Annotated in this window: 51 protein-coding genes, 1 tRNA gene and 1 pseudogene (2 of these 53 only partly in view); 39 read left to right on the top strand and 14 right to left on the bottom strand. The window is 64.3% G+C overall.

What is annotated here, in order from left to right; all coding sequences use genetic code 11:
• Positions 1–1,136, bottom strand: the 5' portion of a protein-coding gene (locus tag IPM20_06840; protein MBK9131340.1) for a polysaccharide deacetylase family protein. It extends 70 nt beyond the left edge of the window; only the first 1,136 of its 1,206 coding nucleotides appear in the window; the start codon lies at positions 1,134–1,136; the stop codon falls past the left edge of the window.
• 87 nt (positions 1,137–1,223) lie between these two features.
• On the opposite strand from IPM20_06840, the gene IPM20_06835 reads away from it, so the two are divergent.
• The 5 genes and pseudogenes from IPM20_06835 (at position 1,224) to katG (ending at position 8,345) form a co-directional block, all read left to right on the top strand.
• On the top strand, positions 1,224–1,901 hold the full coding sequence (locus IPM20_06835) for an FKBP-type peptidyl-prolyl cis-trans isomerase (protein MBK9131339.1): 678 nt from the start codon (positions 1,224–1,226) through the stop codon (positions 1,899–1,901).
• A 137-nt stretch (positions 1,902–2,038) separates the two neighbouring features.
• Positions 2,039–3,617 (top strand): annotated as a pseudogene (locus tag IPM20_06830) (peptide chain release factor 3).
• A 120-nt stretch (positions 3,618–3,737) separates the two neighbouring features.
• Positions 3,738–5,081, top strand: a complete 1,344-nt coding sequence (gene gdhA, locus IPM20_06825) for an NADP-specific glutamate dehydrogenase (protein MBK9131338.1) — start codon at positions 3,738–3,740, stop codon at positions 5,079–5,081.
• A gap of 34 nt (positions 5,082–5,115) precedes the next feature.
• Positions 5,116–5,676 carry a redoxin domain-containing protein gene (locus IPM20_06820; protein MBK9131337.1) on the top strand — a complete coding sequence of 187 codons (561 nt, stop codon included), beginning with the start codon at positions 5,116–5,118 and terminating at the stop codon, positions 5,674–5,676.
• A gap of 497 nt (positions 5,677–6,173) precedes the next feature.
• Entirely contained in the window at positions 6,174–8,345 is a 2,172-nt protein-coding gene (gene katG / locus IPM20_06815) for a catalase/peroxidase HPI (GenBank protein ID MBK9131336.1), read from the top strand.
• Between the two features lie 70 nt (positions 8,346–8,415).
• On the opposite strand, the gene IPM20_06810 is transcribed toward katG, so the two are convergent.
• Genes IPM20_06810 through IPM20_06800 form a run of 3 tightly spaced genes read right to left on the bottom strand, consistent with a single transcriptional unit; the run spans position 8,416 to position 9,461 of the window.
• On the bottom strand, positions 8,416–8,772 hold the full coding sequence (locus tag IPM20_06810) for a hypothetical protein (protein MBK9131335.1): 357 nt from the start codon (positions 8,770–8,772) through the stop codon (positions 8,416–8,418).
• Between the two features lie 50 nt (positions 8,773–8,822).
• Positions 8,823–8,960 (bottom strand): hypothetical protein, encoded by a 138-nt coding sequence (locus IPM20_06805; GenBank protein MBK9131334.1) that lies wholly within the window; start codon positions 8,958–8,960, stop codon positions 8,823–8,825.
• Between the two features lie 36 nt (positions 8,961–8,996).
• A complete protein-coding gene (locus IPM20_06800) occupies positions 8,997–9,461 on the bottom strand; it encodes a hypothetical protein (GenBank protein MBK9131333.1) in 465 nt (154 codons plus the stop codon).
• A gap of 114 nt (positions 9,462–9,575) precedes the next feature.
• Between IPM20_06800 and IPM20_06795 the strand changes: the two genes are divergently transcribed.
• The 6 genes from IPM20_06795 (at position 9,576) to IPM20_06770 (ending at position 15,496) form a co-directional block, all read left to right on the top strand.
• Positions 9,576–10,967, top strand: coding sequence for a PLP-dependent aminotransferase family protein (locus tag IPM20_06795; protein MBK9131332.1), 1,392 nt, complete (start codon positions 9,576–9,578; stop codon positions 10,965–10,967).
• Positions 10,968–11,445: 478 nt separating this feature from the next.
• Complete coding sequence (locus IPM20_06790) at positions 11,446–11,784, top strand: hypothetical protein (protein ID MBK9131331.1); 339 nt, start codon at positions 11,446–11,448, stop codon at positions 11,782–11,784.
• Positions 11,777–12,325 (top strand): hypothetical protein, encoded by a 549-nt coding sequence (locus IPM20_06785; protein ID MBK9131330.1) that lies wholly within the window; start codon positions 11,777–11,779, stop codon positions 12,323–12,325. The genes IPM20_06790 and IPM20_06785 overlap by 8 nt, the downstream gene beginning before the upstream one ends.
• Before the next feature lie 107 nt (positions 12,326–12,432).
• A complete protein-coding gene (locus IPM20_06780) occupies positions 12,433–12,831 on the top strand; it encodes a hypothetical protein (protein MBK9131329.1) in 399 nt (132 codons plus the stop codon).
• Complete coding sequence (locus IPM20_06775; GenBank protein ID MBK9131328.1) at positions 12,821–14,743, top strand: hypothetical protein; 1,923 nt, start codon at positions 12,821–12,823, stop codon at positions 14,741–14,743. The genes IPM20_06780 and IPM20_06775 overlap by 11 nt, the downstream gene beginning before the upstream one ends.
• Before the next feature lie 306 nt (positions 14,744–15,049).
• Positions 15,050–15,496 (top strand): YaiI/YqxD family protein, encoded by a 447-nt coding sequence (locus IPM20_06770; GenBank protein ID MBK9131327.1) that lies wholly within the window; start codon positions 15,050–15,052, stop codon positions 15,494–15,496.
• A gap of 72 nt (positions 15,497–15,568) precedes the next feature.
• Here IPM20_06770 and IPM20_06765 read toward each other — a convergent pair whose 3' ends face one another.
• The 4 genes from IPM20_06765 to IPM20_06750 all read right to left on the bottom strand — a co-directional run bounded on the left by IPM20_06765 (position 15,569) and on the right by IPM20_06750 (position 21,462).
• Positions 15,569–15,952: a DUF2914 domain-containing protein gene (locus IPM20_06765; protein ID MBK9131326.1), complete on the bottom strand. Its 384-nt coding sequence runs from the start codon at positions 15,950–15,952 to the stop codon at positions 15,569–15,571.
• A 254-nt stretch (positions 15,953–16,206) separates the two neighbouring features.
• Positions 16,207–19,029: a valine--tRNA ligase gene (locus IPM20_06760; protein MBK9131325.1), complete on the bottom strand. Its 2,823-nt coding sequence runs from the start codon at positions 19,027–19,029 to the stop codon at positions 16,207–16,209.
• 99 nt (positions 19,030–19,128) lie between these two features.
• On the bottom strand, positions 19,129–19,569 hold the full coding sequence (locus IPM20_06755; protein MBK9131324.1) for a DNA polymerase III subunit chi: 441 nt from the start codon (positions 19,567–19,569) through the stop codon (positions 19,129–19,131).
• 396 nt (positions 19,570–19,965) lie between these two features.
• Positions 19,966–21,462, bottom strand: a complete 1,497-nt coding sequence (locus IPM20_06750; protein ID MBK9131323.1) for a leucyl aminopeptidase — start codon at positions 21,460–21,462, stop codon at positions 19,966–19,968.
• A 142-nt stretch (positions 21,463–21,604) separates the two neighbouring features.
• Between IPM20_06750 and lptF the strand changes: the two genes are divergently transcribed.
• The 3 genes from lptF to IPM20_06735 are packed head-to-tail and all read left to right on the top strand — an operon-like array spanning position 21,605 to position 24,727.
• Entirely contained in the window at positions 21,605–22,702 is a 1,098-nt protein-coding gene (gene lptF / locus IPM20_06745; GenBank protein MBK9131322.1) for an LPS export ABC transporter permease LptF, read from the top strand.
• Positions 22,699–23,763, top strand: a complete 1,065-nt coding sequence (lptG, locus tag IPM20_06740; protein MBK9131321.1) for an LPS export ABC transporter permease LptG — start codon at positions 22,699–22,701, stop codon at positions 23,761–23,763. The genes lptF and lptG overlap by 4 nt, the downstream gene beginning before the upstream one ends.
• A 37-nt stretch (positions 23,764–23,800) precedes the next feature.
• Positions 23,801–24,727 carry a metallophosphoesterase family protein gene (locus IPM20_06735; GenBank protein MBK9131320.1) on the top strand — a complete coding sequence of 309 codons (927 nt, stop codon included), beginning with the start codon at positions 23,801–23,803 and terminating at the stop codon, positions 24,725–24,727.
• Positions 24,728–24,748: 21 nt separating this feature from the next.
• Here IPM20_06735 and IPM20_06730 read toward each other — a convergent pair whose 3' ends face one another.
• Positions 24,749–25,231, bottom strand: a complete 483-nt coding sequence (locus IPM20_06730; protein ID MBK9131319.1) for a CDP-archaeol synthase — start codon at positions 25,229–25,231, stop codon at positions 24,749–24,751.
• Positions 25,232–25,801: 570 nt separating this feature from the next.
• Here IPM20_06730 and IPM20_06725 point away from each other — a divergent pair.
• From IPM20_06725 to IPM20_06715, 3 genes are all read left to right on the top strand, one after another.
• Positions 25,802–26,854, top strand: coding sequence for a metallophosphoesterase (locus IPM20_06725; GenBank protein ID MBK9131318.1), 1,053 nt, complete (start codon positions 25,802–25,804; stop codon positions 26,852–26,854).
• A gap of 21 nt (positions 26,855–26,875) precedes the next feature.
• Positions 26,876–27,388, top strand: coding sequence for a hypothetical protein (locus IPM20_06720; protein MBK9131317.1), 513 nt, complete (start codon positions 26,876–26,878; stop codon positions 27,386–27,388).
• Positions 27,389–27,555: 167 nt separating this feature from the next.
• Positions 27,556–28,125: a DUF1566 domain-containing protein gene (locus IPM20_06715; GenBank protein ID MBK9131316.1), complete on the top strand. Its 570-nt coding sequence runs from the start codon at positions 27,556–27,558 to the stop codon at positions 28,123–28,125.
• 149 nt (positions 28,126–28,274) lie between these two features.
• Here the strand turns inward: IPM20_06715 and IPM20_06710 are convergent.
• A tRNA-Glu gene (locus IPM20_06710) sits at positions 28,275–28,350 on the bottom strand.
• A gap of 130 nt (positions 28,351–28,480) precedes the next feature.
• Between IPM20_06710 and pcnB the strand changes: the two genes are divergently transcribed.
• From pcnB to IPM20_06680, 6 genes are all read left to right on the top strand, one after another.
• A complete protein-coding gene (pcnB, locus tag IPM20_06705; protein MBK9131315.1) occupies positions 28,481–29,815 on the top strand; it encodes a polynucleotide adenylyltransferase PcnB in 1,335 nt (444 codons plus the stop codon).
• Between the two features lie 24 nt (positions 29,816–29,839).
• Positions 29,840–30,397: a 2-amino-4-hydroxy-6-hydroxymethyldihydropteridine diphosphokinase gene (folK, locus tag IPM20_06700; GenBank protein ID MBK9131314.1), complete on the top strand. Its 558-nt coding sequence runs from the start codon at positions 29,840–29,842 to the stop codon at positions 30,395–30,397.
• Positions 30,378–31,031 (top strand): deoxynucleoside kinase, encoded by a 654-nt coding sequence (locus IPM20_06695; protein ID MBK9131313.1) that lies wholly within the window; start codon positions 30,378–30,380, stop codon positions 31,029–31,031. The genes folK and IPM20_06695 overlap by 20 nt, the downstream gene beginning before the upstream one ends.
• Positions 31,032–31,061: 30 nt before the next feature.
• Positions 31,062–31,871, top strand: a complete 810-nt coding sequence (gene panB / locus IPM20_06690; GenBank protein ID MBK9131312.1) for a 3-methyl-2-oxobutanoate hydroxymethyltransferase — start codon at positions 31,062–31,064, stop codon at positions 31,869–31,871.
• Positions 31,871–32,725 carry a pantoate--beta-alanine ligase gene (locus IPM20_06685; protein ID MBK9131311.1) on the top strand — a complete coding sequence of 285 codons (855 nt, stop codon included), beginning with the start codon at positions 31,871–31,873 and terminating at the stop codon, positions 32,723–32,725. Before panB ends, IPM20_06685 begins: the two co-directional genes overlap by 1 nt.
• A 116-nt stretch (positions 32,726–32,841) precedes the next feature.
• A complete protein-coding gene (locus IPM20_06680; GenBank protein ID MBK9131310.1) occupies positions 32,842–33,222 on the top strand; it encodes an aspartate 1-decarboxylase in 381 nt (126 codons plus the stop codon).
• Between the two features lie 72 nt (positions 33,223–33,294).
• Here IPM20_06680 and ppc read toward each other — a convergent pair whose 3' ends face one another.
• Entirely contained in the window at positions 33,295–36,090 is a 2,796-nt protein-coding gene (gene ppc, locus IPM20_06675) for a phosphoenolpyruvate carboxylase (GenBank protein ID MBK9131309.1), read from the bottom strand.
• Positions 36,091–36,170: 80 nt separating this feature from the next.
• Positions 36,171–37,649: a glycogen synthase GlgA gene (glgA, locus tag IPM20_06670; protein ID MBK9131308.1), complete on the bottom strand. Its 1,479-nt coding sequence runs from the start codon at positions 37,647–37,649 to the stop codon at positions 36,171–36,173.
• A gap of 297 nt (positions 37,650–37,946) precedes the next feature.
• On the opposite strand from glgA, the gene gnd reads away from it, so the two are divergent.
• Genes gnd through pgi form a run of 3 tightly spaced genes read left to right on the top strand, consistent with a single transcriptional unit; the run spans position 37,947 to position 42,028 of the window.
• On the top strand, positions 37,947–38,870 hold the full coding sequence (gene gnd / locus IPM20_06665) for a decarboxylating 6-phosphogluconate dehydrogenase (protein MBK9131307.1): 924 nt from the start codon (positions 37,947–37,949) through the stop codon (positions 38,868–38,870).
• A gap of 5 nt (positions 38,871–38,875) precedes the next feature.
• Positions 38,876–40,378 (top strand): glucose-6-phosphate dehydrogenase, encoded by a 1,503-nt coding sequence (locus IPM20_06660; protein ID MBK9131306.1) that lies wholly within the window; start codon positions 38,876–38,878, stop codon positions 40,376–40,378.
• A 9-nt stretch (positions 40,379–40,387) separates the two neighbouring features.
• Positions 40,388–42,028, top strand: coding sequence for a glucose-6-phosphate isomerase (gene pgi, locus IPM20_06655; GenBank protein MBK9131305.1), 1,641 nt, complete (start codon positions 40,388–40,390; stop codon positions 42,026–42,028).
• 23 nt (positions 42,029–42,051) lie between these two features.
• On the opposite strand, the gene can is transcribed toward pgi, so the two are convergent.
• On the bottom strand, positions 42,052–42,645 hold the full coding sequence (can, locus tag IPM20_06650) for a carbonate dehydratase (GenBank protein MBK9131304.1): 594 nt from the start codon (positions 42,643–42,645) through the stop codon (positions 42,052–42,054).
• A gap of 106 nt (positions 42,646–42,751) precedes the next feature.
• Between can and truA the strand changes: the two genes are divergently transcribed.
• From truA to IPM20_06585, 13 genes are all read left to right on the top strand, one after another.
• A complete protein-coding gene (gene truA, locus IPM20_06645; GenBank protein ID MBK9131303.1) occupies positions 42,752–43,531 on the top strand; it encodes a tRNA pseudouridine(38-40) synthase TruA in 780 nt (259 codons plus the stop codon).
• A 90-nt stretch (positions 43,532–43,621) separates the two neighbouring features.
• Positions 43,622–44,272, top strand: a complete 651-nt coding sequence (locus tag IPM20_06640; protein MBK9131302.1) for a phosphoribosylanthranilate isomerase — start codon at positions 43,622–43,624, stop codon at positions 44,270–44,272.
• A gap of 17 nt (positions 44,273–44,289) precedes the next feature.
• Positions 44,290–45,513, top strand: a complete 1,224-nt coding sequence (trpB, locus tag IPM20_06635) for a tryptophan synthase subunit beta (GenBank protein MBK9131301.1) — start codon at positions 44,290–44,292, stop codon at positions 45,511–45,513.
• Positions 45,510–46,322: a tryptophan synthase subunit alpha gene (locus IPM20_06630; protein ID MBK9131300.1), complete on the top strand. Its 813-nt coding sequence runs from the start codon at positions 45,510–45,512 to the stop codon at positions 46,320–46,322. The genes trpB and IPM20_06630 overlap by 4 nt, the downstream gene beginning before the upstream one ends.
• A 53-nt stretch (positions 46,323–46,375) precedes the next feature.
• Positions 46,376–47,236, top strand: a complete 861-nt coding sequence (locus IPM20_06625) for an acetyl-CoA carboxylase carboxyltransferase subunit beta (GenBank protein ID MBK9131299.1) — start codon at positions 46,376–46,378, stop codon at positions 47,234–47,236.
• Between the two features lie 37 nt (positions 47,237–47,273).
• Complete coding sequence (gene folC, locus IPM20_06620; protein ID MBK9131298.1) at positions 47,274–48,596, top strand: bifunctional tetrahydrofolate synthase/dihydrofolate synthase; 1,323 nt, start codon at positions 47,274–47,276, stop codon at positions 48,594–48,596.
• Positions 48,593–49,129: an SPOR domain-containing protein gene (locus tag IPM20_06615; protein MBK9131297.1), complete on the top strand. Its 537-nt coding sequence runs from the start codon at positions 48,593–48,595 to the stop codon at positions 49,127–49,129. Before folC ends, IPM20_06615 begins: the two co-directional genes overlap by 4 nt.
• A gap of 23 nt (positions 49,130–49,152) precedes the next feature.
• Entirely contained in the window at positions 49,153–49,677 is a 525-nt protein-coding gene (locus tag IPM20_06610) for a CvpA family protein (GenBank protein MBK9131296.1), read from the top strand.
• 3 nt (positions 49,678–49,680) lie between these two features.
• The gene (purF, locus tag IPM20_06605) at positions 49,681–51,186 is read left to right on the top strand and encodes an amidophosphoribosyltransferase (GenBank protein ID MBK9131295.1); all 1,506 of its coding nucleotides are present in this window, start codon (positions 49,681–49,683) and stop codon (positions 51,184–51,186) included.
• A 187-nt stretch (positions 51,187–51,373) separates the two neighbouring features.
• Entirely contained in the window at positions 51,374–52,561 is a 1,188-nt protein-coding gene (locus IPM20_06600; protein MBK9131294.1) for an O-succinylhomoserine sulfhydrylase, read from the top strand.
• 64 nt (positions 52,562–52,625) lie between these two features.
• On the top strand, positions 52,626–53,831 hold the full coding sequence (locus IPM20_06595; GenBank protein ID MBK9131293.1) for a DUF4147 domain-containing protein: 1,206 nt from the start codon (positions 52,626–52,628) through the stop codon (positions 53,829–53,831).
• Positions 53,832–54,042: 211 nt separating this feature from the next.
• Entirely contained in the window at positions 54,043–54,486 is a 444-nt protein-coding gene (locus tag IPM20_06590; GenBank protein ID MBK9131292.1) for a phosphate ABC transporter substrate-binding protein, read from the top strand.
• Positions 54,487–54,537: 51 nt separating this feature from the next.
• Positions 54,538–55,641: a hypothetical protein gene (locus IPM20_06585; GenBank protein MBK9131291.1), complete on the top strand. Its 1,104-nt coding sequence runs from the start codon at positions 54,538–54,540 to the stop codon at positions 55,639–55,641.
• A gap of 27 nt (positions 55,642–55,668) precedes the next feature.
• Here the strand turns inward: IPM20_06585 and ppsA are convergent, their stop codons facing one another.
• A protein-coding gene (ppsA, locus tag IPM20_06580) for a phosphoenolpyruvate synthase (protein MBK9131290.1) crosses the window boundary here: on the bottom strand, positions 55,669–57,671 show its 3' portion. 391 nt of this gene lie beyond the right edge of the window; only the last 2,003 of its 2,394 coding nucleotides appear in the window; its start codon lies off the right edge, out of view; the stop codon is at positions 55,669–55,671.

The raw sequence follows: 57,671 nt of genomic DNA, 5'->3' as shown, positions 1-57,671 counted from the left end.
AACGAGGATCTGCGCACGGCGTCGCGCAACCGCACTATCGCCGACGCAGCCATAGATGGCTGAACCAGTAGTACCGCTCCGGCGCCGAGGCTGAGGGCGCGGTGCAGTTGTAGCGGCTGCGCCCCGGGGGCAGTTCGCCCGCGGCGTGGACGGCGAACACCGCGTCGCCGTCGTCCCTGTCCTTCACGTTTGACCGTGATGTCCTTCCCGCCCTGATCGAAGCAGCGCAGCGCATCGAGGCGCGCGTCGCCGTCCGCCGGAGCGCGGCTCACCGCGATGCGCATCCGCGGCGGCGTCGGCCCGTCGACCACCGGATCCCAGGGTTCGACGGTGCGCACCGGCAGCGCCAGCGCCGCGGCCTTGCCGCGGAAACCGGCGGAATCGGCAAAGGCCTCGGCCATCGGGAAGCGCGGCAGCGCGCGCGGGTCCGATCCGCGGCCGAGCGCGCCCGACTGCTGGCCGAAGGCGGTGAAGCCGAGGCCGCGCACCAGCTCCGCGAGCGCGGCGTCGTATTCCCCGTAGGGATAGGCGAACAGCATCGGCGCGGCGCCGAGTTCATCACTGAGCCGGCGCTGGGCGAGTTCGATATCGGCCCGCACGCGCGCGCGCCAGGCCGCCGCATCCTCGCCTGCGTTGCGGCGGACCAGGTAGTCGTGGCGGGCGGAGTGATTGGCGAAGACCACGCCCGCGCGCGACATCTCGCGCATCTGCGCCCAGCTCATGTAGGCGGGCAGCTTCCGGTCGATGGCGTCGGTGGAGACGAACACGGTGAACGGCCAGCCGCGTTTCTTCAGCCGCGGCCAGGCCTCGGTGTAGACCGACAGATAGGCATCGTCGACGGTGATGGCGACCGTGCGGTCGGGGATCTCCCCGCCGTCGCGCAGGCGGTCGACGATGCGCTGCAGCGGCCACACCCGGTATCCCGCCGCGGCCAGGTGCTCCAGGTGCTGGTCGAACTGTTCGAGGCGGACGCTGGTGGCAGGGTAGGAGGTCTCGCCGAATCGGTGATACATGAACACCACGGCCGTGGCCGGCACGCCCGCCGTCGCGCCGGCGCAACAGAGGGCGAGCAGCAGCGCCAGGCCGGCCCGCGCCCACGGCGGCGCCCGAAAACCGGTAAGCGGTCTGATCTTCATGCCGAATCTTGGCGCGCGCGCGGCCGCATCTGCTACCATAGCAATCCTTTTTAACCCAACATCCACCCAACCTCAAAGGTCTAACCCATGAAATCAAGCGTGGTTCTCGCATTGACGGCGACCCTGCTGGCAGGCCCGGCCCTGGCCGCGGACGATCTGTCGAAGGGTAGCGACAAGCAGAAATTCAGCTATGCGGTCGGCTTCCAGATCGCCCAGGGGCTGCGCCACGACGGCCTCGACCTCGACGCCGATGCCTTCGCCCAGGCGGCGCGCGACGTGCTCACGGACCAGCCGACGAAGCTGAGCATGGAAGAGATGCAGGCCGCGGTCGAGAAGTTCCAGCAGAAGGCGGCGGCGGATCAACAGGCCAAGGCCGACAAGGCGCTCAAGGACGGCAAGGCCTTCCTCGCCGACAACAAGACCAAGAAGGGCGTGGTGACGCGTCCGAGCGGCCTGCAGTACCAGGTCATCAAGGAAGGCACCGGCAAGAACCCGGCCGCGACCGACACGGTGGAAGTGAACTACCGCGGCACGCTGCTCAACGGCACCGAGTTCGACAGCTCCTACAAGCGCGGCGAAAGCGTCAGCTTCCCGGTCAACCAGGTCATCCAGGGCTGGCAGGAAGTGCTGCCGCTGATGAAGGTGGGTTCGCACTGGAAGGTGTTCATCCCCTCCGAGCTGGCCTACGGCGAGCGCGGCGCGGGCGGCAACATCGGCCCGAACGAGACGCTGGTGTTCGAGATCGAACTGCTGGGGATCAAGTAAACCCCGACGCAGGCACTACCCACGCCGCCGGCGCGCGAGCCCCGGCGGCGTGTTCGTTTATGGCCCCCCCGCGCCGGGCCGTCCTTTTGTGCACTGGCGCCGAACTTGCTAAACTGCGCCGTTTCCCGGAGTACCTCATGCCAGACACGACGGAAACGGCGCGCCGCCGTACCTTTGCCATCATTTCGCACCCCGACGCGGGCAAGACCACGCTGACCGAGAAGCTGCTGCTGTTCGGCGGCGCGATCCAGCTCGCCGGCGCGGTGAAGGGGCGCAAGGCCGAGCCGTCACGCCACCTCGGACTGGATGGAGCTGGAGAAGCAGCGCGGGATCTCGGTGACGACCTCGGTGCTGCAGTTCCCCTACCGCGACGTCATCGTCAACCTGCTCGACACGCCCGGCCACGCCGACTTTTCCGAGGACACCTACCGCACGCTGACGGCGGTCGACTCCGCGCTGATGGTGATCGACAGCGGCAAGGGCGTGGAGGAGCGCACCATCAAGCTGATGGAGGTGTGCCGCCTGCGCGACACGCCGATCATCACCTTCATCAACAAGCTCGACCGCGACGGCCGTCCGCCGGTGGAGCTGATCGACGAGATCGAGTCGGTGCTGAAGATCTCCTGCGCGCCGGTGAGCTGGCCGATCGGCATGGGCAAGCTGTTCAAGGGCGTGTTCGACCTGCTCCACAACCGCGTGCACCTGTACAGCCCGACCCACGGCGGCCGCATCCAGACCGGCGAGGTGATCGAGGGTCTCGATAACCCGCGTCTCGACGAACTGCTCGGCAGCCAGGCCGCCGAGCTGCGCGAGGAGGTCGAGCTGGTGCAGGGCGCCAGCCAGCCCTTCGATCTCGCGGCCTACCGCCGCGGCGAACAGACGCCGGTATTCTTCGGCTCGGGCGTCAACAACTTCGGCGTGCGCGAGCTGCTCGACGCCTTCGTGGACTGGGCGCCGGCGCCGCTGCCGCGCACGGCGGTCACGCGCACGGTCGATCCCGCCGAGGAGAAGTTCACCGGCTTCGTGTTCAAGATCCAGGCGAACATGGACCCGATGCACCACGACCGCGTCGCCTTCCTGCGCATCTGCTCGGGGCGCTACCAGAAGGGCATGAAGCTCTATCACGTGCGGCTCGGGCGCCAGGTCCAGATCTCCAACGCCATCACCTTCATGGCAGCCGAGCGCGAGCACACCGACGAGGCCTGGCCCGGCGACATCCTCGGCCTGCACAACCACGGCACGATCCAGATCGGCGACGCCTTCACCCAGGGCGAGGACCTGAAGTTCACCGGCATCCCCGACTTCGCGCCCGAGCTGTTCCGCCGCATCGTGCTGCGCGACCCGCTGCGCATGAAGGCGCTCAGCAAGGGCGTGGACCAGCTGTCGGAGGAGGGCGCCATCCGCGTGTTCCGTCCGCTGTTCGGCAACGACATCATCATCGGCGCCGTCGGCGTGCTGCAGTTCGACGTCGTCGCGCATCGCCTGAAACACGAATACAACGTCGAGTGCAGCTACGACAACGTGCAGGTCGCCACCGCGCGCTGGGTGCGCTGCGCCGACGACAAGAAACTCGCCGAGTTCCGCACCAAGCTCAACGACAACCTCGCCTTCGACAGCGGCGGCGCGCTGGTCTACATCGCGCCGACCCGCGTCAATCTCCAACTGACCCAGGAGCGCTGGCCGGACGTGGAATTCCTCGCGACGCGGGAGCATTGAAGAAAAGAAAGGCTGAAAGAGACCGACTCTTCCCCGGTCCAAGGGATACCCCTTGCGCTCGCCTTTTGCCGGCGGATTCGATCACAATAGGCATTCTTTATAATTCGCGGGATGAATGAGATGAAGTATTCCAGTTTCCAGGAGTTCATGGCGTACGTGGCGGAGCGCGCATCGGGGCAGCCCGAATATCTGCAGGCGGTGGCCGAGGTGATGGAGAGCCTGTGGCCATTCATCTCGATGCATCCGCGCTATGCCGAGCACGGCCTGCTCGATCGCCTGATCGAGCCCGAGCGCATCATCATGTTCCGCGTCGCCTGGGTGGACGACCAGGGCGAGGTCAAGGTCAACCGCGGCTACCGCATCCAGCACAGTTCCGCCATCGGTCCCTACAAGGGCGGCCTGCGTTTTCACCCGTCGGTGAACCTGTCCATCCTCAAGTTCCTCGCTTTCGAGCAGACCTTCAAGAACGCGTTGACCACGCTGCCCATGGGCGGCGGCAAGGGCGGCTCGGATTTCGATCCCAAGGATCGCAGCCCTGGCGAGATTATGCGTTTCTGTCAGGCCTTCGTCGGCGAGCTGTTCCGCCACGTCGGCGCCGATACCGATGTCCCCGCCGGCGACATCGGCGTGGGGCGGCGTGAAATCGGCTATATGTCCGGCATGATGAAGAAGCTGTCGAATCGCGCCGATTGCGTCTTCACCGGCAAGGGGCTGTCCTTCGGCGGTTCGCTGATCCGCCCGGAGGCCACCGGCTACGGTGCCGTCTACTTCGCCGAGGAGATGCTCGGGCACGCCGGACGTACCCTGCAGGGCCTGCGCGTCGCCGTCTCGGGCTCCGGTAACGTGGCGCAGTACGCCGTGGAGAAAGCCATCAACCTGGGCGCCCGCGTGATCACGGTGTCCGATTCCGGCGGCACAGTGCTGGACGAGTCCGGCTTCACGCCGGAGAAGCTGGCAGAACTGATGGACGTGAAGAACCATCACTACGGCCGGGTGAGCGATTATGCCCGGCGTGTCGGCGCCCGGTTCCTGCCCGGCGTGCGGCCCTGGGCCATCCCGGCGGATGTGGCCATGCCCTGCGCGACGCAGAACGAACTGGATGAGGATGATGCCCGCACCCTGGTCGGCAATGGCGTCGCATGCGTCGTCGAGGGCGCGAACATGCCCGTCACGGCGGCGGCGGTGAGGGTTTTCGAGCACGCCGGCGTGCTGTTCGCGCCGGGCAAGGCCAGCAATGCCGGCGGCGTCGCCACCTCCGGCCTGGAAATGAGCCAGAACGCCATGCGCCTGTCCTGGCAGCGGGAGGAGGTGGACGCGCGACTGCGGGAGATCATGCACGGCATCCACGCCGCCTGCCTGCAGTACGGCCGGCGCCCGGACGGTGGCATCAGTTATGTCGATGGCGCGAATATCACCGGCTTCGTCAAGGTCGCGGACGCCATGCTGGCGCAGGGTGTGATCTGAGTATCCCTTGGGGCCGTGATGCGGAGGAGATGAGATGACGATTCAATCGGTGCCGGCGCCGGACTGGCAGGTCGGCCAGTGGTTCAATACCGACCGTCCGCTAGCTCTCTCCGGCCTGCGCGGCCGGGTCGTGATGCTGCACGCCTTCCAGATGCTGTGTCCGGGCTGCGTCAGCCACGGTGTGCCGCAGGCCGAGCGCGTGCATCGCCAGTACGCGCAGGAGGGTGTGATCGTCATCGGCCTGCATACGGTCTTCGAGCATCATGCGGCGATGACCCCGCTGGCGCTCGAGGCCTTCCTGCACGAATATCGAATCACCCATCCCGTCGGCGTGGATGTCGCCGTGTCGGGCCGCTCTGTGCCCGCGACCATGCAGGCCTACGCCATGCGCGGCACGCCGACGCTGGTCCTGATCGACCGCGCCGGCCATGTCCGCTTTCATGAGTTCGGCCGCCCGGACGACCTGCGGGTAGGCGTGACCCTGGGGCGATTGCTCGCGGAACCGTGGTCCTCATCGGTAGAGGTGCCGTTGGCCAGACCGGGCGGCAGCGGTGGAGGCGGTTGCGACGACACGGGTTGTGAGGTGCGGGGCTGACAACGATGCTGGCGTCATCCCCGCGCACGCGGGAAATTCTGGGAACTTCAGATAGAACCCTTTTTCGTCAACGCTGTTGACCCGACCCATATCGCGCACCGCCTCAAGCACGAGCACGGTGTCGAGTGCAGCTGCAGGTCGCGGCGGCGCGCTGGTCTACATCGCCCCCACGCGCGTCAATCTCCAACTGACCCAGGAACGCTGGCCGGACATCGAATTCCTCGCGACGCGGGAGCATTAGGCGTTAACCGCAGACCTGGGGTGGGGGACAGATTTCAAATCTGTCCCCCTCACAACGGAAAGGGAAACGGGGACAGATTTGAAATCTGTCCCCATCCTTAAGTCCGTCATTATTTTGACATCCCGCCCCTCTAACCTTTTATGATTACCGCCCTCTATCGAGGCTTTCGTTAAAATCGATTGGTCCGGCGTGGCCGAAAGGGCTGAGACTATAGGGCCCTGACTACAGATGTTTTAACACGGAGGGAATTCGCGTTATGTCCGAAAGCAAATGTCCGATGCACCAGACGGCCGGGACGGGCACGTCGAACCGCGACTGGTGGCCCGATCGCCTGCGGCTGAATATCCTGCGCCAGCATTCCGCCAAGTCCGACCCGATGGGCGAGGACTTCGACTACGCCGCGGAGTTCAGGAAGCTGAACTACTCCGCGCTGAAGAAAGACCTGCTGAAAGTCATGACGGACTCGCAGGACTGGTGGCCGGCGGACTTCGGGCACTACGGCCCGCTGTTCGTGCGCATGGCCTGGCACAGCGCCGGCACCTACCGCTCGGGCGATGGCCGCGGCGGCGGCGGGCGCGGGCAGCAGCGCTTCGCGCCGCTCAACAGTTGGCCGGACAACGTCAGCCTGGACAAGGCGCGCCGCCTGCTGTGGCCGGTCAAGCAGAAATACGGCAAGCGCATCTCCTGGGCTGACCTGATCATCCTGACCGGCAACGTCGCGCTGGAATCGATGGGCTTCCGCACCTTCGGCTTCGGCGGCGGGCGCGCGGACGTGTGGGAGGCGGACGAGGACGTCTACTGGGGCGCCGAGACGAAGTGGCTCGACGACAAGCGTTACTCCGGCGAGCGCGATCTCGATAATCCGCTCGCGGCCGTGCAGATGGGCCTGATCTACGTCAACCCGGAAGGCCCGAACGGCAAGCCCGATCCGGTCGCCGCGGCCAAGGACATCCGCGAGACCTTCGCGCGCATGGCGATGGACGACGAGGAGACCGTCGCGCTGATCGCCGGCGGTCACACCTTCGGCAAGACCCACGGCGCCGGCCCGGCGACCCACGTCGGGGCCGACCCGGAAGCAGCGCCGTTGGAGGCGCAGGGCCTGGGCTGGGCGAGCACGTTCCGCTCGGGCAAGGGCGGCGACACGATCACCAGCGGCCTGGAAGTGACCTGGACCACGACGCCGGCGCAGTGGGGCAACAACTTCTTCGAGAACCTGTTCGGCTTCGAATGGGAGTTGAGCAAATCGCCGGCCGGCGCGCACCAGTGGGTGGCGAAGGACGCCCCCGCCATCATCCCGGACGCGCATAATCCATCGAAGAAGCACAAGCCGACCATGCTGACCACCGACCTGTCGCTGCGCTTCGACCCGGCCTACGAGAAGATCTCGCGCCGCTTCAAGGACGACCCGCAGGCCTTCGCCGAGGCCTTCGCCCGGGCCTGGTTCAAGCTGACGCATCGCGACATGGGGCCGCGCGCCCGCTACCTCGGTCCCGAGGTCCCGAAGGAGGCGCTGATCTGGCAGGATCCGATCCCCGCGGTCGATCACAAGCTGATCGGCAAGAAGGAGATCGAGGAACTGAAGGAAAAGATCCTGGCCGCGAAGCTGACCGTCGCGCAACTGGTCTCGACCGCCTGGGCCTCGGCCTCCACCTTCCGCGGCTCCGACAAGCGCGGCGGCGCCAACGGCGCGCGCATCCGGCTCGCCCCGCAGAAGGACTGGGCGGTGAACCAGCCGGCGCAACTGAAGAAGGTGGTGAAGACGCTGGAGGGCATCCAGGCCGCGTTCAACAAGAAGGCCAAGGGCGGCCGGAAGGTCTCGCTCGCCGACCTGATCGTGCTGGCCGGCGGCGCGGGCATCGAGAACGCCGCGAAGAAGGCCGGCGTCACGGTGAAGGTGCCCTTCACGCCGGGCCGCATGGACGCCACGCAGGAGCAGACCGACGTCACCGGCTTCGCCTGGCTCGAACCGGCCGCCGACGGCTTCCGCAACTACGTCAAGGCCGGGACCGCGCTGCCGGCCGAGGCGCTGCTGGTCGACAAGGCGCAACTGCTGACGCTGACCGCGCCGGAGATGACGGTGCTGGTCGGCGGCCTGCGCGTGCTGGGCGCCAACGTCGGCGACGCGAAGCACGGCGTCTTCACGAAGAAGCCGGGGGCGTTGAGCAACGACTTCTTCGTCAACCTGCTCGACATGGGCACGGAGTGGAAGCCGGTCGCGAAGCAGACCAGCGTCTACGAAGGCCGCGACCGCAAGACCGGCAAGGTCAAGTGGACCGGCACGCGCGTCGACCTCGTGTTCGGCTCGAACTCCGAGCTGCGGGCGCTGGCCGAGGTCTACGGCAGCGCCGACGCGCAGGAGATGTTCGTGCACGACTTCGTGGCGGCCTGGACCAAGGTGATGGAACTGGATCGGTTCGATCTGGCCTAGCAGTGCACCGCGTCACGGGGACAGGAACAATCGCCTGTCCCCGTGACGTTTTCTTTTTCTGAGCGCTGACCTATCTGCTGTGCAGCGCGTCCTGTTCCAGCGCGCCATGTTCCAGCGGATTCGCCTGTGACTTCGGACTGGTGCTGCCCAGCGCGGCGAGCGGTAGGTGTATGCTGAACATGTCCAGGATTCCCCAGATCACCACCATCGCCGCGATCCAGTACAGATTATCGGTTAAATACGCGAGGAAGCCGAGATCGATCACATCCGCAAGGTAGAGCAGGTAGAAGCCCGCCAGTATCAAGGGTTGCGAAGTGATACGCCGCTCGCAATGGGGGCAGACCAGTATCTTCCATTTCGCCGCGAGATACTTATCCCATGATGAGAAGGCGGGCTGTTTGCAGCTGGGGCAGTCGAATTGGCTCATGATGTCTCCTCGGTGGTTTCGATGCAAAACGCGGCCATGACCATCGGCGATCATCCCGGTTCCCGGCGTCCCGATTTCCTGACGAGGTAGGCCGTCCACTTGTCTATGTAGCCGGTGAACGCGCAGATGAAGAACAGGACCACGCCGATGACGAGTCCCAGCGCGCATGCCATTACCATCTCATTCATGATGTGCCTCCTGTGTGATAGTGGAAATGTGTTCGATCACGGGTTCATGCCCGGCTGGGCCACGGCCTTGTCCTTTCGGTTCATCCTCTCGTCGTTGCGAATGTAGGCGCCCAGCTTGAACTCACCCAGCACCCCACCCAGGTTCGCGGCCTCGACCGCCAGGATGACGCACAGCGCCCAGTAGTGCAGGTGCATATGGAAGAAGAGATCCTCGTGCCATAAAGGGTCGGTGAAATACAGATAGAGGACACCGAAGCCGCGGACGATGAACGGCGGCAGGCAGGCGAGCCATTTCCCGTTCTTTTCGCCGTACAGCTTTGCCACCACGTAACCGGCGATGAACGGCACCAGGAAGACATCGAGGATCCAGTACGGGGTGAAGGTGGCCATGCCGCTGAAACGCTCGATCCGCACCCCGAGCAGGAAGTCGCCGAGAAAAACCACGGCCATGCCGACGAGGACCACCGCCGTTTCCTTCAGATACAGACCGTTTCCTTTCATGCCATGTCCCTCCCATCCTTATTCTGTCCGACGGTTTACATTACGGGAGAATGACCAGTACACTACAGGTACAGTTTTGCTGTTGCTTATCGATCCTGTACCGGGCCGCCGACCATGCCAATTGTCAGTCTGGACTCCAATGATTCCCTCCCGCTGATCGATCAGATCGTGAACGGGGTGAAGAAACTGATCGACGAGCGCGCCATCCGGCCCGGGTCGCGCATGCCTTCGATCCGGAGCTTTGCGCAGGATCACCGCATCAGCCGTTTCACCGTGGTCCAGGCCTACGACCGGCTGGTGGCGATGGGCTGCATGAATTCCCGGCAGGGCTCCGGATTCTATGTGTCACCGCGCCCCAGGCCGCAGGAATCGCCGGATGGCACCTGCCAGCCGGACAGCGCGGTCGACGTGGTGTGGCTGCTGCGCAATTCGCTCGAGCACCGCAGCAGCCGGACCATGCCCGGCGCCTGGTGGCTGCCGGCCTCATGGATGGTGGAGACCGGCATCCGGAAGAGCCTGCGCGCGCTGTCCCTGCGCGACGGGGAATTCCTCACCGCCTACGGCACGCCGAGCGGTTACCTGCCGTTGCGCGAACTGCTGCGCCACCGCCTGCTCGACATCGGGATCGGCGTCGATCTGCCGCAGATCATCCTGACCTCGGGCGTCACGCACGCGATGGACCTGGTCGCGCGTCACTTCATCCGCGCGGGTGATACCGTTCTGGTCGACGACCCGGGCTATTTCATCCTGTACGGCGGGCTGAAATCCTTCGGTGCGCGCATCGTCGGCGTGCCGTGGAACGCCGACGGTCCCGACGTCGAGACGATGGAGGCGCTGATCAAGGAGCATCGGCCCAGGTTCTTCTTCACCAATACCATCCTGCACAACCCGACCGGCGCCACCATCAGCCAGCCCGTCGCCTACCGCATGCTGCAGCTCGCCGAGAAATACGACATGATGATCGTCGAGGACGACATCTACGGCGACTTCCATCCCGGGAACGCCACGCGCCTCGCGACGCTGGACCAGTTGAAGCGCGTGATCTACGTCAGCAGCTTCTCCAAGTCAGTCTCGGCCAGCCTGCGCGTCGGCTACATGGTCTGCAACCCGGAGATCGCGAGCAGCCTGTGCGACGTCAAGCTGCTGACCGGCCTGACCACCTCCGAGATCAGCGAGCGCCTGATGCACCAGCTCCTGATCGAAGGCCACTACCGCAAGCACCTCGACAAGCTGCGCATGAAATTGCAGCAGGCGCGCGACAAAACTATTGCCCGCCTCGAAGCCCTAGGCTTCACCCTGCACTGCGAGCCGGCGGGCGGGATGTTCATCTGGGCGCGGCGCGACGACCTTGCCAATACCGCCGAAGTCGCCAGTCAGGCCGCAGCCAGGGGCATCATGCTCGCACCGGGGAATATGTTCCGGCCACATCAGGAACCGTCGCCGTGGTTCAGGTTCAATGTGGCGCATTGCGATGATGAGGGGACGTTTAAGTTCTTCAAGGCCTAACTGGGGAGCAGAAACAGGGGTAGATCACGGTTTCACGAGGGTTGATCATTCTGGTTGAGGAGTATCAGTGGCGACAACCGTGGTCCGTCCCCTATTATTCTGTTTAAGCCTGCGAGGCGAAGTCGGATTTTATAAAATCTAATTTTGAACAATTTGAATCGCAGCTGATTGATTGCGAGTTCTGTCATTAATACTTAGGTAGTATATTCGTCGCGATTAATCGCGATACCTTGTGGATAGTTGGGTGGTTCGTTAGAGTAGTGGCGATAATTTGACCGTGCATATGAAGCAGCGCTAAGCGCTGCGTTCAGCATACTAAAATTTAGCTAAGTGAAATTCATTACCACAAGTATAAACACTAAAAAGATAAGTCCTGCTTAGAGATCGTCGACTTCATTTTCTATGTGTTGTCGTGAAATGTGGCTGAAGCGTGACTTTAGATATAAGTCGGAATCAATTGGTTTATAGAGGAGCGCGCATGGATAAATTCTGGGCAAAGGCGCTATCGGTTACAGGCCCTGTTGCGGTAGTCGGCTTCCTTCTTGCCTTGTTCATAAATAGGGCTTTTTCGGAAGAAGTAGTTAAGTATTTTGGAAGCCAAAACGCATTCTATCTAATCATTGGAATTCTATGCGTCCTAGGTTCCGCTTTGATACTTTCTATATTTGTTTACCGTAATCGCGCTGGGAAATCTGACTTAATTAGTAAATCTGGAAGCACTGTCGAAACTAAGTCGGCAACCATTTCAGGTTCTAGAGTTGATGGCGATATTGTATTTGGCAATAAAACAACAAATAAAGGCGGCGAGCGTGAGTAATAGCCTAGATATTTACAATAGTAAAACTGGGGATCTTGTTCTTGGAGATAAGAAAGTATATCCAGAAGAAGTACATTCGCTAGAGAAAGCAATTAAGGCTATTCAAGAGACAATATCTAATACCCCCGAGTTTGAGGGCATAATCGAGGAGCTTGCAGAATATACTACCGATCGACCTGATCGAGAGGTTATAGGTGTAGAAGCTAAGTTGGTTGGGGGTGGTCGGGAAGATTTGATAGAAAATGCCGTCTACTATAAGAATAAATTTGAAAGAAAGATTGCCAGAAATCAACTTTCTAAAGTTGAGCAGTATGTCTACGCGCATGTTTTGGCTGTTATAGAAACCTCTTTCAATCAATATGTAAGGCCGCTCATCTTGAATAATAGTGGTAAAGAGATTGTCGATGCAGCTGTGCATCGGCATATTTGTGAGCCTGTATATAAGGCTATAGTCGGATTTAATGTTTCAATAAACATGCAACATGTTTCTGGGATGCTTTATTTTCTTACGGGAAAATGCCACTTACTTTGGAGTAAGTGATGTTAATTTACCATCCTGTATACGATATAAATCATTGTATATATCGCCTGCTTCGCTTCTTAGAAACAAGTGGTTACTCTCAGTTTCAATGGGATCGGTTGCGGTTGCTGGATTTTTATTCGGTGTTTCCTCATTTGCTTAGTGATATTAGCCCGTTTCCTAGAGAGTTAATTGCTTATAAGAAGATCTTGTCGAAAATTCCTTCCGCTTACGAAGCAATTCCAAATGACAAGCGCATATTTCACGAAATGATGCCGATCCAGAATACTGCATTGCATAACTTGATTGCTAAGAATCTAATTAACCCAGAGAAATTCAAAGTAGGTTTAGTGTCTCGAACTGATGAGGCTATTCCTGATCGATTGGCGCGCGCAATTCATGATGACGCTGTGGTATATGAAGAATGGTTTCAATTCTTAGTGAATGAACTTCCGTTGGTTAGCTTTGAGGGAAAAAATGGCCTGAAGTCGAGGTCGGATTTGATGGAATATAGATATGATGGATAGCAAGGCAGACGCTATCGCCCCGCCTTTCTTAATGGTCAAGCGCTTTATAGTTAGGCGTGGTGATCAATTTGTCTACGATCAACGGTTTAAACTCGGGCTAAATATTATTCGTGGAGATAATACAACGGGTAAGTCGACGATAATGGACCTAATGTATTTTGCATTAGGTGCAGAGCTTACTGAATGGACCACTGAGCAGGAATTATGTGATGAAACAATCATCGAGGTACATTTGAACTATGTCCCTTATTGCTTAAAAAGGGAAATTACAGAATCTGGTAAAAGTGCGATGTATATTTTTGAAGGGGAGATAGATGGTGCGTTTTTAGATTTGTCAAAATGGTTTAGATATCCCAATGCTCGCAGTGACTCAGTGCAGAGTTACTCTCAAAAGCTATTTGAGCTTCTATCTCTCCCGTCTCATAAAACTGATGACAGTAAGAACCTTACAATGCACCAGATATTGCGGTTGATATACATTGATCAGTTATCAGAGACCACTAAGCTGCTAAAAGAAGACAAGAAGTTTGATAATTCTTCTATCAGGCGCGCAATTGGTGAATATTTGTTGGGTATTGATAATCTAGATGCGCATAATCTCAGGCAAGAGCTTATTGAGGCGAACTCTAGGTTCGATAAAGCGAATGCAGAATTAAGAGCCATCTACCGGTTTGTTGGCGCGACAAACTCTATTCTTCGCGAAGAATATCTGAATAATGAAATTAGAAATATTTTGGGTGAAATCGATGAGTTAAATAGAAGAAAAGAGCAATTAAAAGTTGAGGACTTAGAAAAACTTAATGAAGAAATTAAAGGTCACGTTAGGGAAATACTCCAAAGAATGGAAGCCCTTTCTTATGAAGCTCAGCATCTTCGAGAAGAGAAGGAGATGTTAAGTTCTGAGATAGTGGATACTTCATTATTTATGGATTCCTTAGCGCAGCGCTTAGATGCTTTAGAGCAATCAAAAACAACCAATGCAGAAATTGGTGAGTTGATTTTCAAGTACTGTCCAGCTTGTTTATCTCCTATTAATTCTCGAGAGAGCCACAACCATTGTGGTTTATGTAAAGAAGAATTGACGGCGACGCATCGACGGTATGCATACATTCAGATGTCTAATGAAATACATTTCCAGAGACGAGAGAGTGAGCAGTTGCTGGAAGCCTATAAGACTAAAGTCAGTGAGATTAATTCTAGGCTACCGGTTGTTTCAAGGGAAATTGATTTCCTCAAAGAAGACTATCGCAAAATGGCGGCTAGTCTAAGCTCTGTGGACGCCCTAGTATCTGACATTGATGCTGCAATAGGATATAAGCGAGGGATTATTTCTTCTTTGGAAGAGAAGAAAGAAATGATAGGTGAAGTGGAGCGGCTTATTAATGAAAAGGAACTTGCACAAAACGCTATCACAGATTTAGAGGATAAGCTCGCAATTTTAGAGGCTTCAACCAAGAACAGGCATGATTATGTGTATTCAAATATTGAGGCAATAGCTACAGATATTCTCCATATGGATGGTGGTTATGAGAATGCTTTTGAGCACGTTGAGGAAGTATTATTTGATTTTGACAGAGATAGAATGCGAGTTAATGGGCGCTCGAAGTTCTCTGCAAGTTCAATGGTTGTTATGAAAAATTCGATTAGGATAGCCATATACCTCCATTGCATAAATGATAAAGGAGCCAGATTCCCGAGATTCTTGCTCGTCGATAATATTGAAGATAAAGGGATGACAGAGTCTAGGAGCCAAAATTTTCAGAGACAAATTGTTGCGATGTGTGACAAGTTAGAGAGGGATTATCAATTGATATTTACGACATCAATGATCGATCCAGAACTCGATAAGAGTCAATATGTCGTTGGTCCTCACTATAAAAAGGGTGAGCACACACTTAAGCTAACTAGCTAGATTTGTAGAGGGTCATTTTTGAGGGTGAGTTCCGAGTCTTCTGGTTGTATTTGAAAGATATTTTCTTAACGACTATTTCTTTAAGGTCGATCAATAATTTCTACGGTCCGAATCCCTGTCGCTGCTCGACCTGTCCGGTCAATTTCACTGGCTGGTTTCCAATCTCTAAGCGCCCGCTATCTCTGCTGTTATGATCTTGCCAACTTGGTTGCCACTCCTAGTCAGTATTGGTTGTGAGTAATTGGCAGTAAAATCGTGCTTGTTCCCATTGCGCACGGCTATATGAACAAAATGGATGCTAGTGATATGAATATATGGATCGACGCTGACGCATGTCCGGTGGTGATTAAGGAAATTCTCTTCCGCGCCGCCGAACGCACCCGACTTTCGCTGACGCTGGTGGCCAACCAGCCGCTGCGCGTACCCCGGTCGCCATATATCAAACAGCTCCAGGTAGCTTCCGGTTTCGACGTCGCCGATAACGAGATCGCCAAGCGGATGCAGGACGGTGATCTTGTTATCACCAATGACATCCCGCTCGCCGCCGAGACGCTGGCTAAGGGCGGGCGGGCGCTCAGTCCGCGCGGTGAATTGTTCAGTCCCGATACGATCCGTGACCGGCTGGTGATGCGGGATTTCCTGGACACGCTGCGTTCGAGCGGTATCCAGACCGGCGGTCCGGCGCCGCTGAGCCAGGCGGATCGCAAGGCGTTTGCGGATCAGCTGGATCGCTTGTTGAGTGGGAGGGGGTGAGGTTGGATGGGGCGGCTGAATAAGAAAAGAAGGGGACAGATTTGAAATCTGTCCCCGATTCCGTTTGAGAGTTCACTTATATTCGAAGCTCTTTTCCGTCAGGACGGTTCCGCCGGCATCGACTACCGCCACCGTCCATGTGCCGGTCCAGTCCGGCAGCAGTTCCTTGCTCGACCACACGCGCCAGCGGGCGCTGCCCGGGGTGAAGCTGACTTCGGCCATCGTGTTGCCGTTGTAGGTCCAGCGGTGGGTGACGGTCTGGCCTTCGAGGTCGCGCAGTTCGGTGAAGAAATAGATCTTTTGCGTATTTGCGGCGGCGGCCTCGCTGAGGTCGTCCGCCGGTTCGCGCGCGTCGACGGCGGTGGTGAACTGCGCGCGGCTGACTTCGCCGGCGATGGCGAGGGCAGCGGAGAGGAGCAGGGCGAACAGGGAGAATATCAGGGCGGTCTTTTTCATGGCGGTGTCTCCTTGGTAGAGCCTGTGAAATGATTGCTTGGTTGTCATTCCCGCGCAAGCGGGAATCCAGGGGCTTGAGTTATTTGATGTTCTGGATCCCCGCCCCCGCCTTCGCGGGGGCAAGCTCTAATGCCGCGGGGATGACGAATTTACAGGTTTCCCCCGGCGCGGGGGCAGGTTCGATTCACGTGGAGATGAGGAATCCGGCGGGTTGACCCCTTGGGCCGGCCCTCCGTGGCCGGATGGGTCGAAGATTATATCGACCGGATGCGCGCCTGCTGTTGCTGCAGTTGTTCATGACTGTGACGCAGTTCACCCAGGCGGTCGCGTTCCTTGGCGACGACGTGGGCCGGGGCGCGGTCGACGTAATCCTTGTTGGCGAGCTTGGCCTCGCAGCGGGCGATGTCGCCGCTCAGCTTGTCGAGTTCCTTCTGCAGGCGGGCGAGCTCGGCGTCCTTGTCGATCAGGCCGGCCATCGGGATCATCAGCTTCATCTCGCCGACCAGCCCGGTGGAGGACTCGGGCGCGATCTCGGCGGCGTCCAGCCAGCGGATCGAGTCGAGCCGCGCCAGCGTCATCAGGAAGCCTTCGTTCGCCGTCAGCAGCGCGCGGTCGGCGTCGTTGCCGCCCTGCAGCAGCACCGGCAGCAGTTTCGACGGCGCGATGTTCATCGAGCTGCGGATCTTGCGCACGTTCATGACGAAATCCATGATCCAGCGGATCTCGGTCTCGGCGGCGGCGTTGAGCAGCTCGTCCCGCGGCAGCGGGTAGGGCTGGCGCATGACGGTGGCGCCCTGCTTGCCGGCCAGCGGCGCGACGCGCTGCCAGATCTCCTCGGTGATGAACGGGATCAGCGGGTGGGCCAGGCGCAGGATGGTCTCCAGCACCTCGACCAGCGTGCGGCGCGTGCCGCGCTGCAGCGCCTCCGGGCTGTCGGGATTCGTCAGGATCGGCTTCGACAGCTCCAGGTACCAGTCGCAGTACTCGTTCCAGACGAACTCGTAGATCGCCTGCGCCATCAGGTCGAAGCGGTAGCCGTCGTAGTGGTCGATGACCTCGCGGGTGACGACCTGCAGGCGCGAGCGGATCCAGCGGTCGGGCAGGCTCAGCTCGACCGCGCCGCCGTTCGCGCCGCAGTCCCTGTCCTCGGTGTTCATCAGCACGTAGCGCGCCGCGTTCCACAGCTTGTTGCAGAAGTTGCGGTAGCCCTGGATGCGGTTGAGGTCGAACTTGATGTCGCGGCCGGTGGAGGCCAGTGCGCCGAAGGTGAAGCGCAGCGCGTCGGCGCCGAAGGCGGGGATGCCGTCCGGATATTCCTTGCGCGTGGCGGCCTCGATCTGGCGCGACATCTGCGGCTGCATCAGGCCGCTGGTGCGCTTGGCGACCAGCGCCTCCAGCTCGATGCCGTCGATCAGGTCGATCGGGTCGAGCACGTTGCCCTTGGACTTCGACATCTTCTGGCCGTGGGCGTCGCGCACCAGGCCGTGGATGTAGACCTCGCGGAACGGCACGTCGTCCATGAACTTCAGGCCCATCATGATCATGCGGGCGACCCAGAAGAAGATGATGTCGAAGCCGGTGACCAGCACGCTGGTCGGGTAGAAGGTCTTCAGCGCAGCGGTCTGCTGCGGCCAGCCCAGCGTCGAGAACGGCCACAGCGCCGAGCTGAACCAGGTGTCGAGCACGTCGGCGTCCTGCTCCAGCTTCACCTCGGGGCCGAGCTTGTGTTTGGCGCGGATCTCCGCCTCGTTGCGGCCGACATAGACGCTGCCCTGGTCGTCGTACCAGGCCGGGATGCGGTGGCCCCACCAGATCTGGCGGCTGATGCACCAGTCCTCGATGTTGCGCATCCACTCGTAATAGGTCTTGCTCCAGTTCTCCGGCACGAAGCGGATGGCGCCGGTCTCGACCGCGCGCACGGCCGGCCCGGCGAGCGGGGCGACGCGCACGTACCACTGGTCGGTCAGGTAGGGTTCGACCACCGCGTTGGAGCGGTCGCCGCGCGGCACCATCAGCTTGTGTGCCTGGGTGCGCTCCAGCAGGCCCTGGGCATCGAGCTCGGCGACGATGCGCTTGCGCGCGTCGTAGCGGTCGAGGCCGCGGTACTTTTCGGGGAGCAGTGTGTAAGCGGGCGATTCCGTTTCGTCGGCGGCGATGTGCGCGTCGATGCTGAAGATATTGATCAGGCCGTTGTGCGGCAGCGCCATCAGCTCGGTCTCGTCGCGGTGGCGCTGCCAGACCTGGTAGTCGTTGAAGTCGTGCGCCGGGGTGATCTTGACGCAGCCGCTGCCGAACTCGGGGTCGACGTAGTCGTCGGCGATGACCGGGATGCGGCGGCCGGTGAGCGGCAGCTCGACCTGCTGGCCGATCAGGTGCTTGTAACGCGCGTCGTCCGGGTGTACCGCGACGGCGGCGTCGCCGAGCAGGGTCTCGGGGCGCGTGGTGGCCACGGTCAGATGGCCGGCGCCGGCCACCAGCGGATAGCGGATGTGCCACATGTGGCCATCCTCTTCCTGCGACAGCACCTCGAGGTCGGACAGCGCCGTGTGCAGCACCGGGTCCCAGTTGACCAGGCGCTTGCCGCGATAGATCAGGCCTTCCTCGTAGAGGCGGACGAACACCTCCTGCACCGCCTCCGACAGGCCCTCGTCCATCGTGAAGCGCTCGCGCGCCCAGTCCACCGAGGCGCCCATGCGGCGCAACTGGCGCGTGATGCTGCCGCCCGACTGCGCCTTCCACCGCCACACCTCGTCGATGAACTTCTCGCGGCCGAGGTCGTGGCGGGTGATGTTCTTCGCCGCGAGCTGGCGCTCGACCACCATCTGGGTCGCGATGCCGGCGTGGTCGGTGCCGGGCTGCCACAGGGTGGTGTCGCCGCGCATGCGGTGGTAGCGCGTCAGGGCATCCATCAGGGTGTCCTGGAAGGCGTGGCCCATGTGCAGCGTGCCGGTGACGTTCGGCGGCGGGATCATGATGCAGTAGGATTGCCCGTCGCCGGCCGGGGCGAAGTAGCCTTCGTCCTCCCAGTGGTGGTACCAGCGCTGTTCGAGGGCGTGCGGGTCGTAACTCTTGTCCATGGCGGATTAAGGTCCTGGAGCGGCTCGTTCGGATGCTTGTGCGGATGAGGGGCTTATTGTAGCGGAGAATGCCCGTCCGCGGCAGCGAAGGCGGCGCCGTCAGTCGAGCTTGTGCGTTTCGGGCTGGCAGCCGTGCTCGCGGTAGCGGCGGAAGCGCTCGCGCCCGGCCCGCTTGACGTCCTCCGACTGGTCCACGATCTCGGCGACACGTTCGAAGCGGTCGAAGAAGTCGGGCATGTCGGCGGCGAGGTTGATCAGCACGTCGCGCGCGGGCGGCGCGGCGCCCCCGGCATTGCCGATCAGGACCTGGGGCGGCGGCTGCGGGTCGTCGCCCAGCAGCGCGTGGGGCAGGAAACTGCCAGCGCGGAAGGTCCATAGCAGCTCGTCGAGCCGGCGCGCGTGCGCCTCCGACTCCGCGTGCAGATAGACCTGGTGCCCCATCTTGCAGGCCTTCTCCGCCAGCCGGCAGCCGAGCTGGTCGCGCGCCGCCGGCGCGTCGCCGGGCAGGACATAGAAATCAACGCGGGGCGGGGCGGTCATGGGAGGGTGTCGGTGATGGAGTGGTCGTGCCTCGCCCGGATTGAGTATGTAGCCCAGATACACGCGCGCAGCGCCGGAATCCGGGAAACCTGGTCGATCCCCGGATGTCGCTCCGCTCTATCCGGGCTACGATTTCTGCGACCTGCGTGGTTCCAGGTGCCGCGGCGTCGGAAGCATGTAGCCCGGATACAGGCGCACAGCGCCGGCATCCGGGAAGCCTGGTCGATCCCCGGATGCCGCTCCGCTCTATCCGGGCTACGATTTCCGCGGCCTGCGTGGTTCCAGACGCCGCGGCGTCGGCAGCATGTAGCCCGGATACAGGCGCGTAGCGCCGGCATCCGGGAAACCTGGTCGATCCCCGGATGCCGCTGCGCTCTATCCGGGCTACGATGTCCGTCACCCCTGCGCCTGGTCGATCAGGTACTGCGTCAGCAGCGGGATCGGCCGTCCGGTGGCGCCCTTGGCGCCGCCGCCGAGCCAGGCCACGCCGGCGATGTCGAGATGCGCCCAGCGGTAGTCCTTGGTGAAGCGGGCGAGGAAGCACGCCGCGGTGATGGCGCCGCCGTCGCGGTTGCCGACGTTGGCCATGTCGGCGAAGTTGCTCTTCAGCGAGTCCTGGTATTCCTCCCACAGCGGCAGCTGCCAGGTGCGGTCGCCGCTCGTGGTGCCGGCTTGCAGCAGGTCCTGCGCCAGCTCCTCGTCGTTGCTGAACAGGCCGCTGCACTCCTTGCCGAGCGCGACGACGCAGGCCCCGGTCAGGGTGGCGACGTCGATGACCACGCGCGGCTTGAAGCGTGCCGAATAGGTCAGCGCGTCGCACAGGATCAGGCGGCCCTCGGCGTCGGTGTTGAGGATCTCGATGGTCTGGCCCGACATGCTGGTGACGATGTCGCCCGGCTTGGTCGCATTGCCGTCGGGCAGGTTCTCGCAGCTCGGCACCACCGCGACGACGTTGATCGGCAGGCCCATTTCGGCCACGGCGACCACGGTGCCGAGCACGGAGGCGGCGCCGCACATGTCGAACTTCATCTCGTCCATGGTGGCGGCCGGCTTGATCGAGATGCCGCCGGAGTCGAAGGTGATGCCCTTGCCGACCAGCACGTAGGGCGCCTCGGTGCGGGCGGCGCCGTGGTAGCTGAGGGTGATCAGCCGCGGCGGCTGGCGGCTGCCGCGCGAGACCGACAGCAGCGAGCCCATCTTCAGCGCCTTCATCTCCTTCTCGGTGAGGACCTTCGCCTGCAGCCGGCGATTGCCGCGCGCGAGCCGGAGCGCCTCGCCGGCCAGGTAGCTCGGCGTGCAGATGTTGCCCGGCAGGTTGCCGAGGTCCTTCGCCAGCGCGATGCCGTTGGCGATCGCCTGGCCCTGTTCCACCGCCGTGCGGGCGGCGGCCAGTTCCGTTTCATCGGCGATGTTGAGGACGAGGCGGCGCAGTTGCGGCGCGCCGTTGGCGTCCTGCTTGCTCTTCAGGCGGTCGAAGCGGTAGAGCGCCTCGCGCGTGACCTCGGCCGTCTTGCGCAGGCGCCAGTCGAGGTCGCGGTCCTTCACCTCGAGTTCGGGCAGGAAGGACACGGCCTCCTTGACGCCGAGGTTCGCCAGAGCGGCGGCGGCGCCGTGGAGGATCTTGCGGTAGCGGGCGGCGTCGAGCTCCTTTTCCTTGCCGCAGCGCACCAGCAGCACGCGTTCGGAATTCACGCGCGGCACGTTGTACAGGCACAGGGTCTGCCCCGGCGTGGATTTCATGTCGCCGCGTTTCAAAATGTTTACAATATGGCCGTGCGACAGCCGGTCGAGATCCTGCGCCGAGGCGCTGAGGCGATGTCCATCGAACACGCCCACGACGGCGCAGGCCGACCGATGCTTGCCGGCGGCGAGGCTTTTGACGGTGAAATTCATGTGTGCTCCAGAAGATCGGGATGACGTTGACCGGGAAGGCGGCGACGCCCTGTCGACCGCCGCGGACGCCCGCGGGTCCTGCGGAAGTTTACCGCAATCAGGCTGATTTTCCACCTGCCGCCACTCAGCAAGGATCCCGCGCTTGGTCATCGACCGCTACATATTGAAGGAAATCCTCTACACCCTGCTGGTGGTGCTGTTCGTGCTGCTGGTCATATTCCTCAGCAACCGTTTCATCCGCATCCTGGCCGATGCCAGCGCGGGTGATCTGGCCAGCGAGTATGTGCTGGCCCTGCTGGCGATGAAGGCCCTGACCGTCCTGGTGATCATCCTGCCGCTGGGCCTGTTCATGGCCACGCTGCTCGGCCTGAGCCGCCTCTACAAGGACAGCGAGATGACCGCGCTGACGGCCTGCGGTGTCAGCGTGCGCGAGATCTATCGCTCGGTCATCGGGCTGGCGCTGGTGGTCGCCGCGACCGTCGCGGCGGTTTCCTTTTATATCGCGCCGTGGGCCGAGGAAGAGAACTATCGCCTGCGTGACGCCCAGCAGTCACAGTCCCTGCTGACGGGGCTCGTCGCCGGCCGCTTCACCGAGCCGTCAGGGGCTGACGGGGTGATGTATTTCGAGCGCATGTCGGCGGACGGCCAGTTGATGCAGGATGTCTTCATCCAGCAGCGCAAGCCTGGCGCCGCCGAGGTGGTGCTGTCCGCGCACAGCGGGCGGCGCTGGCAGGACGAGACGGGGGCGCAGTACCTGGTGCTGCTGGATGGCTACCGTTACGAGGGGCTGCCGGGGGAAGCGGACTTCAAGATCATCCGTTTCAAGGAGCATGCCGTGCGCATCGAGGCCCGCGAGGTCGCGCCGACCCTGCGCAAGCAGCGCGCGCGCCCCAGCGCCGATCTGATCGGTTCAGACGATCCGGCGGACGTGGCCGAGCTGCAGTGGCGGATCTCGATGCCCTTGTCGGTGCTGCTGCTGGCGCTGCTCGCGGTGCCGCTCAGCCGCACCAGTCCGCGCCAGGGCAAGTATGCCAAGCTGTTCGTCGCGGTGCTGATCTATCTGATCTACAACAACCTGCTCGGTGTCTCCAATTCCTGGGTGGCGCTCGGCCGGCTCGCGCCGGGGATCGGGATGTGGTGGGTCCATCTGGCGCTGCTGTTCAGCGTCTGGGCGCTGTTCGTGCGCCAGTACGGGCTGGGCTGGGTGCTGAGCTCGATGTTCGGGCGGAGGACGGCGTGAAGATCCTGGGCGTCTACATCGGGAAGGCGGTGATCGGGGGCGCCTTCCTCGTCATCTGCGTGCTGCTGTCGCTGTTCGCCTTCATCGAGTTCATCGGCGAGCTCGACGTGATCGGGCGGGGTGACTACGGCGCCTGGGAGGCGATCCGTTACGTGCTGCTCAGCGTGCCGCGCCTGACCTACGAGCTGATGCCGCTGGCGGCGCTGATCGGCAGCCTGATCGGGCTCGGCGTGCTCGCGAGCAACAACGAGCTCGTCATCATGCGCGCCGCCGGCGTCTCGCTGGCGCGCATCTCCTGGGCCGCCGTCAAGGCCGGGCTGCTGCTGGTGGTGTTCGCGATCTGGATCGGCGAGTGGGTCGTCGCGGATGCCGAGCAGAGCGCCGCCACCCTGCGTTCCAGCGCGTTGGCCGGCAGCGATTCCCTGCGCACCGGAGACGGTTTCTGGACGCGCGACAAGCGAGACTTCATCAGCGTGCGCACGGTGATGCCGGGCGGCGGACTGCTCGACGTGCGCATCTATGAATTCAACGCCGAGCGCGCGCTCACACGCATCTCCCGCGCGAAGAGCGCCACCTATGCCAACGGTGAGTGGCATCTCACCAGGGTCAGCCGGAGCACGATCGGCCCGGACGGCGTGACCATGGAACGCCTGCCCGAGTTGACCTGGCGTTCGCAGCTGAAGCCCGATCTGCTCGACATCATCGCGATCAAGCCGGACAGCCTCTCGGTCAGCGGCCTCTATCGCTACATCCGGTATCTGCGGGTGAACGGGCTGAGCTCGGGGCGCTACGAGCTCGAGTTCTGGGGCAAGATCGCGCTGCCGTTCGCGACCTGCGTGATGGTGTTCGCCGCCCTGCCGTTCGTATTCGGCCCGCTGCGCTCGGTGGGCGTGGGCCAGCGCATGCTGATCGGCGTGCTGGTGGGCATCGGTTTCTATCTGATCAACCAGACGGTGAGCTACCTCGGGCTGGTCTACGACCTCAATCCGGTGCTGAGCGCGGTGCTGCCGACGCTGCTGCTGCTCGTGGGCGCGGCCCTCATGATGCGCCGGATCCATTAGCGTGGGGGGAGTGACGCAGGATCCGGGGCGCGCCGAGCTGTATCGGTCGCTCGAGTCCCGGGTGGGACGCCTGCATCTCGACCAGCGGCTCGGCGTGGAGGCCGACCGCGAACATCTGGTGTTCGGCCAGGGCCGCAACTTCTTCCATCTGGAGAACTGGTATTCGATCCATGCGGTGATCCGCCACAGCCTGCGCCTGGTCGGCATGCACGGGCGCGGCCGCCGCAACGCGCGCCGGATCGAGGTGCGGCGCAACGAATTCGCGCTGCCCCGCCTGCCGGACGCCTTCGATGGCTTCACCATCCTGCAGCTCAGCGACATGCACCTGGACATGGACGACGCGTTTCCCGGCATCGTCAGCGCGCGCGTGCGCGATCTGGAGTACGACCTGTGCGTGCTCACCGGGGATTTCCGCTATCTGACGGCCGGCCCGATCGAGGGCGCCCTCGACGGCATGCGCCGGCTGCGCGCGAATCTGGCCGGCGCGGTCTACGGCATCCTGGGCAACCACGACTCGATCCGCATGGTGCCGGCGCTGGAGGCCATGGGTGTGCGCATGCTGCTGAACGAGTCCGTCGTGCTGCGGCGCGGCGACGCCGGACTCCATCTGGCCGGCGTCGACGATCCGCATTATTACCGCGCGGACAATTTTGAGCGCGCCCGCGCCGGCATCCCGCCTGACGCGGTCTCGCTGCTGCTGGCCCACAGTCCCGAGGTGTACAAGCAGGCGGCGCACGCGGGCTTCGATGTGATGCTGTGCGGCCACACCCACGGCGGGCAGATCTGTCTGCCGGGCGGGGTGCCGCTGATGCTGAACGCGAAGTGTCCGCGCCGGGTGTGCCGCGGCGGCTGGCGGCACCACGCGATGCAGGGCTACACCTCGGCCGGGACGGGTTCCTCCGTGGTGGATATCCGCCTCAACAACCGTCCCGAGGTGACGCTGCACCGTCTGCGCAAGCAGTGAGAGGGCGCGGCCGCGCTTGCGTCAGATCGGATAGCGGCGCAGGCCGAGGCGGTAGAGCAGGTGCGACAGCACCAGTTCCAGCACGAAGAACAGGGCCATCACGAGCAACACCTCGCCCGGCCCGAGACCCAGGGGGCCGGCCGCCAGCAGGGCCGGGAACAGGGACTCCGGAATCTGGTCGAGGCCCGGCGCCGGGCGGCTCGAGGCCAGGCCGAGCCGGCGCTTGAGGAAGCTGGACAGCAGGTCGCCGCCCATCGCGGCCAGCCCGATCGCGGCGCCGAGTGCGGGCGGCAGGCCGAGCAGCGCCGCGAGCGCGGCGCACGCCACGGGGGCCGAGGCCACGCCGCGCCAGGTCTTGCCGGGACCGAACACCGGCCGGCCGTCGGGGAGGGTGTGCCCGCCGTCGAGCGGTCGGCCCAGGCGTTCGCCCAGCGCCAGCCAGAGCAGGATGGGCGCAGCGTTCGCGGCCAGGATCAGGCACAGCAATGTGATCGGGGTGGGCATCGGGCCGCTCGCGGGTTCGCCTGTAAATTTTCCAACGTATCAATTCATTCGATAAATGATCTGCGAAGATGTCCGAACTCTGCGGATGCCAGCCTTGCCTCGTCGGCCACGCACCGGCTTCGGATCCGGTCCCGCCATTGTGTTGACATAAGTCGCATGGGTTATTGACACGGTCTAAACGCAGGCGTACGGTTTAGATCGTGTCTTAGACGTATTCCAACTACACATGGGGCTGAGACGCACAATTCCCAAGACGTTCGGCCACGGTCAGGTGCGGTCTGGGATTTTTGCATCACATTTTCATCTTCAAACAGCACAAGGAGCAAGCACGAGGGGTAAACATTCACGAGCCAATGAAATCAATGCGCGCATCGACGCGCAAGAGGAGGATCAGCCTTGGAACAGCTTTCAAGAAGAAACTTTCTGGGTATGCCCGTCAAGCCAGCGGCCACAAGGTCATTCGTCATTACGTAAACAACGTTTCATCTTCTGCCAGAACCAAAATGTGATATCTCCACCTTGAATCAAGTTTTTTATGTAAAAACTAAAACAGCAAGAGGAGGTTGCAAAATGGAAGATAAAGATCAGTCCGCTTTTTCCCATAAGGAAAAGATAACCAGAAGAGATTTTCTAGGCGTGGCGACGAAGGGCGCCGCTGCTACCATGATCGCAGGTGTGTTCGCACCCAGTGCAGGGAGCATGATTGGCCTGGGTGGTGTAGCACAAGCAGCGACAAAGAAAATCAAGCCGTTCACCTTTGCGGTGATGACCGACGGCCACTTGTATGACATCAAGGATCACCGCTTCGACGGCATGTTCATGGATGCCGTCAACATGATCAACAATATGAACCCCCGTCCGGATATGGTGATCTACGCCGGTGATATCGGGCAAACCGGCCTGGAATCGGAGATCGCCAAGGGCAAGCGAATGCTGGACAAGCTCAAGATGCCCTACAAGGTCATCCCGGGTGAGCACGACTGGTACCTGGATATGGGCAAGGCGTGGCGGGGCATGTTTGGTCAGGAGAATTGGTCCATCGATCATAACGGCGCCCATGTTATCGGCATGAACTCCATCAAGATCGATGACTTCTGGACGGGCCCGGGCCTGACCCCCAAGGAACGTATGGGCCGCGTGCTGGAGCTCGAGTGCAATTCCTGCGGACCCTGGGGCGTAGAGGCGGACGGCCTTGCCTGGCTGGAGAAAGACGTCAAGAAAGTGAGTCCCGATACCCCGATCATCTTCTTTTCCCACTCACCCCTCTGGGATTACTATCCAAGATGGAATTTTGCCACCAAGGATGCCGCTGAGATCCGTGGCATTCTGAGAAAGTTCGACAATGTCATGGCCGTCCATGGGCATGTCCACCAGGTGGTCTTTAACAAGATTGGCAACATCAGTTCGGTGGGGACCTCCTCTACCTCCTGGCCGTGGCCGTATCCCTCCGTTGCTCTGCCGTATCCGAATATCCGTCACAACCGGCTCGATCCCGGGAACTTCAAAGACGGCATGGGTGTGCACCACGTCGATGTCATGGCCGATGGTTCGGGTGTCATGCACTACGATCCGTTCGTCCCGAGCAGCATCCCCGAGGCTGTCGCGCGTGGCGTAAAGCTATAATCGCTTGAGGAGGATATGAGAATGAAGACATATAAAAACGGACGTTTTGCCAAAATCGGAGCCGTGGCGGTGGGTGCGGGTGTGCTGGCCCTTGCGATGAGCGGACCGTCGCAAGCGAAGGATCCGCTGGATAACGCCGCCGATTTTGACAGACTCATGGAAATGGTCGCTTACGGGGATCAACTGTGGCATACCGGTGAAGGTGAAGGTGGCGCACACAAGGAGCTGAGTACCAACGGGCTTGGCTGCGCCAATTGTCACCCTGACGCATCGGCGACCCAACCCGAGTCCTGGCCCAAGTTCCAGACCAACCTGGGTAAGGTCGGTACGATGCGGGAGATGTTCAACTGGTGCATGCAGGTCGTGCAACAAGGCAAGGGTTATCCCCTGGACAGCAAGGAGATGATCGCGATGGAGGCCTACGCGACCTACATGAATCGTGGCGCGCCGCTCAATCCCGGTGAGAACAGGCAGACAGCTCCGGTGGTGAAGAGCGGGGTTGGGTATCCCACCGATGATGAAGGTAATCGCTAGGGGTCTGTGATTGAAACGCAGGAATACTCACCCGCAGGGATTGTCCTGCGGGTGAGTATCCTGTTTCTATTTTTCAGGCCAAAAAAATCGGCATCTGTTAGCGGTCCACAATCTGCATCTTGTTACCACAAGGGGCATATATAAACATAATAAGGGGCATGAGGTTTATGCGAAACAGCATCCGTTCGACCGTTTCCATTCTCGCCGTTATCTTTCTTGCATCACCAGCCCTGGCGGCCCAGACCTGCCGAACCGATTTCCCGGTATCGACGCCGACATCTCGTTATGTCTTCAACGAAAACGGCACGGTGACGGATAAGGAAACAGAGATCACCTGGATGCGTTGTGCGCTGGGTCAAACCTGGAATGGAAAGGAGTGCGCGGGAGACGCGAAGGACTTTAGCTGGCAGGAAGCCGTAGACGTCGTAGCGGAAGTGAATAAAAACAAATTTGGCGGATCCAGCGCCTGGAGACTTCCCTTCGTCCCGGAACTGGCCTCTATCGTCGAACGGCAGTGCTTCGACCCCAGGGTTAACCTGGAGGTATTTCCGGGGACGCCATCCCGGGCGTTCTGGACCGGCATGGAAAGGAAGGGCCACCCTGATCAGGCCTATAAAATAGACTTCGGCAAGGGCGCGGCGACACCGAGTAATAAAACCTATAGAGGCCCGGTTCGGATGATGCAGGATGGACCGAATGGGCGTTGGTGGAACCCGCCGAAGATGCCCCCCGGCTAATCCCCTCCTCGCAAGACGGGTCTGCAGCGGCCGGCCCCGGCGGGCGCCGGAATCGGTTCGGATTTCCCGGCTTGATCAGAAGTCGTCCATCGACCCGTCCGGTGGTGTGTGGCCGGCGCGGCCTGGGTAACCTAAGCTATTGATTAAGATGGCGCTCCCTAGGGGTTTCGAACCCCTGTTCCCGCCGTGAGAGGGCGGTGTCCTAGGCCGCTAGACGAAGGGAGCGTGCGTGGAATCTGCCGGGAAGTCGGGACAGTAGGCTGTCCCGTGGATTTCGGCTATTATACGGGTCTTCCGGCATTGTACAAGCCATTGAAAACAATTCAGGAATAACCAGTCAGCAGAAAGGGACAGCATCATCAGTAATCCCCTCGTCATTCCCCGTGCCGAACACACTCTATCCCGGGCGGGGATCAATCAGAATGCGTTGAAGGTCCTGTACCGGCTCCGGGAGGCGGGCTATGCCGCCTACCTCGTCGGCGGCTGCGTGCGCGACATGCTGCTGGGGCGCGAGCCCAAGGACTTCGACGTTTCCACTGACGCCCACCCGGAGCAGGTGAAGGAGCTGTTTCGCAACTGCCGCCTGATCGGGCGCCGCTTCCATCTCGCGCATGTGCACTTCGGGCGCGAGATCATCGAGGTCGCGACCTTCCGTGCGCTCGCCTCCGAGGAAGACGACGGCGAGGACCGCCTGGTCGAGAACGGCCGCATCATCCGCGACAACGTCTACGGGACGATCGAGGAAGACGCCTGGCGCCGCGACTTCACGGTCAACGCGCTGTACTACAACATCGATGACTTCAGCGTGGTCGACTACGTGGGCGGGGTCGAGGACCTGCGCGCGGGTGTCCTGCGCCTGATCGGCGATCCGGAGACGCGCTACCGTGAGGATCCGGTGCGCATGCTGCGCGCCGTGCGCTTCGCCGTCAAGCTGGGGTTTCGCCTGCATCCGCAGACCGAGGCCCCGCTGCGCACGTTGGCGCCGTTGCTGTCGGGCATCTCGCCGGCGCGGCTCTATGAGGAGGTGCTGAAGCTGTTCCTGTCCGGCAGCGCCGAGCAGACGGTGGAAATGCTGCGCCACTACGATCTCTTTCAGCACCTGTTCCCGGGCGCCGAGCGCAGCATGAGCGCGGCGCGCGAGGGCGTCGCGCCCGCCATGATCATGCGCGCCGCGGCCAACACCGACGCCAGGATCGCGCAGGACAAGCCGGTCACCCCGGCCTTCCTGTACGCCGCCTTCCTGTGGACGCCGATGCGCGAGCGGGTGCTGGAACTGCAACAACAGGGACAGCCCGAGATGCCCGCGCTGCAGCAGGCGGCGCGCGAGGTCATGCAGGAGCAGAGCCAGCACGCCATCCTGCCGCGGCGCTTTTCGCTGCCGATGCGCGAGATCTGGCAGATGCAGCCGCGCCTGCAGCGCAATGCGGGCAAGAAGGCGCTGCGCCTGCTGGAGCACCCGCGCTTTCGCGCCGCCTACGATTTCCTGCTGCTGCGCTGCGAGGCGGGCGAGGATCTGGGCGAGCTGTGCGAGTGGTGGACGCGCATGCAGGAGACGGACGAGGATGGACGGCAGGCCCTGTGCGAGCAGCCCGCCAAACGGGCGGGCGGCGACGGCCGGCGCAAGCGCCGGCGCAGGGGGCGGCGCCGGTCCGGTGCGGAAGCGGTCGGACAGAGCGGCGACCAGCCGTAGCGGCTGCCTGCCGGCGGGACGCAGATGGACGGTCAGCGCATGACGGAGTCCGGACCGGCGGCCGGCGCCCGGGACGTGCGTGCCTTCGTGGGAATTGGCAGCAATCTCGAGCATCCGCTGCGTCAGGTCGAGCGCGCCTTCGACGCGCTGGCCGCGCTGCGCGAGACTCGCTGCGTGGCGCGGTCTTCACTGTATCGCAGTCCCGCGCTGGGCGCTGCGCCGCAGCCCGACTACATCAATGCCGTCGCGCTGCTGGAGACGCGTTTGTCCGCGTCCGAACTGCTGGACGAGCTGCTGGCCGTCGAGGTGCGCCAGGGACGCGTGCGGCGTCCGGGCGAGCGCTGGGGTCCGCGCACGCTGGATCTTGATCTGCTGCTCTACGGGGAGCATCGCTACAGCGAACCGCGGCTGACGGTGCCGCATCCGGAAATGGTTCGGCGCGATTTCGTTTTGTATCCTATGTCCGAGATCGATCCCGTGCTCGTGATCCCGGGTATCGGAGCCCTGAGCGACTGTCTGCGGCGGTGTCCGCGGCGCGGACTGCAACGAGTGGAGAACCGCGATGAAATCGCCGCGTCGTAATTACCTCGTGGTCGAGGGGCCGATCGGCGTCGGCAAGACCTCCCTGGCCAGACGTCTCGCGCAGACCTTCGACAGCGGCGAACTGCTGCTGGAAGGCGCGGCCGAGAATCCGTTTCTCGAGCGCTTCTATCGCAATCCGCGCGAGGCGGCGCTGCCGACCCAGTTGTATTTCCTGTTCCAGCGCGCGCGCCAGATGCAGGCGCTGCGTCAGGGCGATATCTTCCAGCCGGTGCGCATCGCCGACTTCCTGCTGCAGAAGGACCGGCTGTTCGCCAGCCTCACGCTCGACGACGAGGAACTCAAGCTGTACGAGCAGGTGTATAATCAGATGACTTTCGAGGCGCCGGTGCCCGATCTGGTGATCTACCTGCAGGCGCCGGTGGAGGTGCTGCGCGGCCGCATCCGCGCGCGCGGCATCGCCCATGAGCAATTGATCGAGACGGATTATCTGCAGCGGGTGGTGGACGCCTACGCGCGCCTCTTTCATTACTACGACGCGTCCCCCCTGCTGATCGTGAACGCCGCGGAGATCGACCTGGTCAACAGCGGTCGCGACTACGAGGCGCTGGTGGAGCGCATCCGCGGCATCAGCAGCGGGCGCCACTACTTCAACCCATTGCCGCTGGCGCTGTAAGGCCGCGGCCGGAGCCGTTCGGCGACTGCCATGTCCTCTGAACCCGTCGAGATTACCCTGACCACGCTGCGCACGGTGAAGCGCGCGGGCGGCCGCTTCGCTTGCCTCACCGCCTATGACGCCAGCCATGCCCACGTCCTCGAGGCGGCGGGCGTCGACGTGCTGCTGGTGGGCGACAGTCTCGGGATGGTCGTGCAGGGGCACGACACGACACTGCCGGTGACGCTCGACGACATGATCTATCACACCCGCTGCGTCGCCCGCGCGCGCCGGCGCGCGCTGATCATGAGCGACATGCCCTTCATGAGCGCGGCCACTCCGGCGCAGGCGCTGGCCAACGCGGCGCGGCTGATGCAGGAAGGCGGCGCGCATATCGTCAAGATCGAGGGCGGCCGCGTGATGGCCGACGCCGTGCGTCTGCTGAGCGGACACGGGCTCCCGGTGTGCGCCCATCTCGGGCTGCTGCCACAGTCGGTGCGCAAGCTGGGCGGTTACCAGGTGCAGGGGCGCGATGAGCGCGCCGCGGCGGAGTTGCTCGAGGACGCGAAGATCCTCGAGCAGGCCGGGGCGGACGTGCTGCTGCTGGAGTGCGTGCCCGCCGCGCTGGCCGCGCGGATCACCGCCGCCACCGAACTGCCGGTGATCGGCATCGGCGCGGGAGCGGGCTGCGACGGCCAGGTGCTCGTGCTGTACGACATGCTGGGCCTCACGCCGGGCCGGCGCCCGCGCTTCTCCAGGGACTTCCTCGCCGGCCGCGGCAGCGTGCAGGCGGCCGTCGAGGAGTATGTGCGCGCGGTGAAGGCGGGCGAGTTTCCCGGCGCCGGGCACGCGTATTCCTGATGCTGGCAGCCGTCACGGGCGAGGAGATCGGGGAACTCACCGGCCGCTGGCGGCGCGCCGGGGAGTCGATCGCCTTCGTGCCCACGATGGGAAACCTGCACGCCGGGCATCTGGAGCTGGTGCATGCGGCGCGCGCGCTGGCCGGGCGCGTCGTCGTCAGCGTCTTCGTCAATCCGCTGCAGTTCAACGATGGCGCGGACCTCGCGGCGTATCCGCGTACGCCGGAGGAGGACCGCGCGCTGCTGGACGCGGCCGCCGTCGACGCCCTGTTCATGCCCGCCGCCGCGGAGATCTATCCGCGCGGCATGGCGGCGGCGACCCGGATCGAGGTCCCCGGTCTGTCCACGATCCTGTGCGGCGCGTTCCGTCCCGGGCATTTCACCGGCGTCGCGACCGTCGTCGCGGCGCTGTTCAACCTGGTCCGGCCCGATGCGGCCGTGTTCGGCGAGAAGGATTATCAGCAGTTGCTGGTCATACGGCGCCTGGTCGAGGATCTCCATCTTCCGCTCCGCGTCGTCGGCGTCGCGACCGTGCGCGAGGAGGATGGCCTGGCGTACAGCTCACGCAACCGCTATCTCGCGCCGGCCGAGCGCCGCCGGGCGCCGGAGCTGTACCGCGCCCTGTGCGCGGTGCGCGACGAGATCCTTGTGGGGCGGCGCGATTATTCCGCGCTGGAGGCGTCCGCGTTGCGAGCGCTGGAGGCGGCCGGTTTCCGGCCCGAGTACCTCGGCGTGAGGCGGGCCAACGATCTGGAGCCGGCGGGACCGGCCGATCGCGACCTGCGCGTGCTGGCGGCGGCGCATCTCGGCAGGGCCCGCCTGATTGATAATGTCGGTCTCACCTTATTGGCCTAACTCCCATTGCTGCAAGGCTTTTTCCGTGGCGAGTTTGTATCCCGCCCGCGGGATGCTAAAATCCACGGAAATTTTATGCAGCACATGCTGTTAACCGGTTAAAGGCGAATCGCTAGATGCAACGCACCTTACTGAAGGCAAAACTCCACCGCGCGCGGGTTACCCACTCCGAGCTGGAGTACGAAGGTTCGATGGCGATCGACGAGGCCCTGCTGGAGGCCGCGGGTATCCTCGAGTTCGAGCAGATCCAGGTCTACAACCTCGCGAACGGCGAGCGCTTCACGACCTACGCGATCCGCGCGGAACGCGACTCCGGCATCATCTCGGTGAACGGCGCGGCCGCGCACAAGGCCTCTCCCGGCGACCGCGTCATCATCTGCATCTATGCGACCCTGAACGCCCAGGAACTGGCCAACCACAAGCCGACCCTGGTATACGTGGACGAACACAACCGGATCACCCACACGCGGAACCATATCCCGCGTCAGGTCGCCTGAGCCGGCGGCCGCCGGCCTCTTTCCCGAGTAGTATTCCGACAGTCCCGCCGTCCCGCGCGCGTGCGGCGGGTCTCAGCCGGTATTGCGCATGCCGGCCGCGATCGCGTTGATCGAGCGCAGCAGCGGATTGAGCCAGATGTCCCGCTCCTTCGCGCCCAGCTCGGGGTCGCGGCAGCGCTTCAGCAGAGTGATCTGGATGTGGCTGAGCGGGTCGAGATAAGGGTTGCGGCGCGACAGTGACAGCGCCAGCGCCGGGTTTTCCTCGATCAGCTGTTTCGCCTTCGCGACGGCGAGAGTGTGGACGACGGTGCGACGGTATTCCTCGCTGATCATGCCGTAGATCTTCGCCGCCAGCTTGCCGTCGCCGCACAGTTCGGCGTATTCCCCCGCGATCGTCATGTCCGCCTTGAACAGCGACATCTGGGTATTGCTGAGCAGCGCGCGGAAGAACGGCCACTGGCGGTACATCGTGCGCAGCTCCTCGAGGCGCTTGGTATCGTCCTCGCACCATTGCTGCAGCGCGGAGCCGATGCCGTACCAGGCCGGGATCGTGTGGCGCGACTGCGCCCAGCCGAACACCCAGGGGATGGCGCGAATCGAGGATTTGGTGCGATCGGTCTTGCGGCGATGACTGGGACGCGAGCCGATGTTGAGCAGGCCGATCTCGTTGACCGGCGTGGCGTCGTAGAAATAGTCGAGCAGCCCCGGCGTCTCGTCCACCAGCCGGCGGTAGGCGGCTTCGCCGAGGCCGGCGAGCTCGTCCATGATCTGGCTGTGACGGCGGCTGACCTTCTTAACGGGCTGCACCAGGCTCTTGCTCGCCTTGAGCAGGCCGGTCACGCCGACACCGAGTTCGTAGATGGCGGTCTCCTTGTTGCTGTACTTGTAGGAGACCATCTCGCCCTGTTCGGTGAACTTGATACGGCCCTGCACGGTGCCGGGCGGCTGGGACAGGATCGACTCGTGGGTCGGTCCGCCGCCGCGTCCGATGGTGCCGCCGCGGCCGTGGAACAGCCGGCATTCGATGCGGTGCTGGGCGGTGAGCGCGGTGATCTTGATCTGGGCCTGATACAGGGCCCACGAGGAGGCCAGGATGCCACCGTCCTTGCACGAGTCGGAGTAGCCCAGCATGATCTCCTGCACATTGCCCGCCGCCTTCAGCAGCGCCATGTAGGTCGGGCTGTTGAACAGGTCGCGCATCACCGGTTCGATGCGGTTGAGGTCGTCGATGGTCTCGAACAGGGGCGAGACGCTCAGGTGGCAGAACCATGAGCCGTCGTGGTTGCGACCCAGCAGCCGGGCCTGGCGCGCGAGGAACATCACTTCCATGACGTGGCTGGCCGAGTGCGTCATCGAGATCACGTAGCTGCCGAAGGCCTCGGCGCTCACCTCCGTGCGCATGGAGGCCATGACCTCGAACACCTCCAGTGTCTCGCGCGTGGGCGGCGTCAGCGCCCTGTGGTCGACGTGCAGGGGGTCGCGCTCGAGCAGGCGCGACAGCAGTCTGACGCGGCCGCTTTCGTCGAGCTCGCCGTATTCGGTGTCATCGGCGGCCTTCAGCAGCTCGGCGACCGCGTCGGTGTGGCGCGAGGATTCCTGGCGCAGATCGAGCTGGACCAGAAAGAATCCGAAGGTCTCCACCAGACGGATCAGGTCCTTCAGACCGAACTCGGCGATGTTGTGGTCGCCATGGCCGCACAGGGAGTCGCGGATCAGGTACAGGTCGCGCAGCAGCTGGTTCGAGCTGTCGTAGGCCGCGCGCGGCGGGGAGTCGTCCTCTCCCTCGAGCCGGCGCCGCGTGTGGTTCAGCATCTGCTGCAGCCGGTAGCGCATGATGTAAAGCTTGCGCCGGTACGGTTCGTCGCGGAAGCGGTCCGCGTCCTCCAGGGCCGGCTCGGCGTAACGTTCGTCGTCGTCGAGGCTGGCGAGCAGCGCGGTGGACGGCGAGCAGAGCAGCTTCGACTGCGTCAGCTCATGACCGAGCTGGGTCACCCGCGGCAGATATTCCTGGATGGCGGCGATGGCGTGCAGGCGCACGGCGACCGCCGTCACATCCGGGGTCACGTTGGGGTTGCCGTCGCGGTCGCCGCCGACCCAGGAACCGAAGCGGATGAAGCTGGGAAGGGAGATCCCGGCACCGTTTCCGTCCTCATCGCCGTAGACGCGGTCGATGGTCGCTTCCAGTTCCCGGTACATCGCCGGCACCGCCTGGAACAGGCTGTCCTGGAAATAGTAGATGCCGTGACGGATCTCGCCGATCACGTTGGGCTTCTGACCGCGCACCTCGTCGGTCTTCCACAGCGTCTGGATCTCGGCCTCCAGCACGCGGTGCACATCCTCGCGCTCCTCCCGCGACAGTTGCGTGTCGTCGAGCTGCTGGCTGGTCACGAAGATGCGGCGCAGGATCTGCATGATGGTGTGCCGCTTCGCCTCGGTGGGATGCGCGGTGATCACCGGGTTGTAGCTCAGCCGGTCGAGCACGCTCTGGAGCTGGGCGGCGCTGATGCGGTCGCGGCGGAATCCGCGCAGGGCCTCCTCGAAGGAGCCGGTCCACAGCGGTTTCCCGACGCGGCGCTGACGCTGGCGCAGCTGGTGCTGGAACACCTCCTCAGCCAGGTTCACGAGGCTGAAATAGCTGCTGAAGGCGCGTACCACGTGGGTGATGATCTCGGGGTCGAGCCGGCGGATGAGCCGGGTGAGCGCGGCGCGCTTGCGCTGCGACTCCTCCCGGTGCAGCTGGATGTAGCCCTTGCGCAGCGTCTCGACCGCGGTGAACACGCGGCCGCCCGCCTGCGCATGCAGCACCTTGCCGAGCAGATTGCCGAACAGCTTGACGCGCGCGCGCAGCCTCTGGTCGTGCACGGCCATTCTCGCGTCCTTGCGGGTCAGGCGCGCGGCGTGCTTTTCGATGGCGGTCTTGTTCATAAGGCAGGGCGCATTATAGCCGATCAACCGCGCGCTTGCGCGGCGGCGAGTGTCGCGGTGCGCTGATACAACTCCGCGTACTGGTGCGCGCTCTGGCGCCAGCCGAACTCCTGCTGCATGCCGATGTAGGCCAGACGCTTCCAGGCGCGCGGCTGCCGGTAGCAGGCCAGTGCCCGGCCGAGCGCGGCGAGCAGGGCGGCGGGGGTCGGTTCGTCGAAGATGAATCCGGTCGCCGATCCGCGCCGCAGGGTCTCGTCGGTCGCGTCGACCACGGTATTGGCGAGGCCGCCGGTGCGGTGCACCACGGGGACCGTGCCGTAGCGCAGGCTGTAGATCTGGTTGAGACCGCAGGGTTCGTAGCGGGACGGCATCAGGAAGATGTCCGCGCCCGCCTCGATCTGGTGCGCGAGCGCCTCGCTGTAGCCGTAGTGGGCCGCCACCCGGCCGGGATGGGAGGCGACCGCCAGGCGCAAGCGCTCTTCGAGCTGCCGGTCGCCGCTGCCGAGCACGACCAGTTGCACCGGCTGGCGCAGGAGTTGGGGCAGGGCCGCGAGCATGAGGTCGAAGCCTTTCTGTTCGGCCAGCCGGCCGATCATGCCGACGAGCGGCACCGTGTCGTCGACCGCCAGCCCGAAATGCTGTTGCAGGGCGGCCTTGTTGACCGGCTTCTTGTGCAGGCTGAAGGCGTTATATCTCTGCGGGATCAGCGGGTCCTTGGCCGGATTCCATTCCTTGTAGTCGGCCCCGTTGAGGATGCCGACGAGGCGGTCGGAACGGTGCTGCAGCAGGTTCTCGAGTCCGCAGCCGAATTCCGGCGTGCAGATCTCCTGCGCGTATTGTGGGCTTACCGTGCTGATCATGTCGGCGTAGGCGATACCGCCCTTGATGAAGGAGATCTGGCCGTAGAATTCCAGCCCATGCATCGACCACAGCTCGGGCGGCAGTCCCAGCCGATGGAAGGTCGCGGCCGGAAACAGCCCCTGATAGGCGAGGTTGTGGATCGTGAACAGCGTGGCGGGGCGCGCCGGGTGACGCGTCAACAGGGCGACGGCGAGCCCGCCCTGCCAGTCGTTGCAGTGCACCAGCTCGGGGCGCCAGGACAGGCCGACCCGGTCGAGGGCGACGGCTTCCGCCGCGCGGGCGAACACCGTGAAGCGTTCGGCGTTGTCCGGCCAGTCGCGGCCGTCGGGACCGAGATAGGGGCCGCCGTCGCGGTCGAAGTGGGCTGGCGAATGGACCAGCCAGATCCTGATGGAGGTGCCCGGCAGATGGGTCTCGAGCAGGCGCACCGGCTCACCGGCCGGGGGGCACGGGAACACGGCGATCTCCTGGGTCGGGCCGACGGAGGCCAGCACGCTGCGATAGGCGGGGAGCAGGATGCGGATGTCGCGCCGCAACGCCTTGATCGCCTTCGGCAGGCTGGCCGAGACATCCGCCAGGCCGCCGGTCTTGATCAGGGGGTGGATCTCGCTGGTGACGAACAGGATCTTATTGACGCTCATGACCGAATGGTGGGAGGATTTCCGCCTTCGAATGATGGTTTGTCGTGATTGACGACGGCCCGTTCACCGGCCGTATTCCGCCTCGATGTCGCCCGCTTAATAAAATACGGGGCGAGTCGATATCTCCAGGGACGGTTTATCTTTTCCCTGCATCGCAGGTACCATACGGACACATTGCCGGACATGACCGGAGGCGACAGGGCGTTGTGAATCCAGGGTCAGTTATCCCATATATCAATTTAGAGTTCAATTCTCGCCGCGGTTAACCGCGGCGACCATTATAGAGGAAGCCGGACGATGAAACTTGGCATCATTGGGCTGGGCAAGATGGGTGGCAACATGGTGCGCCGCTTGCGTCGGGCCGATTTCGAGGTGGTCGGTTACAGCCCGAGTGAGGAAGAACGGCAGGCGCTGGTGGACGAGGTCGGCATGATCGGCGCGCCCAACATCGGCGGCCTGGTCAAGCGGCTCGATTCGCCCTGCGTCGTCTGGGTCATGGTGCCGAGCGGCGACGCCACCGAAAAGACCATGAAGGAGCTGGAGCGGCGCCTCTCGTCCGGCGACATCGTGATCGACGGCGGCAATTCCAGCTACAAGGACACCCAGCGCCGCGGCGCCATGCTGGCCCAGTCCGGCATCGGACTGGTCGACGTCGGGACCTCGGGCGGGGTGTGGGGGCTGGACAACGGCTACTGTCTGATGGCCGGCGGCGAGAAGGTCCACGTCAAGGTGATCGAGCCGATCCTCAAGGCGCTCGCGCCCGCCCCGGACCGGGGCTGGGCCCATGTCGGTCCGCGCGGCGCGGGGCATTTTACCAAGATGATCCACAACGGCGTCGAGTACGGCATGATGCAGGCCTATGCGGAAGGCTTCGCCCTGCTGCGCGGCAAGAAGGAATTCTCGCTCGACCTGGCGCAGATCTCCGAGCTCTGGCGCCACAGCTCCGTCGTGCGCAGCTGGCTGCTCGATCTCTCCGCCACTGCCCTGGCCAGCGATCAAAGTTTCGATTCCATCGCGCCGGTGGTGGCCGATTCCGGCGAGGGGCGCTGGACGGTGATGGAAGCGATCAGCCAGGGCGTGCCGGCGCCGGTGATCAGCCTGGCGCTGCACATGCGCTTCGCGAGCCAGCACGGTGGCGATTACGTCAACAAGATGATCTCCGTGATGCGCAATGCCTTCGGCGGCCATGCGATCACCACGCGGGACAAGGACGGAAACTGATCCCCATGGATCCGTGCACGCTCGTCATCTTCGGCGCGACCGGCAATCTCACGCGCATCAAGCTCGTTCCGGCGCTGTTCTCGCTCGAGGTCGAGGGGCGGTTGCCGGAGAAGCTGACGATCGTCGCCTTCGCGCGCCGCGAGTGGAACAACGAGCGCTGGATCGACGAGGTCGCGACGATGCTCGCGGAGAAGTATCCGCATGGGTACGACCAGTCCGCCTTCGACCGTTTCCGCGCCCGGCTGCACTACGCGCAGGGAAATTTCGACGACGCGCAGGCGTATGCCAGCCTCGGCGAGAAGCTCGCCAACTATGGACTGTTCTCTCCCAACGTGGTCTTTTACATGGCGATACCGCCGGCCGATTTCGGCCCGGCGATAGAACACCTGAGCGCAGTCGGATTGCTCAAGCAGAGCGCCGGCTGGCGCCGCGTGGTGATCGAGAAACCCTTCGGCTACGACCTGCTGAGCGCGCAGGCGCTGCAGCAGGGGATCGCGCGTCACCTGAACGAGAAACAGATCTTCCGCATCGATCATTATCTCGGCAAGGGCACGGTGCAGAACATCCTGGTGTTCCGTTTCGCCAACCTGCTGCTGGAGCCGTTGTGGAATCGCGACTATGTCGACCACGTGCAGATCACGCACTCGGAGACGCGCGGCATCGAGGGTCGGGCCGGCTACTATGAGGGTGCCGGCGCATTGCGCGACATGCTGCAGAGCCATCTGATGCAGCTGCTCGCGCTGGTGGCGATGGAGCCGCCGGCAATGATGGACGCCGAATCGCTGCGCGACGAAAAGGTCAAGGTGCTGAAGTCGATCCGGCCGATCACCCAGAACGCGGTGCACGCGCACGCCTTTCGCGGCCAGTACGCGCAGGGGACCTCCAACGGCAAGGCGGTGCCGGGTTACCTGGAGGAGGAGGGCGTCGATCGCTCCAGCATCACCGAGACCTATGCCGCGCTCAAGCTCTACGTCGACAACTGGCGTTGGCGCGGCGTGCCGTTTTACCTGCGCACCGGCAAGCGCATGGCCGAGGCGAGTTCCGCTATCACGATCCGTTTCAAGGAGCCGCCGCACCATCTGTTTCGCAACACCCGACTGGAGCGCATCAATCCGAACTGGCTGCTGATGGGTATCCAGCCGAACGAGTGTCTGAAGATGGAGATCCAGGTGAAGGTGCACGGCCTGGAGATGCGCACGCGCACCATCAGCCTGGACGCCAGCTACCGTTCCAAGGACGACAAGGAGGCGGATGCCTACGAGGAACTGCTGCTCGACACCATGAAGGGCGACCACTCCCTGTTCCTGCGCTACGACGAGGTCGAGTGGGCCTGGCGCGTGGTCGATCCGATACTCAAGGTGTGGTCCATGGAGCGCGACTTCATCAACACCTACGCCGCCGGCACCTGGGGGCCGCGCGGCACCTACCGGCTGTTCGACCGCGATGACCAGTTCTGGCGCCATAAGCTCTCCCTGGATGGAAGTGACGTCAGCTCCGAGGCCTATTAGGATCTATTCATGTCAGGATTGACGCAGTCTGCCGCCTGGCGCGCCCTTGAGGCGCATTACGGTCAGGTCAGGGACCTGCACATGCGCGAGCTGTTCCAGGCCGATCCGCGGCGATTCGAGGCCTTCTCGCTCCGGCTCGGCGACTTCCTGGTCGATTACTCGAAAAACCGCGTCACCGGCGAGACCATGCGTCTGCTCACCGAGCTGGCGCGGCAGGCCGGCCTGCCGGAACAGATCGGACGCATGTTCGGCGGCGAGAAGATCAACTTCACGGAGAATCGCGCAGTGCTGCACACGGCCCTGCGCAACCGTTCCGGCCGCCCCGTTCTCGTCGACGGCGTCGACGTCATGCCGAGGATACACGCGGTTCAGTCGAGGATGCGCACCTTCAGCAACGCCGTGCGCAACGGCGACTGGAAGGGCTATACCGGGAAGAAGATCACCGACGTCGTCAATATCGGCATCGGCGGCTCCGACCTCGGGCCGGCGATGGTGGTACGCGCGCTCAAACCCTACGTCCGCACCGGCCTGCGCGTGCACTTCGTCTCCAATGTCGACGGCACGCACATCATCGAGACGCTGAAACAGAAACCGCCGGAACAGACGCTGTTCATCATTTCATCGAAGACCTTCACCACCCAGGAGACGCTCGCCAACGCGCGCACCGCGCGCGACTGGTTCGTGCAGTCGAGCGGCGACGAGGGCGCCATCGCCAAGCACTTCGTGGCGCTGTCGACCAACGCCCGCGAGGTCGCCGCCTTCGGCATCGACACCGCCAACATGTTCGAGTTCTGGGACTGGGTCGGCGGGCGCTATTCGCTGTGGAGCGCGATCGGGCTGTCCATCGCGATCGCGATCGGCATGGACAACTTCGAGCTGTTGCTGGAAGGCGCCCATGCCATGGACGAGCATTACCGCACGGCGCCGCTGGAGCGCAACATTCCCGCGGTTCTCGGCCTGCTCGGCGTCTGGTACAACAATTTCTTCGGCGTCCGCAGTCACGCGATTCTGCCCTATGACCAGTATCTGGAGCGGCTGCCGGCCTATCTGCAGCAGGCCGACATGGAGAGCAACGGGAAGCATGTCGACCGCGGCGGCGCGACGGTCGATTACGCCACCGGTCCGGTCATCTGGGGTGAGCCGGGGACCAACGGCCAGCACGCGTTCTATCAGCTGATCCACCAGGGCACCGCGCTGGTGCCGGCGGATTTCATCGCCCCCGCGCGTTCGCACAACCCGGTCGGCGCGCACCACAGCATCCTGCTGTCGAACTTCTTCGCCCAGACCGAGGCGCTGATGCGCGGCAAGACGGCGGACGAGGTGCGTGCCGAGCTGGAGGCGGCGGGCATCCGCGGCGAGGCGGCCGAACGCCTGATTCCGCACAAGGTGTTCGAGGGCAACCGCCCGACCAATTCGATCCTGTTTCGCAGCCTAACGCCGTACACGCTGGGCATGCTGCTGGCGCTGTACGAGCACAAGATCTTCACCCAGGGCGTGATCTGGAATATCAACTCCTTCGATCAGTGGGGCGTGGAGCTCGGCAAGCAGCTCGCCTCGTCGATCCTGCCGGAACTCGGCGGCACGGCACCCGTGCAGACCCACGATGCCTCGACCCGCGGGCTGATCAACCACTACAAGTCGCTGAAGTAGCCCCGCGGAGCGTTTCCGGGAGGTCAGGGGAAGCGCACCTCGAGGTCCTTGAGGATGCCGTCCGCGATGTCGTAGATCAGGCCGTGTATGCTCAGGGGCTGGCCGCGTTGCAGCGCCTGCTGGACGATGGTCGTGCGGTAGACCTTCTTCGCCTGTTCCATCACGTTGAGTTCGCACATCTGGGCGAGCCGCCGCGCGGCGTCCGTCTCCGCGTCGATGCGCTCGCGGTGCAGTTCGTAGATCTCGCGCACGTTGTGGATCCAGTTGTCGATCAGGCCGTGCGCCTTGTCCTCCAGCGCCGCCCTGACCCCGCCGCAGCCGTAGTGCCCGCACACGATGATATGTTTAACGCCCAGCACGTCCACCGCGTACTGCAGGACCGAAAGGCAATTGATGTCGGTGTGGATTACAATATTGGCCACGTTGCGGTGGACGAACAGCTCGCCCGGCGGCAGCCCGACGATCTCGTTGGCGGGCACGCGGCTGTCGGAGCAGCCGATCCACAGGTACTCGGGCGACTGCTGTTCGGTCAGCTGCCTGAAGAAATCGGGATCGACGCGCGTCATGCGCTGCGCCCAGCGTCGGTTGTTGTCGAACAGGTTATGCAATGGGTGCATGGCGTTCCGTGCTCCGGCTTTGATGAACGATGATTATAGAGAATGACAGGAGGCCGCGCCTCCCCGCCGCGTTTCCCGCCGCCGGCTGCCCCGGAAGCTTCCGCTGATGCGCGTCGCGCTGGGCATAGAGTACGCGGGGACGCATTTCTGCGGCTGGCAGTTGCAGCAGGATGTGCGCACCGTGCAGGCCTGCATCGAGGCGGCGCTTTCCCGCGTGGCCGATCATCCGGTGCGCGTGGCCTGCGCCGGACGCACCGACACGGGCGTGCACGCGCTGGGGCAGGTCGCGCATTTCGATACCACGGCGCGGCGCCGCGACCGCTCCTGGGTGTTCGGCGCCAACACCCATCTGCCGCCGGATGTCAGCGTACGCTGGGCGCGGCCGGTGGCGGACGATTTCCACGCGCGCTTCTCGGCCGTGCGGCGCCATTACCGCTATGTGATCCACAACACCCCCGTGCGGCCGGCACTGCCGGCGGACGCGGTCGCGTGGGAATATCGCGCGCTCGACGCCGCCCGGATGGGCGCGGCGGCCGTCCACCTGGTCGGCCGTCACGATTTCTCCTCCTATCGCGCCTATGCCTGCCAGGCCAGGAGCCCGGTACGCACCGTGCAGCGCCTGGAGGTGCAGCGGCGCGGCGAATTCGTCGTCATCGACATCGTGGCCGACGCCTTTCTGCACCACATGGTGCGCAACATCGCCGGCGTGCTGATGGCGATCGGCGCCGGTGAACGGGACACGGACTGGTCGCGCGAGGTGCTGGAGCACCGCGATCGCCGTCTGGGCGGGGTGAACGCCGTGCCCGGCGGGCTCTATTTCGTGGGTGTCGAATATCCCGAGGCGTACGGCATCCCGTATGAGCCGGGCCGGCCCGGGGTGTGGTGAGATCATGCCCCTCCGTCGAAGGATTCTTCAGTGGATCAGGGAATTGTCTTTCCCCTTTCATCTTTTCTCGAGTATCTTGTAGTCGACCTTATGCGCACACGTGTTAAGATCTGCGGCATTACCCGGACCGAGGACGCGGCGGCCGCCGCGGCGCTCGGCGCCGACGCCATCGGGCTGGTGTTCTATGCAGGCAGCCCGCGCCATGTGGAGATCGCCCGCGCGGCCGAGATCGCGGCCGGCCTGCCGCTATTCGTCCAGGCCGTGGGCCTGTTCGTCGACGCCGCCGCCGCGGAGATCGCGGCCGTGCTCGCACGGGTGCGCGTCGACATCCTGCAATTCCACGGCGATGAACCCCCGGCGGATTGCCGCCGTTTCGGCTTGCCCTACATCAAGGCGGTGCGCATGCGGCCGGGCATCGATGTGCGGGCGGAGGCGGAGCGCTATCACGACGCCCGTGCGCTGCTGCTCGATGCCTATCGCCCCGGGGTGGCGGGAGGAACCGGGACGACGTTTGCGTGGGGCGAGGTGCCCGCGCGACCCGGCGCGCACATCCTGCTGGCCGGAGGACTGACGGCGGAGAACGTGACGGAGGCGATTCGCGCCGTGCGGCCCTACGGCGTGGACGTGAGCGGCGGCGTCGAGGCGGCGAAGGGAGTTAAGGACGCGGCGCGGATGGCCGCCTTCTTCGCGGCGGTGCGGCGCGTCGACGCGGAGACCGGCGACCGCGAGACTGGTCAATAATCCTGAGGTGGAGAGTCGTGGCAAAAACGGTTGAGACAAAGCCTGACTGGAACAGCCTGCCGGACGCGGCAGGGCATTTCGGTCCCTATGGCGGACGTTTCGTGGCGGAGACCCTGATGGCCCCGCTGGAGGAACTGCGCCAGGCCTACGAGCATTACCTCAAGGATCCCGAATTCCTCGCCGAGTTCGACCGCGATCTGCAGTACTACGTGGGCCGGCCGTCGCCGCTCTACCACGCCGAACGCTGGAGTCGCGAGCTGGGCGGCGCCCAGATCTATCTCAAGCGCGAGGATCTGAATCACACCGGCGCGCACAAGATCAACAACACCATCGGACAGGCGCTGCTCGCGCGCCGCATGGGCAAGAAGCGCGTCATCGCGGAGACCGGCGCCGGCCAGCACGGCGTGGCCAGCGCGACGGTGGCGGCGCGCTTCGGCATGGAGTGCGTGGTCTACATGGGCGCCGAGGACATCAAGCGGCAGTCGATCAACGTCTACCGCATGCGCCTGCTCGGCGCCGAGGTGGTCCCGGTCGAATCGGGCTCGCGCACGCTGAAGGACGCGCTGAACGAGGCCATGCGCGACTGGGTCACCAACATCGACTCCACCTTCTACATCATCGGCACCGTGGCCGGCCCGCATCCGTATCCGGCCATGGTGCGCGACTTCCAGTCCGTGATCGGGCGCGAGGCGCGCGCGCAGTGTCTCGCGCAGACGGGGCGCCTGCCGGACGCGTTGGTGGCCTGCGTCGGCGGCGGCTCGAACGCGATCGGCTTGTTTCATCCATTCCTGGACGACGGCGCGGTCGCGATCTACGGCGTCGAGGCCGCCGGCGACGGCATTCGCACCGGGCATCACGCGGCGCCGCTGTGCGCCGGCCGTCCGGGCGTCCTGCACGGCAACCGCACCTATCTGATGATGGACGACGACGGCCAGATCATCGAGACCCATTCGATCTCGGCCGGCCTGGACTATCCCGGCGTCGGCCCCGAGCACGCCTGGCTGAAGGACAGCGGGCGGGCGAATTACGTCTCCATCACCGATGGCGAGGCGCTGGACGCCTTCCATGCGCTGACGCGGATCGAAGGCATCATCCCGGCGCTGGAATCCAGCCACGCGCTGGCCTACGCGGCCCGCCTGGCGCCGACCCTGGGGAAGGACCGCACTATCGTTGTCAGCCTGTCCGGCCGCGGCGACAAGGACATCCATACGGTCGCGGCGCGCGAGGGGATCAAGGTATGAGCCGGCTCGCGGAGTGTTTCAAACGGCTGCGCGGCGCCGGGAAGAAGGCCCTGATTCCCTATGTGACCGCGGGCGATCCCGCGCCCGAATTGACCGTGCCGCTGATGCACGCGATGAAGGCGGCCGGCGCCGACGTCATCGAGCTGGGCGTGCCGTTCTCCGATCCGATGGCGGACGGGCCGGTGATCCAGCGCGCCAGCGAACGCGCGCTCGCCCATCATGTCAGCCTGCACCGTGTGCTGGAGATGGTGCGCGAGTTCCGGCGCGACGACGCCGCGACGCCGGTGGTGCTGATGGGCTACCTGAATCCGGTCGAGGCCATGGGTTACGCCGCCTTCGCGCGGGCCGCGGCGGAGGCCGGAGTCGACGGCGTGCTGACCGTGGATCTGCCGCCGGAAGAGGCCGGGGATCTGCTCGGGGCGCTCGCCGGGCAGGAGCTGGATCCGATCTTCCTGATCGCGCCGACCAGCACGCCGGAGCGGCTGCGCGCAATCAGTGCGTCGGCCCGGGGTTTCCTCTATTATGTGTCGCTGAAAGGGGTTACCGGGGCGGCCAATCTGGATGTGGCCTCGGTCCGGGCCAAGGTGGCGGAGATCCGCGCCTGCACGGAGCTGCCGATTGGCGTGGGCTTCGGCATCCGGGATGCGGCCTCGGCCGCGGCCGTCGCCGCGGTGGCCGATGCCGTGGTGGTCGGCAGCGCGCTGGTCAGGATCATCGAGGATGCCGGCGCGGATACCGCGAACATCGGCGCCGTCATCGGCGAGCGCCTGGCCGGGATGCGGCGGGCGATCGACGCGGCGGGCCGCTGACGGGCGGCCGGGATGGAACACGACAAGCAATCGGGGATGGGTCGCGCTGAACGATGAACTGGTTTGAGAAACTGCTGCCCACCAAGATCCGCACCGAAGGCGGACGCAAGAAATCCATCCCCGAGGGCCTGTGGACCAAGTGCAATTCCTGCAGCCAGATCCTCTATCGCGCCGAGCTCGAGCGCAGCTACGGGGTCTGCCCGAAGTGCGGTTTCCATGAGCGCATCGGCGCGCGCGCGCGCCTCGACATGTTCCTCGATCCCGACCCGCGCGTCGAGATCGGCGCCGAGATCGAACCGCTGGATTTCCTGCGCTTCCGCGATTCCAAGAAATACCGCGACCGTCTGATCCAGGCGCAGAAGGCGACCGGCGAGAAGGACGCGCTGATCGTCATGATGGGCAAGGTGAAGGGGCTGCCGCTGGTTTCCGCCGCCTTCGAGTTCAGCTTCATGGGCGGCTCCATGGGGTCGGTGGTGGGCGAGCGCTTCGTGCGCGGCGCCAACATCTGTCTCGAGCGCGGCATCCCGCTGGTGTGCTTCTCGGCCAGCGGCGGCGCGCGCATGCAGGAAGCGTTGGTGTCGCTGATGCAGATGGCGAAGACCAGCGCGGTGCTGGCCAAGATGAACGCCAAGGGCATCCCGTTCATCTCCGTCATGACCGACCCCACCATGGGCGGCGTGTCGGCCAGTCTCGCCATGCTCGGTGACATCAACGCCGCCGAGCCCAATGCGCTGATCGGCTTCGCCGGACCGCGCGTGATCGAGCAGACCGTGCGCGAGAAGCTTCCGGAGGGTTTCCAGCGCAGTGAATTCCTGCTCGAGCACGGGGCGATCGACCTGATCATCGACCGGCGCAACATGCGCGACAAGATCCACAGCCTGCTCGCGATGATGACCAAGCGCCCGCCGGCGTGATCCCGTCGCGCGCCGTCCGCGCTACCCCCTGAAACCCATGCGCTTCGACACCCTCGACGCCTGGCTCGCCTGGCTGGAAGGCCTCCATCCGCGCAGCATCGAACTCGGACTGGAGCGCGTGCGCCGCGTCGCCGCGGCGCTCGGATTCGACGCCGCGTTGCCCTGTCCCGTGGTGACGGTGGCGGGGACCAATGGCAAGGGTTCCAGCGTCGCGCTGCTCGAGGCCATTCTCTCGGCCGCGGGATATCGCGTCGCCACCTATACCTCGCCCCATCTGCTGCGTTACAACGAGCGCGTGCGTGTCGGCGGCCGGGAGGCGGGCGACGCGGAATTGTGCGCGGCCTTCGAGCGCGTGGACCGCGCGCGCGGCGACGTCAGCCTGACCTATTTCGAATTCGGCACGCTGGCGGCGCTCGATCATTTCACGCGTGCCCGGCCCGATGTCGCCGTGCTCGAGGTGGGCATGGGCGGGCGCCTCGACGCGGTCAATCTGGTGGATCCCGACGTGGCGCTGGTGACCGGTATCGCCATCGACCATGTGGACTGGCTCGGTCCCGACCGCGAGGCCATCGGCGCGGAGAAGGCGGGGATCTTCCGGTGCGGCCGTCCCGCGGTCTGCGGCGACCCCGACCCGCCGCGCTCCCTGGTCGCCGCGGCCGCCGCCGTGGGGGCCGGCTTGCATCGAATCGGGCGGGATTTCGGCTATGAGGCGGCCGCCGGCGCGGGCGGCGCCTGGTCGTGGTGGGGCGGGGGGATCCGGCGGGAAGCCCTCCCGGCGCCCGCCCTGGCGGGCGGATTCCAGTACCGCAATGCTGCGGGGGCGCTGATGGCGCTGCGCCTGCTCGAGGACCGGCTGGACGTGGGGCGCGCCGCCCTGGAAGAAGGCCTGCGGTCGGTTTCCCTGGCCGGGCGCTTTCAATGTCTGCTCGTGGACGGGGTGCCGTGCATCCTGGACGTCGCCCACAATCTGGAGGGCGCGCAGGCGCTGGCGCGCACGCTGGCGGAGCGGCCGGTTCCGGGGCGCACGCTCGCGGTGGCGGCCATCCTCGGCGACAAGGACATCGACGGTATGATATCGTCCCTGGCCGGCATGGTGGACGCCTGGTACCTGGGCGCGCTGACGGTGGAGCGGGCGGCGCCGGTCGAGCGCCTGCGCGCGGGGATCCTCCTCCATGCGCCGGAGGCGGGCGTCAGCGTCTGCGCGGACCCGCCGGCCGCGGTGCGGGCCGCCCGGTCCGCGGCTCGGTCCGGAGACCGGATCGTGGTCTTCGGTTCGTTCTATACCGTCGGCGCGGTCATGCGCGCGCTGGGCGGCGGTGTCATCGACGCATCCTCTGAGCTAGAATCTGCACGGTCATGAAGGAATACAGACAGCAGGAAGGCCAGCGGCCGAATCTCCAGCACCGCCTGGTGGGCGCCCTGGTGCTCATCGCGCTGGCGGTGATCGTGGTCCCGCTGGTGCTCGATTTCGACGCCGGACAGCTCCATCTGTCCGCGCGGGACAATATCCCGGAACAGCCGCGCGATTTCCGCATCGAGGAGGTGCCGCTGGTCGCGCCGGGGGGCGCCGTCGCCCCGGTCGATGCGGAGCCCGTCGCCCCGGCGGCGCCCGCGGAGCCGGTTGCGGGCCGGCCTGCCGTGTGGGTGGTCCAGGTGGGCAGCTTTTCCAGCGAGGACAATGCCCGCGCGCTGCGCGACCAGTTGCGCGCCAAGGGCTACAAGGCGGTGTTCATCGACCGGGAGGTAATCGACGGCAAGCCGGTGCTGCGCGTGCGCATCGGTCCCGAGATGGAGCGCGCCCGCAGCGATCAGGTGCGCGAGAAAGTGGCCCGGGAGATGAAGCTGCAGGCCGTGGTGGTCAGTTATGACGGGCGCGGCACGCGCACCGAATAGTGGTAGAATAAGGCCTCGCCTGGATGACGTGGCTTGATATAGTCATCATCGTCGTGATCGCGCTGTCGACATTGCTGAGCCTGTTCCGCGGCGTCGTAAAAGAGGTCATTTCACTGGCGGTATGGGTATTGTCTTTCTGGCTGGCCTTTCACTATTCGTATCCGGCCTCCAGGCTGTTGGAGGGAGCGGTCCCTTATGAAAGCGTACGGATCGGTACGGCATTCCTGCTCATTTTCCTCGTCGTCCTGCTCACCGGCATGCTGCTCGCCAGTCTCGTATCGCGGCTGGTGCGCGCGGGAGGGCTGGGCTTCGCCGATCGCGCCCTCGGGGCGCTGTTCGGCGCGCTGCGCGGCGTCGTGGTGGCGGCCGTGCTGGTGATGGTGGCGGCGCTGACGCCGCTGGCGCAGGACGCGGCCTGGCAGCAGTCGCGGCTGATCGGTTATTTCACCATCCTGTCGGACTGGGCGTGGGATGGCTTGGGCGGCGCCGCGAACGGGATCGTGCAATCGATTCCGCGGGCCGCGGGCGAATTCGCGGACGGAGGGTAGGCAATGTGCGGCATTATCGGCGCGGTGCGCCGCAGCAATACCAATCAGTCGCTGTATGACGGGCTCACGGTGTTGCAGCACCGCGGACAGGACGCGGCGGGCATCATGACCTGCGAAGGCACCAAGTTCTACCTGCGCAAGGACAACGGGCTGGTGCGCGACGTGTTCGACACCTCGCACATGATCAACCTGCGCGGCAACTGCGGCATCGGCCATGTGCGCTATCCGACCGCCGGCTGCACGCTGCCGTCCGAGGCGCAGCCGTTCTACGTCAACTCGCCCTACGGCATCGCGCTGGCCCACAACGGCAACCTGATCAACGCGGAGAAGCTCAAGCAGGACCTGTTCCGCGAGGACAAGCGCCACATCAATACCGAATCCGACTCCGAGGTGCTGCTCAACGTGTTCGCCCACGAGCTGCAGAAGAGCGGCAAGATGCACATCGACGAGAACGATATCTTCGACGCCGTCGCCGGGGTGCACCGGCGCTGCCGCGGCGGCTACGCCGCGATCGCCATGATCACCGGCTACGGCGTCGTCGGTTTCCGCGACCCCTACGGCATCCGCCCGATCGTGTTCGGCAAGCGCGAGACCGACCAGGGCACCGAGTACATGATCGCCTCCGAGAGCGTCGCGCTCGACGTGCTCGACTTCGAGCTGGTGCGCGACATCGCGCCGGGCGAGGCGGTGTTCATCTCCATGGACGGCGCGCTCTATTCGCGCCAGTGCGCGGACAATCCGCAGCATTCGCCCTGCATCTTCGAGTATGTCTATCTCGCCCGCCCGGATTCGGTGATCGACGACATCTACGTGTACAAGGCGCGGCTGCGCATGGGCGAGAAGCTCGCCGCGAAGATCAAGCGGGATTTCCCCGGCCATCACATCGACGTCGTGATCCCGATCCCCGACACCAGCCGCACCGCCGCGCTGGCGCTCGCCCACGAGCTCGGCGTCAATTACCGCGAGGGTTTCGTCAAGAACCGCTACATCGGGCGCACCTTCATCATGCCGGGCCAGCAGATGCGCAAGAAATCCGTGCGCCAGAAGCTGAACGCCATCGACCTCGAGTTCAAGGACAAGAGCGTACTGCTGGTGGACGACTCCATCGTGCGCGGCACGACCTCCGACGAGATCATCCGCATGGCGCGCGACGCCGGCGCGAAGAAGGTCTATTTCGCCTCCGCCGCCCCGCCGGTGCGCTATCCCAACGTCTACGGCATCGACATGCCGGCCGCGCACGAGCTGATCGCGCACAACCGCAGCGAGGAGGAGGTGGCGCGCCGGATCGGCGCGGACGCCGTCTTCTACCAGGACCTGAGCGATCTGATCAAGGCGGTGGGCAAGGGCAATACGCGCATCAAGCGCTTCGACACCTCGTGTTTCAACGGCGAGTACGTCACCGGCGACGTCACCGCGGATTACCTGCTGGCGCTCGAGCGCCAGCGTAGCGACGAGAACAAGATCCGGCGCGGCAAGGAAGCCGGCGGCAGCAGCATGCTGAGCCTGTAAGCGCGGCACCGCGGCTTGACAAGCCGCGGTGCGTTTTCTACCCTTTGCGCATGCGCCGATTTGATCTTCAGCTTGCGGGCGCGTAATAAATGCGGCTAAAGCGGAATACCTGCTTTGGCGCGCGCCGTTGCGGGTTTTTTCGTTTATGGGCCATGGCAAATGGCCGCGTGTTGCCGGGAGGCGTGCGATGACGGATGAGTTCGACGAATACGGGTTCTCGACCCGCGGTGTCCGCGCCGGGGTGCGGCGCACCGAGCAGGGCGAGCAATCGGAGCCGATCTTCACGACCTCCAGCTTCGTGTTCGGCAGCGCCGAGCAGGCGGCGGCGCGGTTCTCCGGCGCGGAGCCCGGCAATGTGTATTCGCGCTTCACCAATCCCACCGTCAATGCCTTCGAGCGCCGGCTGGCGGCGCTCGAAGGCGGCGAGCGTTGCGTGGCGACCTCATCCGGCATGGCGGCGATACTCACCGCCTGCCTCGGCCTGCTCAAGGCAGGCGACCATGTGGTGTGCGCGCACGGGGTGTTCGGCAATACCGCGCTGCTGTTCGGCACCTACCTCGGGCGTTTCGGCATCGAGACGAGCTTCGTCCCCCTGACCGACCTGGCGGCGTGGGAGTCCGCGCTGCGGCCGAACACCCGCCTGCTGTTCGTCGAGACGCCGGCCAATCCGCTGGCGCAGATCGCCGATATCGCCGCGCTCGCCGCGCTGGCGCACCGCCACGGCTGCCTGCTGGCGGTCGACAACACCGTCTGCACCGCGGCGCTGCAGCGCCCGCTGGCGCTGGGCGCCGACATCGTCGTGCTGTCGGCGACCAAGTACATCGACGGCCAGGGGCGCTGTGTCGGCGGCGCCGTCGTCGGCAGCGAGGCGCTGGTCGGCAAGGACGTCTACGGCGCGTTGCGCACGACGGGCGCGTGCCTCAGCCCGTTCAATGCCTGGGTGTTCCTCAAGGGACTGGAGACGCTGGCCGTGCGCATGCAGGCGCACAGCGCCGGCGCGCAGCGTCTGGCTGAGTGGCTCGGAGGGCAGTCCGCCGTGCGGCGGGTGTACTACGCCGGCCTGCCGGAACATCCGCAGCGCGAGCTGGCGCGGCGCCAGCAGAGCGGTTTCGGCGGACTGCTGGCCTTCGAGCTGGCGGGCGGCCGCGCCGAGGCCTGGCGTTTCATCAATGCGGTAAAGCTGATCTCCGTCACCGCCAACCTCGGCGACACGAAGTCCTCGATCACGCATCCCGCGACCACTACCCACGGACGCCTGACGGCGGAGGCGCGCGAGTCCGCCGGCATCCGCGAAGGGCTGGTGCGCATCGCGGTCGGCCTGGAGGACGTCGACGACCTCATGACCGACCTGAAGCGCGGATTCGCCGCCCTTTAGGGAAGCGAAGGTCCCGCGCGGACAGGCCCAGGTGAACCGCGACGCCCGCGCCGATCTGCTGGACATCTATCGTCATGCGGTCGCCGCGGTGAACGGCCGCGACCGGGTGCGCGCGCAACTGGCCGGCTGGAAGCCGGGCGCGCGGGTGCGCGTGATCGCCGTCGGCAAGGCGGCGGGCCCGATGGCGCTCGGCGCCTGCGACGCGCTCGGCGCGGCGGCCGAGTCGGTGCTGGTCATCACCAAGTACGAACATGCCGCGACGGGATTCCCCGCCGGCCTGCCGGTCACGCTCATCGAGGCCGGTCATCCGCTGCCCGACGCCAACAGCCTGCGCGCGGGGGATCAACTGCGCGAATTCATCGCGCGCGCCCCAGCGCCGTCGAGTTTTCTGTTCCTGATCTCGGGCGGCGCCTCCGCGCTGGTGGAGGCGCCGCCCGCGCCGCTCCAGCTCGCCGATCTGCGCCGCGCGCACGACTGGCTGCTCGGGTGCGGCTGGGACATCGCCGCGATCAATCGCGTGCGCACGCGGCTCTCGCTCATCAAGGGCGGCAGGCTGGCGGCGCTTCTCGGCGGCGTGCGCACGCTGCAATTGCTGATCTCCGACGTGCCCGGCGACGATCCCGCCGTGATTGGCTCCGGCCTGTTGACCCCCGTCGCCGCGGCCGGGGCGACGGGACGGGAGCCGCCGGCGTGGCTGGCGGAGTTCGCCGCTCACGCGCCCGCACCGCCCGCCGCCGGCGCGCCGTGTTTCCGCGCCATCGAGACACGTCTCATCGCCACCTCGCACGATGCGCGCCAGGCCGCCGCGGCGCGCGCGGGGGCCCTGGGGTATCGCGTGCGACTGCATCCGGACCTGATTACCGGCGAGGCGGAGCCGGCGGGCCGGCGCCTGGCGCGTCGGCTGCGCGAAGAGGACCCGTTGTTGCACATCTGGTCGGGGGAGACCGTGGTGACGCTGCCCGAGGCGCCGGGGCGTGGCGGGCGCTGCCAGCAACTCGCGCTGGCCGCGGCAACGGAACTCGCCGGCCTGTCCGGGCGCATCCTGCTCGCGGCCGGGACCGACGGGGGGGACGGTCCCGGGTCGGCGGCGGGAGCGGTGGTCGACGGCGCGACCGTGGCGCGGGGACGCGCACTGGGCCTAGATCCGCTGGAGTGTCTGCGGCGTGCGGACGCCGGCACCTTTCTCGCGGCCAGCGGCGACCTGATAAACACCGGCGCAAGCGGCACCAACGTGATGGACCTGCTGCTGGCCGGCAGCGTCGCGGGCTGAACGGATAAGGCATACGAAACGCCGCATCGTCCTATCCGCCGTCGCGCTTGCTTTTTACCGGGAGATCATGTTTAAAGCATGCCATACACCATCCGATATCGGATGGGCGAGGAGAGGCGGCGCGCGCCGCCGTGCCAATGCCGGGCGAGTCCCGACCGGCGGGCAGGGAACCGGCGCGCGGTGGCCTGTCCGGCGTCTGCGAGGAGAGAGGATGCCACGAACTCAGGTCAGTATGGCGGGATGCCTGGTGGGCATGGTGCTGTCTTTCGCGATGCTGTCGGCCATGGCCGAAGCCGCCGTGGTGGTGATCGGCAGCCCCGACATCGAGGTGCCGTCGCTCAGCGACAAGACCGTGCGCAATCTCTACCTGGGCAAGACCGTGCAGCTCGACAACGGCGTCCGCGTCGAGGTGATCGACCTGCCGAGCGGCAACTCGGTGCGCGACGAGTTCTACGAGAAGGTGGTCGGAAAGGATACCACCCAGGTCAAGGCCTACTGGGCCAAGCGCATCTTCACCGGCAAGGGCTCGCCGCCGGACACGAAGCTGGATGAGCGCGCGGTGATCAAATGGGTCAGCGAGGCGCCGGGCCGGATCGGTTACGTCAGTCCGGAGGCGGTGAACGACACGGTCAGGGTGCTGTTGCGCAGGGACTGATCTCACCCGGCGCGCGACGGGGTTGCATTGCCGAGTACAGGGGGGACGAACATGGTCAAGAGCAGGCGGACATTCGGGGCGATGGCGGTGTGCGCGGTCGCGCTCATGTGCGGCGGCACCTCCGCCCGGGCGCTCGACCTCGGTGTCTTCGGCGATCTCAGCTACATCGCCAGCGACGTGCCTGACGACGAGGCGAATTTCCGCATCGGCAGTCTCGACTTCTATGCCGCGCAATACATCGACGACAAGACCAAGGCGCTGTTCGAGCTGCAATTCCAGACCTTCTCCGGCACGTTCGAATATGAGATCCAGCGTTACTGGATCATGCGCGAGTTCTCCGACAGCCTCCGCGTCGGCATCGGCAGGTTCCATACCCCGCTCGGGTACTGGAGTCGCCACTTTCACCACGGCATCCTGTTGCAGGACACGGTCTCGCGGCCGTTCATTCTGAGCTTTGAGGGCTCGATCAACGCCATCATGCCGATGCATATGATCGGCCTGCTGGCCGAGGGCGACTGGGCAAACGGATTTCATTACGAAACGGGTATCGCCAACAGCAACACCATCGACACGGCGGAGGCCTCGCGGCTGGAGGTCCCGATCCGGGACGACTACAGTCCCGAGAAGTCCTTCTTCGGCCGCCTCAGTTTTGTCAGGCCCGAGATCCCGGTCATGCCGGGGATCTTCGTCATGCGCAACAACGTGGTCGAATCCGCCACGACCGGCGGCCTGCTCGCGCGCGGCGAGGATCTGGTGCGGCAATCCCTCATCGGTATCGATCTGCGCTACGAGTACGAGAAGTTTTCCCTGCTCACCGAGGCTTCCCACCTCAGGAACGAGGCCCAACCCGGTGTGGGTGATGGCAAGAGCCATGATTCCCTGGCCTATTTCGCCCAGTTCGGCTATCAGCTGACCAGTCAGTGGAAGGCCACCTACCGGCATGAGGCGCTGGACTTCGACGCCGACGACGCCTACTACATGGATCCGCAGCTGCTGGGAAGGGGCGGGATCGGGACCGAGGTGCGCGATGTGTTCTGCCTGCGTTACGACTTCAGCGAGTCCAACGCCCTGATGCTGGAAGTGAGCCTGCGTAATCCCGAACTCGTCCCCAATACCACCACCACGATCCTGAGCTGGGCGCTGGTGCTGTTCTAGTCGCGCCGGCCGTGCCGGCGCGACGGCTCAGCCCTTGCCCGCTTCCATCTCCAGCACCACCCGCGTCATCGGGATGACGCTGTCCGGGTTGAGCGAGATCGAGTCGATGCCGCGCTCGACCAGCCAGCGCGTCAGTTCCGGGTAGTCCGAGGGCGCCTGGCCGCAGATGCCGACGTATTTCCCGTGGCGGTGACAGGCCTCGATCGCCATCTCCATCAGTTTCAGCACCGCGGGATCGCGTTCGTCGAAGCCGGTCACGATGCCGGAGTCGCGGTCCACGCCCAGGGTCAGCTGGGTCAGGTCGTTGGAGCCGATCGAGAAGCCGTCGAAATGGCGCAGGAATTCGTCGGCGAGCAGCGGATTGGACGGAATCTCGCACATCATGTAGACCTTGAGGCCGTTATCCCCGCGCCGCAGCCCGTGCCGCTCCAGCAACGCGAGCACGTCCGCGCCCTCGCGCACGGTGCGCACGAAGGGCACCATCAGCGCCACGTTGTCCAGTCCCATCGTCTCGCGCACCGCCTTCATCGCCGCGCATTCCAGTTCGAAACAGGGGGCGAACCGGTCCGAATGGTAGCGCCCGGCGCCGCGGTAGCCGATCATCGGGTTTTCCTCCTCCGGCTCGAAGGACCCGCCGCCGATCAGCGAGGCGTATTCGTTTGACTTGAAGTCGCTCAGGCGCACGATCACCGGCCGGGGGTAGAACGCCGCCGCGATGGCGCCGACGCCCTCGGCCAGGCGTTCGATGTAGAACGTCCGGCGATCCGGATAGCCGGCCACGATGGCGTCGATGCGGTGGCGGGTCTCCTCGTCCAGGGAATCGTATTCGAGCAGCGCGCGCGGGTGGATGCGGATGCTGTTGTTGATGATGAATTCGAGCCGCGCCAGGCCGACGCCGTCGTTCGGCAGGCGCGAGCTGTCGAAGGCCTGTTCCGGGTTGCCGACATTGAGCATGATCTTGGTGCGCGGGCGCCGGTCCGCCTCGAGGTCGACGCGCTCGGTCTCATATTCCAGCCGTCCGGCGTAGACGTAGCCGGTGTCGCCCTCGCTGCACGACACGGTGATTTCCTGTCCGGTCCCGATCAGCTGGGTCGCCTCGCCGCAGCCGACCACGGCCGGGATGCCGAGTTCGCGCGCGACGATGGCGGCATGGCAGGTACGGCCGCCGCGGTTGGTGACGATGGCGGCCGCGATCTTCATGACGGGTTCCCAGTCCGGGTCGGTGATGTCCGTGACCAGCACCTCGCCGGGCTGCAGTTCGCTCATTTGCGCGGCCTCGAAAATCACGCGCGCGCGTCCGGAGGCGATCTTCTTGCCCACGCTCTTACCGGTGACCACCACCTCGCCGCGCGACTTGAGCCGGTAGGTCTCATGGAAACGCGTGTCGGACAGCGCCTGCACCGTTTCCGGCCGCGCCTGCACGATGAAGAGTTCACCGGTGCGTCCGTCCTTGGCCCACTCGATGTCCATGGGCATGGGGCGGCCGGCCTTGGCCGAGTAGTGCCGTTCGATCACGACGGCGTCGCGCGCCAGTTGCAGCACCTCGTCGTCGGTCAGGGCGAAGGACTCGCGCCCCTCCTTCTGCACGCGCACGTTGCGCGTCGAGATGCCGGCGGCGGTATCGCTGGTGTAGATCATCTTGATCGCCTTGTCGCCCAACTGGCGCTTGATGATCGGGCGCTTGCCCCGTTCCAGCATCGGCTTGTAGACGTGGAATTCATCGGGATTGACCTTGCCCTGGACCACGTTCTCGCCGAGGCCGTAGGCGGCGGTGATGAACACCACGTCGGGGAAACCGGTTTCGGTGTCGATGGTGAAGATTACCCCCGAGGCGCCGAGGTCGGAACGCACCATCTTCTGCACGCCGATGGAGAGCGCGATGTCGCGGTGGGAGAAGCCCTTGTCGACACGGTAGGAGATCGCGCGGTCGGTGAACAGCGAGCCGAACACCTGCCGGCAGGTGGTGAGCAGATGGGGCAGGCCGCGGATGTTCAGGTAGGTATCCTGCTGGCCGGCGAAGGAGGCATTGG

The organism is Gammaproteobacteria bacterium (assembly GCA_016716465.1).
Classification (GTDB): Bacteria; Pseudomonadota; Gammaproteobacteria; order SZUA-140; family SZUA-140; genus JADJWH01.
Note: the sequence above shows the minus strand (reverse complement) of the source record. Positions and strands in the feature narration are given on the sequence as shown.

What these genes read in the sequence shown, in the direction of transcription:
- gnd (MBK9131307.1), top strand. Translation starts at nt 37,947, where the DNA reads ATGAAACTTGGCATCATTGGGCTGGGCAAGATGGGTGGCAACATGGTG.
- IPM20_06730 (MBK9131319.1), bottom strand. Translation starts at nt 25,231, where the DNA reads ATGCCCACCCCGATCACATTGCTGTGCCTGATCCTGGCCGCGAACGCT.
- IPM20_06805 (MBK9131334.1), bottom strand. Translation starts at nt 8,960, where the DNA reads ATGAATGAGATGGTAATGGCATGCGCGCTGGGACTCGTCATCGGCGTG.
- purF (MBK9131295.1), top strand. Translation starts at nt 49,681, where the DNA reads ATGTGCGGCATTATCGGCGCGGTGCGCCGCAGCAATACCAATCAGTCG.
- IPM20_06660 (MBK9131306.1), top strand. Translation starts at nt 38,876, where the DNA reads ATGGATCCGTGCACGCTCGTCATCTTCGGCGCGACCGGCAATCTCACG.
- folK (MBK9131314.1), top strand. Translation starts at nt 29,840, where the DNA reads ATGGACGGTCAGCGCATGACGGAGTCCGGACCGGCGGCCGGCGCCCGG.
- IPM20_06720 (MBK9131317.1), top strand. Translation starts at nt 26,876, where the DNA reads ATGAAGACATATAAAAACGGACGTTTTGCCAAAATCGGAGCCGTGGCG.
- folC (MBK9131298.1), top strand. Translation starts at nt 47,274, where the DNA reads ATGCGCTTCGACACCCTCGACGCCTGGCTCGCCTGGCTGGAAGGCCTC.
- can (MBK9131304.1), bottom strand. Translation starts at nt 42,645, where the DNA reads ATGCACCCATTGCATAACCTGTTCGACAACAACCGACGCTGGGCGCAG.
- IPM20_06765 (MBK9131326.1), bottom strand. Translation starts at nt 15,952, where the DNA reads ATGAAAAAGACCGCCCTGATATTCTCCCTGTTCGCCCTGCTCCTCTCC.
- panB (MBK9131312.1), top strand. Translation starts at nt 31,062, where the DNA reads ATGTCCTCTGAACCCGTCGAGATTACCCTGACCACGCTGCGCACGGTG.
- IPM20_06800 (MBK9131333.1), bottom strand. Translation starts at nt 9,461, where the DNA reads ATGAAAGGAAACGGTCTGTATCTGAAGGAAACGGCGGTGGTCCTCGTC.
- IPM20_06795 (MBK9131332.1), top strand. Translation starts at nt 9,576, where the DNA reads ATGCCAATTGTCAGTCTGGACTCCAATGATTCCCTCCCGCTGATCGAT.
- gdhA (MBK9131338.1), top strand. Translation starts at nt 3,738, where the DNA reads ATGAAGTATTCCAGTTTCCAGGAGTTCATGGCGTACGTGGCGGAGCGC.
- IPM20_06610 (MBK9131296.1), top strand. Translation starts at nt 49,153, where the DNA reads ATGACGTGGCTTGATATAGTCATCATCGTCGTGATCGCGCTGTCGACA.
- IPM20_06695 (MBK9131313.1), top strand. Translation starts at nt 30,378, where the DNA reads ATGAAATCGCCGCGTCGTAATTACCTCGTGGTCGAGGGGCCGATCGGC.
- ppc (MBK9131309.1), bottom strand. Translation starts at nt 36,090, where the DNA reads ATGGCCGTGCACGACCAGAGGCTGCGCGCGCGCGTCAAGCTGTTCGGC.
- IPM20_06630 (MBK9131300.1), top strand. Translation starts at nt 45,510, where the DNA reads ATGAGCCGGCTCGCGGAGTGTTTCAAACGGCTGCGCGGCGCCGGGAAG.
- IPM20_06615 (MBK9131297.1), top strand. Translation starts at nt 48,593, where the DNA reads ATGAAGGAATACAGACAGCAGGAAGGCCAGCGGCCGAATCTCCAGCAC.
- IPM20_06820 (MBK9131337.1), top strand. Translation starts at nt 5,116, where the DNA reads ATGACGATTCAATCGGTGCCGGCGCCGGACTGGCAGGTCGGCCAGTGG.
- pgi (MBK9131305.1), top strand. Translation starts at nt 40,388, where the DNA reads ATGTCAGGATTGACGCAGTCTGCCGCCTGGCGCGCCCTTGAGGCGCAT.
- IPM20_06790 (MBK9131331.1), top strand. Translation starts at nt 11,446, where the DNA reads ATGGATAAATTCTGGGCAAAGGCGCTATCGGTTACAGGCCCTGTTGCG.
- glgA (MBK9131308.1), bottom strand. Translation starts at nt 37,649, where the DNA reads ATGAGCGTCAATAAGATCCTGTTCGTCACCAGCGAGATCCACCCCCTG.
- IPM20_06835 (MBK9131339.1), top strand. Translation starts at nt 1,224, where the DNA reads ATGAAATCAAGCGTGGTTCTCGCATTGACGGCGACCCTGCTGGCAGGC.
- IPM20_06585 (MBK9131291.1), top strand. Translation starts at nt 54,538, where the DNA reads ATGGTCAAGAGCAGGCGGACATTCGGGGCGATGGCGGTGTGCGCGGTC.
- IPM20_06775 (MBK9131328.1), top strand. Translation starts at nt 12,821, where the DNA reads ATGATGGATAGCAAGGCAGACGCTATCGCCCCGCCTTTCTTAATGGTC.
- IPM20_06640 (MBK9131302.1), top strand. Translation starts at nt 43,622, where the DNA reads ATGCGCACACGTGTTAAGATCTGCGGCATTACCCGGACCGAGGACGCG.
- IPM20_06590 (MBK9131292.1), top strand. Translation starts at nt 54,043, where the DNA reads ATGCCACGAACTCAGGTCAGTATGGCGGGATGCCTGGTGGGCATGGTG.
- truA (MBK9131303.1), top strand. Translation starts at nt 42,752, where the DNA reads ATGCGCGTCGCGCTGGGCATAGAGTACGCGGGGACGCATTTCTGCGGC.
- IPM20_06810 (MBK9131335.1), bottom strand. Translation starts at nt 8,772, where the DNA reads ATGAGCCAATTCGACTGCCCCAGCTGCAAACAGCCCGCCTTCTCATCA.
- katG (MBK9131336.1), top strand. Translation starts at nt 6,174, where the DNA reads ATGTCCGAAAGCAAATGTCCGATGCACCAGACGGCCGGGACGGGCACG.
- IPM20_06755 (MBK9131324.1), bottom strand. Translation starts at nt 19,569, where the DNA reads ATGACCGCCCCGCCCCGCGTTGATTTCTATGTCCTGCCCGGCGACGCG.
- IPM20_06680 (MBK9131310.1), top strand. Translation starts at nt 32,842, where the DNA reads ATGCAACGCACCTTACTGAAGGCAAAACTCCACCGCGCGCGGGTTACC.
- IPM20_06725 (MBK9131318.1), top strand. Translation starts at nt 25,802, where the DNA reads ATGGAAGATAAAGATCAGTCCGCTTTTTCCCATAAGGAAAAGATAACC.
- IPM20_06760 (MBK9131325.1), bottom strand. Translation starts at nt 19,029, where the DNA reads ATGGACAAGAGTTACGACCCGCACGCCCTCGAACAGCGCTGGTACCAC.
- IPM20_06600 (MBK9131294.1), top strand. Translation starts at nt 51,374, where the DNA reads ATGACGGATGAGTTCGACGAATACGGGTTCTCGACCCGCGGTGTCCGC.
- IPM20_06625 (MBK9131299.1), top strand. Translation starts at nt 46,376, where the DNA reads ATGAACTGGTTTGAGAAACTGCTGCCCACCAAGATCCGCACCGAAGGC.
- IPM20_06770 (MBK9131327.1), top strand. Translation starts at nt 15,050, where the DNA reads ATGAATATATGGATCGACGCTGACGCATGTCCGGTGGTGATTAAGGAA.
- IPM20_06750 (MBK9131323.1), bottom strand. Translation starts at nt 21,462, where the DNA reads ATGAATTTCACCGTCAAAAGCCTCGCCGCCGGCAAGCATCGGTCGGCC.
- IPM20_06715 (MBK9131316.1), top strand. Translation starts at nt 27,556, where the DNA reads ATGCGAAACAGCATCCGTTCGACCGTTTCCATTCTCGCCGTTATCTTT.
- IPM20_06685 (MBK9131311.1), top strand. Translation starts at nt 31,871, where the DNA reads ATGCTGGCAGCCGTCACGGGCGAGGAGATCGGGGAACTCACCGGCCGC.